This is a genomic window from Paenibacillus lutrae, assembly GCF_009757775.1.
GTDB lineage: Bacteria > Bacillota > Bacilli > Paenibacillales > NBRC-103111 > Paenibacillus_F > Paenibacillus_F lutrae.
This window is the reverse complement of sequence record NZ_RHLK01000017.1, coordinates 1-57,671: the sequence shown is the minus strand read 5'-3', so window position 1 is coordinate 57,671 and position 57,671 is coordinate 1. Positions and strand designations below refer to the sequence as shown.

General features: G+C 49.3%; 52 protein-coding genes (1 of these 52 running past the window's edge). 12 read left to right on the top strand and 40 right to left on the bottom strand.

What is annotated here, in order from left to right:
* The 3 genes from EDM21_RS21520 to EDM21_RS21510 all read right to left on the bottom strand — a co-directional run.
* Positions 1–982, bottom strand: the 5' portion of a protein-coding gene (locus tag EDM21_RS21520) for a serine hydrolase domain-containing protein (RefSeq protein WP_338044033.1). Its footprint begins 131 nt before the window's first position; only the first 982 of its 1,113 coding nucleotides appear in the window; it begins with the start codon at positions 980–982; the stop codon falls past the left edge of the window.
* A 167-nt stretch (positions 983–1,149) separates the two neighbouring features.
* Positions 1,150–1,860 carry a PIG-L deacetylase family protein gene (locus EDM21_RS21515; protein WP_157338488.1) on the bottom strand — a complete coding sequence of 237 codons (711 nt, stop codon included), beginning with the start codon at positions 1,858–1,860 and terminating at the stop codon, positions 1,150–1,152.
* A gap of 65 nt (positions 1,861–1,925) precedes the next feature.
* Positions 1,926–2,879, bottom strand: coding sequence for a GNAT family N-acetyltransferase (locus EDM21_RS21510; protein ID WP_157338487.1), 954 nt, complete (start codon positions 2,877–2,879; stop codon positions 1,926–1,928).
* A gap of 322 nt (positions 2,880–3,201) precedes the next feature.
* Here EDM21_RS21510 and EDM21_RS21505 point away from each other — a divergent pair, with 322 nt between their 5' ends.
* The gene (locus tag EDM21_RS21505; protein WP_157338485.1) at positions 3,202–3,729 is read left to right on the top strand and encodes a Crp/Fnr family transcriptional regulator; all 528 of its coding nucleotides are present in this window, start codon (positions 3,202–3,204) and stop codon (positions 3,727–3,729) included.
* On the opposite strand, the gene hmpA is transcribed toward EDM21_RS21505, so the two are convergent.
* Complete coding sequence (gene hmpA, locus EDM21_RS21500; RefSeq protein WP_157338484.1) at positions 3,690–4,910, bottom strand: NO-inducible flavohemoprotein; 1,221 nt, start codon at positions 4,908–4,910, stop codon at positions 3,690–3,692. The two genes, EDM21_RS21505 and hmpA, sit on opposite strands and share 40 nt — an antisense overlap.
* Before the next feature lie 176 nt (positions 4,911–5,086).
* On the opposite strand from hmpA, the gene EDM21_RS21495 reads away from it, so the two are divergent.
* Entirely contained in the window at positions 5,087–5,494 is a 408-nt protein-coding gene (locus tag EDM21_RS21495) for an SMI1/KNR4 family protein (protein ID WP_157338483.1), read from the top strand.
* A gap of 66 nt (positions 5,495–5,560) precedes the next feature.
* Here EDM21_RS21495 and EDM21_RS21490 read toward each other — a convergent pair whose 3' ends face one another.
* Complete coding sequence (locus EDM21_RS21490) at positions 5,561–6,214, bottom strand: M48 family metallopeptidase (protein WP_157338504.1); 654 nt, start codon at positions 6,212–6,214, stop codon at positions 5,561–5,563.
* Positions 6,215–6,334: 120 nt separating this feature from the next.
* Here EDM21_RS21490 and EDM21_RS21485 point away from each other — a divergent pair, with 120 nt between their 5' ends.
* A complete protein-coding gene (locus EDM21_RS21485; protein ID WP_157338482.1) occupies positions 6,335–6,754 on the top strand; it encodes a GNAT family N-acetyltransferase in 420 nt (139 codons plus the stop codon).
* A 95-nt stretch (positions 6,755–6,849) separates the two neighbouring features.
* On the opposite strand, the gene pyk is transcribed toward EDM21_RS21485, so the two are convergent.
* Entirely contained in the window at positions 6,850–8,265 is a 1,416-nt protein-coding gene (gene pyk, locus EDM21_RS21480; RefSeq protein ID WP_157338481.1) for a pyruvate kinase, read from the bottom strand.
* Positions 8,266–8,391: 126 nt separating this feature from the next.
* Here pyk and EDM21_RS21475 point away from each other — a divergent pair, with 126 nt between their 5' ends.
* Together EDM21_RS21475 and EDM21_RS21470 are read left to right on the top strand one after the other, a co-directional pair.
* Positions 8,392–9,174, top strand: coding sequence for a helix-turn-helix domain-containing protein (locus EDM21_RS21475; RefSeq protein WP_157338480.1), 783 nt, complete (start codon positions 8,392–8,394; stop codon positions 9,172–9,174).
* Positions 9,175–9,262: 88 nt separating this feature from the next.
* Positions 9,263–10,027, top strand: a complete 765-nt coding sequence (locus tag EDM21_RS21470) for a GNAT family N-acetyltransferase (RefSeq protein ID WP_157338479.1) — start codon at positions 9,263–9,265, stop codon at positions 10,025–10,027.
* 56 nt (positions 10,028–10,083) lie between these two features.
* Here EDM21_RS21470 and EDM21_RS21465 read toward each other — a convergent pair whose 3' ends face one another.
* The 9 genes from EDM21_RS21465 to EDM21_RS21425 form a co-directional block, all read right to left on the bottom strand.
* On the bottom strand, positions 10,084–10,623 hold the full coding sequence (locus tag EDM21_RS21465) for a DUF4362 domain-containing protein (RefSeq protein ID WP_166542125.1): 540 nt from the start codon (positions 10,621–10,623) through the stop codon (positions 10,084–10,086).
* A 331-nt stretch (positions 10,624–10,954) separates the two neighbouring features.
* On the bottom strand, positions 10,955–11,398 hold the full coding sequence (locus tag EDM21_RS21460) for a DUF6376 family protein (protein ID WP_157338477.1): 444 nt from the start codon (positions 11,396–11,398) through the stop codon (positions 10,955–10,957).
* Positions 11,399–11,507: 109 nt separating this feature from the next.
* Positions 11,508–13,421 carry an ATP-dependent DNA helicase gene (locus tag EDM21_RS21455; protein ID WP_157338476.1) on the bottom strand — a complete coding sequence of 638 codons (1,914 nt, stop codon included), beginning with the start codon at positions 13,419–13,421 and terminating at the stop codon, positions 11,508–11,510.
* A gap of 187 nt (positions 13,422–13,608) precedes the next feature.
* A complete protein-coding gene (locus EDM21_RS21450) occupies positions 13,609–13,965 on the bottom strand; it encodes a Rieske (2Fe-2S) protein (protein WP_157338475.1) in 357 nt (118 codons plus the stop codon).
* A 15-nt stretch (positions 13,966–13,980) separates the two neighbouring features.
* Positions 13,981–15,036, bottom strand: coding sequence for an amidohydrolase family protein (locus EDM21_RS21445; protein ID WP_157338474.1), 1,056 nt, complete (start codon positions 15,034–15,036; stop codon positions 13,981–13,983).
* Between the two features lie 27 nt (positions 15,037–15,063).
* A complete protein-coding gene (locus EDM21_RS21440) occupies positions 15,064–16,617 on the bottom strand; it encodes an extracellular solute-binding protein (protein WP_157338473.1) in 1,554 nt (517 codons plus the stop codon).
* A 70-nt stretch (positions 16,618–16,687) separates the two neighbouring features.
* Positions 16,688–17,548, bottom strand: a complete 861-nt coding sequence (locus tag EDM21_RS21435; RefSeq protein WP_157338471.1) for a carbohydrate ABC transporter permease — start codon at positions 17,546–17,548, stop codon at positions 16,688–16,690.
* Between the two features lie 14 nt (positions 17,549–17,562).
* Positions 17,563–18,456, bottom strand: a complete 894-nt coding sequence (locus EDM21_RS21430) for an ABC transporter permease (protein WP_157338503.1) — start codon at positions 18,454–18,456, stop codon at positions 17,563–17,565.
* A gap of 215 nt (positions 18,457–18,671) precedes the next feature.
* A complete protein-coding gene (locus EDM21_RS21425) occupies positions 18,672–20,945 on the bottom strand; it encodes a helix-turn-helix domain-containing protein (RefSeq protein WP_157338470.1) in 2,274 nt (757 codons plus the stop codon).
* 431 nt (positions 20,946–21,376) lie between these two features.
* On the opposite strand from EDM21_RS21425, the gene EDM21_RS21420 reads away from it, so the two are divergent.
* On the top strand, positions 21,377–21,802 hold the full coding sequence (locus tag EDM21_RS21420; RefSeq protein ID WP_157338468.1) for a hypothetical protein: 426 nt from the start codon (positions 21,377–21,379) through the stop codon (positions 21,800–21,802).
* A gap of 101 nt (positions 21,803–21,903) precedes the next feature.
* Here EDM21_RS21420 and EDM21_RS21415 read toward each other — a convergent pair whose 3' ends face one another.
* From EDM21_RS21415 to EDM21_RS25125, 10 genes are all read right to left on the bottom strand, one after another.
* Positions 21,904–22,827 (bottom strand): TauD/TfdA dioxygenase family protein, encoded by a 924-nt coding sequence (locus EDM21_RS21415; protein ID WP_157338466.1) that lies wholly within the window; start codon positions 22,825–22,827, stop codon positions 21,904–21,906.
* Positions 22,828–22,911: 84 nt separating this feature from the next.
* The gene (locus EDM21_RS21410; RefSeq protein WP_420850685.1) at positions 22,912–23,718 is read right to left on the bottom strand and encodes an ABC transporter permease; all 807 of its coding nucleotides are present in this window, start codon (positions 23,716–23,718) and stop codon (positions 22,912–22,914) included.
* A 79-nt stretch (positions 23,719–23,797) separates the two neighbouring features.
* Positions 23,798–24,814, bottom strand: a complete 1,017-nt coding sequence (locus EDM21_RS21405) for an aliphatic sulfonate ABC transporter substrate-binding protein (RefSeq protein WP_166542123.1) — start codon at positions 24,812–24,814, stop codon at positions 23,798–23,800.
* A gap of 400 nt (positions 24,815–25,214) precedes the next feature.
* Positions 25,215–26,114, bottom strand: a complete 900-nt coding sequence (locus tag EDM21_RS21400) for a DUF2268 domain-containing putative Zn-dependent protease (protein ID WP_157338462.1) — start codon at positions 26,112–26,114, stop codon at positions 25,215–25,217.
* A 71-nt stretch (positions 26,115–26,185) separates the two neighbouring features.
* Positions 26,186–27,448: a chromate efflux transporter gene (gene chrA / locus EDM21_RS21395; RefSeq protein WP_157338461.1), complete on the bottom strand. Its 1,263-nt coding sequence runs from the start codon at positions 27,446–27,448 to the stop codon at positions 26,186–26,188.
* Positions 27,449–27,519: 71 nt separating this feature from the next.
* Entirely contained in the window at positions 27,520–28,068 is a 549-nt protein-coding gene (locus EDM21_RS21390; protein ID WP_166542121.1) for a DUF1697 domain-containing protein, read from the bottom strand.
* Positions 28,069–28,140: 72 nt separating this feature from the next.
* Complete coding sequence (locus EDM21_RS21385) at positions 28,141–28,710, bottom strand: TetR/AcrR family transcriptional regulator (RefSeq protein WP_157338457.1); 570 nt, start codon at positions 28,708–28,710, stop codon at positions 28,141–28,143.
* On the bottom strand, positions 28,700–29,443 hold the full coding sequence (locus EDM21_RS21380) for an MBL fold metallo-hydrolase (protein WP_157338456.1): 744 nt from the start codon (positions 29,441–29,443) through the stop codon (positions 28,700–28,702). Before EDM21_RS21380 ends, EDM21_RS21385 begins: the two co-directional genes overlap by 11 nt.
* Before the next feature lie 218 nt (positions 29,444–29,661).
* The gene (locus EDM21_RS21375) at positions 29,662–31,797 is read right to left on the bottom strand and encodes a catalase (RefSeq protein WP_157338454.1); all 2,136 of its coding nucleotides are present in this window, start codon (positions 31,795–31,797) and stop codon (positions 29,662–29,664) included.
* A gap of 282 nt (positions 31,798–32,079) precedes the next feature.
* A complete protein-coding gene (locus EDM21_RS25125) occupies positions 32,080–32,169 on the bottom strand; it encodes a YjcZ family sporulation protein (RefSeq protein ID WP_235918315.1) in 90 nt (29 codons plus the stop codon).
* A gap of 254 nt (positions 32,170–32,423) precedes the next feature.
* On the opposite strand from EDM21_RS25125, the gene EDM21_RS21370 reads away from it, so the two are divergent.
* The 4 genes from EDM21_RS21370 (at position 32,424) to EDM21_RS21355 (ending at position 36,409) form a co-directional block, all read left to right on the top strand.
* The gene (locus EDM21_RS21370; protein WP_157338453.1) at positions 32,424–33,251 is read left to right on the top strand and encodes a sugar phosphate isomerase/epimerase family protein; all 828 of its coding nucleotides are present in this window, start codon (positions 32,424–32,426) and stop codon (positions 33,249–33,251) included.
* A gap of 33 nt (positions 33,252–33,284) precedes the next feature.
* A complete protein-coding gene (locus EDM21_RS21365) occupies positions 33,285–34,859 on the top strand; it encodes an FAD-dependent oxidoreductase (RefSeq protein ID WP_157338452.1) in 1,575 nt (524 codons plus the stop codon).
* A gap of 48 nt (positions 34,860–34,907) precedes the next feature.
* The gene (locus tag EDM21_RS21360) at positions 34,908–35,969 is read left to right on the top strand and encodes a Gfo/Idh/MocA family protein (protein WP_157338451.1); all 1,062 of its coding nucleotides are present in this window, start codon (positions 34,908–34,910) and stop codon (positions 35,967–35,969) included.
* Between the two features lie 173 nt (positions 35,970–36,142).
* Complete coding sequence (locus EDM21_RS21355; RefSeq protein WP_157338450.1) at positions 36,143–36,409, top strand: hypothetical protein; 267 nt, start codon at positions 36,143–36,145, stop codon at positions 36,407–36,409.
* Positions 36,410–36,730: 321 nt separating this feature from the next.
* Here EDM21_RS21355 and EDM21_RS21350 read toward each other — a convergent pair whose 3' ends face one another.
* The 15 genes from EDM21_RS21350 to ku form a co-directional block, all read right to left on the bottom strand.
* Entirely contained in the window at positions 36,731–39,340 is a 2,610-nt protein-coding gene (locus EDM21_RS21350) for a family 10 glycosylhydrolase (RefSeq protein WP_338044032.1), read from the bottom strand.
* Between the two features lie 208 nt (positions 39,341–39,548).
* Complete coding sequence (locus tag EDM21_RS21345; protein WP_157338449.1) at positions 39,549–41,045, bottom strand: extracellular solute-binding protein; 1,497 nt, start codon at positions 41,043–41,045, stop codon at positions 39,549–39,551.
* 125 nt (positions 41,046–41,170) lie between these two features.
* The gene (locus EDM21_RS21340) at positions 41,171–42,091 is read right to left on the bottom strand and encodes a carbohydrate ABC transporter permease (RefSeq protein WP_157338448.1); all 921 of its coding nucleotides are present in this window, start codon (positions 42,089–42,091) and stop codon (positions 41,171–41,173) included.
* A 15-nt stretch (positions 42,092–42,106) separates the two neighbouring features.
* Positions 42,107–43,063 carry an ABC transporter permease gene (locus EDM21_RS21335; RefSeq protein WP_157338447.1) on the bottom strand — a complete coding sequence of 319 codons (957 nt, stop codon included), beginning with the start codon at positions 43,061–43,063 and terminating at the stop codon, positions 42,107–42,109.
* A gap of 201 nt (positions 43,064–43,264) precedes the next feature.
* On the bottom strand, positions 43,265–43,708 hold the full coding sequence (locus EDM21_RS21330; protein ID WP_157338446.1) for a hypothetical protein: 444 nt from the start codon (positions 43,706–43,708) through the stop codon (positions 43,265–43,267).
* A gap of 599 nt (positions 43,709–44,307) precedes the next feature.
* Positions 44,308–45,486: an aminotransferase class I/II-fold pyridoxal phosphate-dependent enzyme gene (locus tag EDM21_RS21325; protein WP_157338445.1), complete on the bottom strand. Its 1,179-nt coding sequence runs from the start codon at positions 45,484–45,486 to the stop codon at positions 44,308–44,310.
* 30 nt (positions 45,487–45,516) lie between these two features.
* Positions 45,517–46,980, bottom strand: a complete 1,464-nt coding sequence (locus EDM21_RS21320) for an aminotransferase class I/II-fold pyridoxal phosphate-dependent enzyme (protein WP_166542120.1) — start codon at positions 46,978–46,980, stop codon at positions 45,517–45,519.
* 154 nt (positions 46,981–47,134) lie between these two features.
* Entirely contained in the window at positions 47,135–48,733 is a 1,599-nt protein-coding gene (locus EDM21_RS21315; protein ID WP_157338444.1) for a response regulator transcription factor, read from the bottom strand.
* Positions 48,730–50,568 (bottom strand): cache domain-containing sensor histidine kinase, encoded by a 1,839-nt coding sequence (locus tag EDM21_RS21310; RefSeq protein ID WP_157338443.1) that lies wholly within the window; start codon positions 50,566–50,568, stop codon positions 48,730–48,732. Before EDM21_RS21310 ends, EDM21_RS21315 begins: the two co-directional genes overlap by 4 nt.
* 1 nt (position 50,569) lies before the next feature.
* Positions 50,570–52,114, bottom strand: a complete 1,545-nt coding sequence (locus EDM21_RS21305) for an extracellular solute-binding protein (RefSeq protein WP_157338442.1) — start codon at positions 52,112–52,114, stop codon at positions 50,570–50,572.
* A gap of 16 nt (positions 52,115–52,130) precedes the next feature.
* Entirely contained in the window at positions 52,131–53,231 is a 1,101-nt protein-coding gene (locus EDM21_RS21300; RefSeq protein WP_157338441.1) for an SGNH/GDSL hydrolase family protein, read from the bottom strand.
* A gap of 218 nt (positions 53,232–53,449) precedes the next feature.
* The gene (locus EDM21_RS21295; RefSeq protein ID WP_157338440.1) at positions 53,450–53,680 is read right to left on the bottom strand and encodes a DUF2188 domain-containing protein; all 231 of its coding nucleotides are present in this window, start codon (positions 53,678–53,680) and stop codon (positions 53,450–53,452) included.
* Between the two features lie 110 nt (positions 53,681–53,790).
* A complete protein-coding gene (gene ligD, locus EDM21_RS21290) occupies positions 53,791–54,675 on the bottom strand; it encodes a non-homologous end-joining DNA ligase (protein WP_157338439.1) in 885 nt (294 codons plus the stop codon).
* Positions 54,672–55,577, bottom strand: coding sequence for an ATP-dependent DNA ligase (locus tag EDM21_RS21285; protein WP_157338438.1), 906 nt, complete (start codon positions 55,575–55,577; stop codon positions 54,672–54,674). Before EDM21_RS21285 ends, ligD begins: the two co-directional genes overlap by 4 nt.
* A gap of 3 nt (positions 55,578–55,580) precedes the next feature.
* Positions 55,581–56,564, bottom strand: coding sequence for a non-homologous end joining protein Ku (gene ku / locus EDM21_RS21280; RefSeq protein WP_157338437.1), 984 nt, complete (start codon positions 56,562–56,564; stop codon positions 55,581–55,583).
* 156 nt (positions 56,565–56,720) lie between these two features.
* On the opposite strand from ku, the gene EDM21_RS21275 reads away from it, so the two are divergent.
* Together EDM21_RS21275 and EDM21_RS21270 are read left to right on the top strand one after the other, a co-directional pair.
* Entirely contained in the window at positions 56,721–57,305 is a 585-nt protein-coding gene (locus EDM21_RS21275; protein ID WP_157338436.1) for a D-glycero-alpha-D-manno-heptose-1,7-bisphosphate 7-phosphatase, read from the top strand.
* A gap of 152 nt (positions 57,306–57,457) precedes the next feature.
* A partial coding sequence (locus EDM21_RS21270; RefSeq protein ID WP_157338435.1) for a helix-turn-helix domain-containing protein occupies positions 57,458–57,671 on the top strand: 214 nt, incomplete at its 3' end.

The following is a 57,671-nucleotide window of genomic DNA, read 5'->3' as shown; positions in this document are numbered from 1 at the left end:
GGCTGGTACCCGTATAACCGGTATGGCCATAAGTTGCCGCAGAAAGAAGATCCCCGGAAGCATCCAACTTATCTCCTTTTAGTGCCCAGCCGAGTCCTCTGCTGCCACCTGGGGTGCCTGGAGTTAAATTATAGACGGAGGCCCTTAACGAAGCTTGGGAAAGCAGCCTGTGCCCGTTAAGAACTCCGTCCTCCAGCCATAACTGTGCGTAGCGGTGAAGATCTCGGGCTGTTGAGAATAACCCGGCATGCCCTCCGATTCCGCCCATCGCATAAGCATTCTCATCATGCACAACGCCCCAGCGCGGCTCATCCTCGTTAGCATAATGTTCGGTGGCCGCAGCACGATCCCGAATCTCCGCCGGAGGACAGAACATCGAATCCGTCATACCCAGAGGCGCGAATATCCGGGAGTAAGCGAGCTGTTCAAGCGGCTCCCCGAATAACAGCTCGATGAGTTGACCGAGGATAATATATCCGAGATCACTGTATTCGACCTTCGAACCCGGAGCTGTGACCGGCTGCTGCCGGAGCACAAATTGAATGATCTCCTCCCGCGTCCATCCGTGCGAGTACAAATCCGGAGCCGAAACGAAACCCGCCGTATGGGTCAACAGGTGCCGCACGTTTATATCCGCTTTGACCCCTTCTTTGAATTCGTCAAAGAACAGGCTCAGCTTGTCATCCAACCGCAACTTTCCTTCTTCCAGGAGAAAAAGGATCAGTGGAAGCGTAACCACAACTTTCGTGAGGGAAGCCGTATCGTATAAGGTATGTGCAGCAGCCGGCAAATCACCGTGTTTGCTGACCTTATTATCCATGGCCTTCCCGGTCACGTATTCCAGCAATTGTCCCTGCCTGCCTATCGCTACAACGGCCCCCGGTATATTGCCTTCTTCCACTTCTTTGTCTAACAATTGAAGCGCGCAGCGAATACGTACCGGGTCAAGATTCATCCTGGTGCAAAGCATATCCAATTCCACGGTCGTCAACTCCTTCTGTTGTCTATTACACACCACTATCACACACCAGCAGCTCAGATCGTATGAGAAAGAAGACCAGTTGTCAAGCTGGTCTTGGTTAGCGCAGGACACTCTATGTCTTCTGTGCCACAGGGCTCTAGTCAGCGGTTAGCAGATGAGATGGCCTGTTAGTTAAAATATTGCAGGCGCTGATGCACGCCCGCCGGGCCTACCGCAAACGCCTGAGCGCGTTTGAACCCGTTGACCACTCCGCGAACAACCGTAAGCGCTTTGTAGTAATCGATATACGGGAATCCGGTCTCGCCTCTGGCGAATGCGTAGCAGTTCAGACCGGCGATCCATTTCTCAAAAGCATCCTCCGGTATATCAATGAAGACCTCCGGATTAAATCCGTACATGTCTTCCCAGTTCTCGGAATAGTACAGCTGCTTAATCCGGTGGTTCGGCAGATCGCGTTTGATAGCCTCTAACGCTGCGTACAGGCGGGCATCCTGTACAATGTGATGCGTATTCTCGTGGTCTTTATGCATGCTTCTCGACCAGTGGGTAATGACGATACTCGGTTTCAGCTCCCGGATAATATCCGCAACCTGATATTTGACGGTTTCGTCGAGCGGCAGTTCTGCATCTTTGTAATCCAGGAAGCGGACATCGGCTCCGATCGTATCTCCGAATTTGTGCGCTTCTTCGATTTTTTGCTTTGCATAATCTTCTGCGGACAGCATTTTGTGACCTTTTTCCCCGGGTGTCAGATGAAGAAGTGTCGCCTTATGTCCATTCATCACGTACTTGGCCAGAACGGCCCCGGCTGTCAGCTCCTGATCTCCTGCGTGTGCCCCGATTGCCAGAATATGCTGTTTCTGATTGGTATCATTCATAGTTGTTCTCTCCTGTCTCAGCTTCATTTAGGATGGTTAGGATTCGTGCATTCGAATGTATGCCCTTACAGTGTCTTGCAGACGACATCAAAACGGCGCGTCACGCTGAATCCGACTTTCTTGTACAATTGTCCCGCCGGACTTTGCTCTCCGGTCCACAGAAACCAGGCTCCGTGCAGCCCCTGAGCCCTCATGTTATGAAGACAATCGTACAAGAGAATCTTGCCGATGCCTTTACCGCGCTGGCTCTCATCGACCCCAAACGGACCAAAGCGTTCACGGACACCCTCATAAGCACCGTGCAGGCAGAAACCTACCATTTTATCATTCTGTCTGGCTATCAGAATCTGAGACATGCTTAAGCTCTGAAGGAGTCCCTCACGGATTGCGCGTCCCCAATCGGGATTAAATTCTTTCGTTGTAAATTCGATCAGCTCAACGAGATCGCGATCTGTCAGCACCGAGAAGGAATACCCTTCGCTGATGCGCTGCTGCTTGAGGCTGCGTATTTCCTCGGGATATTCGAAGCCCACAAGCGAATAGTCCATCGCAACAGCGGTATATAAGCGTCCGAATGCGGACTTTTGGAGAAAAGCTGCACCTGACGCATAGGCGTCCGGATCGATTCCCGGCACAATATAGTTGGGTGCATAAGCTGAGAAGTATATCTTCTCCCGGTTATGCTGCCGGAGGAAATCTTCCGCATCCGCCAATAACCGCGCAGCTATTCCTTGCCTGTGAAACTCAGGATGGACGAAGAAGAAAGGAATCCAGCCTTTGTCCGGCTCCAGTTCTGTGCCTATCATTGGAAGCAATCTCCGGATCGCGTAGAAGCAGCCCACTATGGTCTCGCCTATAGCCGCAATCCGCATTCCCTGCGGATCAAAGTTAGGGTCAAGCAGCACCAGCTTGCGAAAACGCACCTCGGTAATCGGGTCTTGACTCAGGCATACATTCCAAAGAGATACAAGTTCCTGCTCGTCGCCCGGCAAGTAATGCCGGTATTCAATCGTGTTCATTTCAGGTCACCCCGCTTGTCATTAGTTGGTTTTGAAAACGATTACAATCTAGCTTTTATAAAAACGACCTCTTCTTATTATACGCCATAATTAAAAAAATGAAATAATATTTCATATTTTTTTAAAAGTATAATATTTTATTTCACGTCTTTTAAACAAAAACATACACCTCTCCCTAACCCATATAAAATTCAAAAGAACGGGGAAGCAATAGGCAGGTTGTCTTCCTGCAAATTGCTTCCCCGTCCTTCATTTGATACGATTACACTGCCAGTGTTGCGATTAATTTTTCAGAAAAAACCATTCAACCGGGGTGTTAACCATGTTGTTGCATAAGGGCGAAACTTTGTTCCGCCAAGGAGAAAGCGGACCGCTCTATCAGGTCAGGAAAGGTTTACTTAAAATTGTCCGGGTTCACGAAGATGGAAGTCCCTTTCTTATGAATATAATTGTCGCTGACGAAATCATTCCCCATCACTCTCTCGTAAGTCCAAATGCTTATCATGGAACCGCCATCGCCCTGGTAACCTGCGAGATCGATGTTATCTCTCCTAATGAGTGGTACCAGGCGGTAGCTCAGGACCCGGCGAAGTCCCGGGAAATTGCTCTTCTGCTGCAGGACAAGCTGCGTATGATGCAGCAGCGGATCGACCAGTTAACGCAAATTACTCCCTTGGACAAAATAATGAAGCTGCAGCAATGGCTTGAGAAACTGATCTTCCCCGCTGTATTGACCGATGTGCTCACCCAAGATGAGATCGGCCAGTTAATCGGCCTCCGGCGTGAAACCGTAAACCGGATTCTTCGTTCTCAATCCTCCAGACTTCCGGCTGGACCGAAAAATTCATAATGGGCATCCGACGCCGCTACATTCATGGAACGAAGGGCATGATGCACGGTTTTCATAAAAGGCTGCGGTCCGCAGAAGTAAAAGTTTGCATCGGTCGTGGGTATAACTGTTTTCAGCCAAGCGGAATCTATATAGCCTTCTTTGGCAAATGTGCTTGATTCGATGTCTTCACTAGTCGGCTTCTCATAACAATAGTGTACAGACAACATCGGATATGCTTTACAAAGACTGTCTACATGTTCCTTCATGGCGTGGACAGTACCGTTCTGTGCCGCATGAATGAACGTGATGTGCCTTGGGCACTCTGATTCGACGAGTGTATTCAGCATACTTATCATCGGCGTCAGTCCTACACCCCCGCTAATTAATACGACGGGTCTTTCATCATTTTGTTTAAGAGTAAAGTCACCGGCCGGAGCAGACAACCAGACTATGTCTCCTTCCTGCATCTTTTCATGTAAGTAAACCGATAGTTTGCCGGCGGGAACCGTTCCCTGCCCATCCTCTCTTTTGACAGAAATCCGATAGTAAGGTTTACCGGGGGCATCAGAGAGACTGTACTGCCGAATGTGTGTGTAAGGTTCTCCGGGAATGTTCATCCGTACACTGACGTATTGTCCGGGTTCAAAGCTTGCAATCGCCTTCCCGTCTTGTGGAGCGAGATAGAAGGACGTAATTACATCGCTTTCCTGCACTTTCCGGTCAATCAGAAAAGCACGATAGTCACTCCATCCACCGGTTTGCTGTGCGGATTCCTGATAAAGATCCGACTCAACGCCGATAAAAGCCGCCGCAATGACTCCGTAAGCCTCTCCCCACGCTTGCAAAATTTCTTCCGTAGCGGAATCACCCAGAACATCCTGAATAGCCGCAAGCAAGTTCTCTCCGACAATCGGATAACTTTCCGGTTTAATTCCCAGACTGCGGTGTTTATGGGCAATTTGCTTAACGGCAGGAAGAATGGCCTCTAAATGATCAATATGAACAGCGGCGGCATATACCGCATTGGCAAGGGCTGCCTGCTGTCTGCCCTGCAGTTGGTTGGCATGATTGAACACATTCAGCAGTTCGGGATGATTAGTAAACAGAAGCTTATAAAAACGTCTAGTAATGGCTTCCCCGTGAATTTCTAATACGGGCACAGTCGATTTTATAATGGCAATTGTTTTTTCACTTAGCATGGTTGGTTTTCCCCTTTCGACAAGCAGAATAGACTCTACAAATTAAGTATAGAGGCCCCCAAATTTGCTCTGAGTGATTACAATCACACGAAAAGGCAATAGTTTGTGACTAGATCATTCCGTTCTTGAAAAAGGCATCGTCCCCGCTCGGAAGAATATGGTAAGATGCTCATACAATGAAATTCTTCAATGGGGTGTTCGACATAAAAAAATCACTCGCTAAACTCACACAACTCTTTACAACAAGACCAGCCCCTGCAACAAACGAATTTATTCCGAAAGTTACATCCATGCTGGAGAAGTACAGGGAACTTTTCCAAGGCGATTGTCCTTATGTGCTGAATCCGACACTATCCAAGAAACAAGTGGATCAGTTCGAATCGCAAGCCGGCATTGTTCTGCCTCCCGGTTACAGAGACTTCCTGCTTCACATAGGCAACGGCGCCGCAGGCACAAGGCCTTTCCCCCTATCCTTATCTCACGTTAATAATTGTCTGGATGCTCCTGTTGATGCAGTCTCCATGGGGGATGTTTACCGGATAACAGGCAGACTGTGTGGAACGGTCTATTCGATCACCAGATAGAGGAGCATGTACAGCCTAATCCAAAATGAAAAAGAGGTCTCGCAGACCTCTTTTTGCCATTCTAGTTTAAAGTGTCATAAATTGTCCGTGCCTTGCTAAATAGGCTTCTTTCTCTTTATAATCAGGCATAATACTTCCCACGCGTCTCCAAAATGAGCGATCATGATTCATATGAATCAGATGGCACAGCTCATGAATGACCACGTAATTGATGACTTCAATAGGAGCCATGGCCAGCCGGTAATTAAAACATACCTTTTTACCCGAACTGCAGCTTCCCCACTTGGTCTTAGACTCGATCACCTCAATCGATTTAGGCTTCACTTTCAGAAGCCCTTGGTACTGTTTGATTTGTTTCTCTACGATGTTCTTGCAGCTTGTAAAATAAAACTTCTTGAGATTTTTTTTAAGTTCATCCTCACTTAACCCGTCCGTCCCGATCAGCTCATGCAGGAAATATTCTTTCCCTAAGTAAAGAAACTTTCCTTTATCCTGATATTCTCTCGGTTTAGGTGTTTCCCTGGCCGCCGACATACTCTGTAATTTCTTCAAAATCTGTTTCCCGTGACGCTGCACTGTGCTTACAATGATGTCTTGGCTTGTATCATTGGGAACTTTAACTGTCAGCAGACCTACCGAATCTATATGAATGGCTATCTTCGTTCTATTACCGTATTCAATATTCATCTCTATACTCATATCTTCGATTTCAATTCTCATATCTGTCCTCGATTCCAGCTCTGTTTTAGATGATTCACTCCGCCTGATTCTAATGATCATCCAATCTCTCTATGTATAAGATTAAAATAAAACTTCTATAAAAGAAAGTAAGGTGAAATTTTGAAAATTCGATTGGCAAATGAATTCGATTATCCCGCATTAAGAGGCATTTACCTGGTATCACGCCGTAACAGTTTTGAATGGGCGAATAAGGAAGACATGTCATTAGGAGACTTCGATACACATACTGGGGGAGAGTCTATTCTTGTAGCAGAAGAAGATCATCACATCCTGGGCTTCACTTCCTTGTACTTGCCAGATAACTTTATTCATCTTCTGTTCGTTCATCCGGATTGTTCAGGTAAGGGAGTCGGCACCCGGCTGCTTCGTGCTGCCGCAGAAACAATGAATACACCGTTGACACTAAAATGTGTATCTGAAAATCACCAAGCAATGAAATTCTATGAGAATCAAGGGTGGAAAAAAGTTGTTGAAGAAGGTACACCGCAAGAAAAATACTGGGTTATGGTGTATGAATAACCATTCAAGCACAAGAAAGAGCCGCCCGGAAAATAAGGCGGCTTCATGCAGCAACTCGTGCTGAAGCGACTGTGTATCTCTTCTTGCTTGCTCTCTTACACCTGCTTGATTTTGATCAAGTTAGTCGAACCGGACTCGCCGATCGGTACTCCTGCTGTGATAACGGTGTAGTCTCCCTTTACAAGTAAGCCGCTTTGCAGGCCGCTGTTAACCGCCTGCTCGAACATATCATCGGTAGACTGCACGGTCTCGCCCTTGAGCGGAGTGACTCCCCACAGCAGGCACATCCGGCGCAGTACCTGCTCGCTCCGCGTTACCGCCAGGATCGGCGATTTGGGCCGGTGCTTGGATACCATCCGCGGTGTAAAACCGCTCTCCGTCGGAATCAGGATCGCTTTCGCCTGAAGCGCGGCCGCTGCACCGACTGCTGCGCTGCTGATGATTTCGGTGATCGTCTGCTCGGAAGGAGGCATGACGGAGATCCTCTGCTCATTCTGGAGATACAGCGATTCCGCTTTCACCGCAACCGTTGCCATCATGAGCACCGATTCAACCGGATATCTGCCGGCTGCTGTTTCGCCGGACAGCATCACGGCGTCCGCTCCCTCCAGCACCGCATTCGCCACGTCGCTTACTTCTGCGCGGGTAGGCCGGGGATTCTGCTGCATCGAATCCAGCATCTGCGTAGCCACAATAACAGGCTTGCCCGCTTTGCTGCACGTCTCGATCATCCACTTCTGGATAACCGGCACGTCCTCCACCGGAATCTCCACGCCAAGATCTCCACGGGCAACCATAATGCCGTCCGAGGCTTCCACGATGGCTTCCAGTTCATCGACGCCTTCCTGGTTCTCGATTTTGGATATAATCTGGATATGTCCGCAGCCGCGCTCTTCCAACAGCTGCCGCACGGTAAGCACATCCTCCGCTTTTCTAACGAAAGACATCGCAATGATATCAATATTCTCTTCGATCCCGAATTCGATATGCCGGATATCCCGGTCCGTTACTCCCGGCAGGGTGGTCCGTATCCCCGGGAGATTGACGCCTTTTCTCGGTTTAAGCGTACCGCCATTCCTAATCAGACAGTGAATTTCCGTGCCGTTTACGCTAGTTACACGTAATTCAATCAATCCATCGTCGATCAGAATTTTGTCGCCCGGCTTAATTACTTCGGGCAGATCTTTGTAGTTCACTGAAATTCTTGCCGCATCGCCTTGTATCTCGTCACTCGTTAAGGTTAATGTATCCCCGGCCACTAATTCGCAGGATGCTTCTTTCAATAGGCCAATACGAATCTCCGGTCCTTTAATATCCATCAGAACGGGAACGATACTCCCTGTCTCTTTCTCCGCCTGCCGGATCCGTTTGATTTGCTCGCTGTGCTGCTCCAGTTCTCCGTGGGCCATGTTAAGCCTTGCCACATTCATGCCTGCTGCAATCATACTTTTCAAAACATCAACAGAACTGCTGGAAGGTCCCATGGTGCAAACAATTTTTGTTCTGCGCATTGTACATATCCATCCTTTGGCAATTAAAATGGTTGTGATGCTCCTATTGTAATTCGGAATGAATCGAGAGAAAATAAACTATAATACACTCTATGTACTCTAGTACTCTTTTAGGAAGTGGATACTATGCTGACAATTCGGGACATCCGGCACGATCGCGGCACAGACTGGTATTTGGACAACACCTCGGTTGCCGAGCAGGAAGTAGCGCTCATTCTGGTTACTTACGGTAAATGTATATATTGGATCGAAGGTGACAAGGTTATTCTGGAAAAAGGGGATCTGCTCCTCCTGCCCTCATCCCTTGCCTTTTATGCCAAAAGTATTCCAACCATTCTTCACGATAAATACGTGCTAACTCTACGGCTGGATCAGCCGCTTGCTCTTCCGCTCTTAAACCTGACATCGTGGATTACTATGAAAACAGGCATGCTTGAATTTGTGCTGGAACGAGTCCGCCGGGCTTACACCGAATGGCTGGAACAGGATGCTTACGCCGACATCCGCAGCAGCGCTATTGTGACAGAAGTGATAGCCCTGTTAAATAGAGAGCACGACAACGGCCCGGTAACGCCGCAAATTGAAAAGCATGCTCAGCGGATGAAGCTTTATATTCAGACGAATTACCGGGAGAAAGTGACTAAGGAAGAGCTGGGAGCTTGTATTTCCACAAGTCCGAATTATGCGGCTATGCTCTTCCGGCGTGTGACCGGGCAAACGATCAGCGACTATGTCCACTCGGTCCGGGTGAAGAAAGCTGTCTATATGCTCGTAGACTCTTTGCTCACGGTTAGTGAAATTGCCGATTTTCTAGGTTACCAGGATGTCTCTTATTTTCAGCGTGTGTTCAAAAAAATAACGGGCAAAACGCCGTCTGCGTATACCAAGGAACGAATTCACAGGAAATAAAACTAGTTTCGTATAGATCCTCTAACATTAGATTGTATTTTTATACATTATAACGTATTATTATACAAAAATGATGTGGAGGATACTTATGAATAACAAATTAATTGAAGAACTCTCTTTAAACCACTGGCAGCCCTTATCTACCCTGCTATACGATGGATGGGTGCTGCGCTTCGCGGACGGATATACCAAGCGGGCCAACTCCATTAACCCGATACATTATTCCACTTCTGATTTGGATCGTAAAATCGAAGAATGTGAGCATATGTATTCGGCCAATCATTTGCCAACCACCTATAAAATCACCCCTTTTGTTCACCCAGCAGAGTTAGATGACACATTGGAAGCAAGGGGCTATTCATTGGTTGACGCCACAAGTGTCCAGACTCTGAAGTTAGATAGCCTGAATGAGCCCGGATTAACTTCGGTCACTGTCAATGAAACCATGACTGCCGAATGGTTAGACAATTTTTGCAGGCTCAATACAGTGAATGAAGAGAACAAGAACGTTATGAAACGTATGCTTTCGAGTATCAGGACCAAGAAGGGTTTTGTATCGTTTTACTACGAAGAACAAGTGGTTGCGTGTGGTCTTGGGGTTATTGAAAGAGAATACATAGGGTTATATGATATCGTGACTGATATCCGTTACAGAAACCGTGGATTCGCGGAACAGATGATATTAAATCTGTTACACTGGGGCAAAGATAATGGAGCAGCATACAGTTATTTAGCGGTCGTTTCGAATAATGAACCGGCGTTAAAACTTTATTCAAAAATCGGTTACTCGGAAATTTATAAGTATTGGTATCGAGTTAAGAACACCGTCCATGATAAGACAGCGTCCTCGTAACCGGGAAGAGGGGCTCTCCGCCTCTCTTCCCTATTTCCGGTGTCTGCAATCGCGAGTCATTTCTTATCGTCTGAGGCAGCATAAAAACTAAAAGATGAACCGATTTCCTCCGATTCGCAGTTGTTCAGCACGTAAACCAACCCATCATCCATTGATTCTTCTGCCTTTATATTCAAGTCTCTGCAAAAAGTAGTTTCTTTAATCCCGCTGCCAAACATATCTCTTGTCGAATCATGTGTATACTTAATCCGTGTCCCGTTAAAATTCAGCTCATCCAGAATCGCATCTCCCTCTTTGGTATAACCAACGAGCCGGATATGGTCCTCTTTCTTATTCTTCAAATTATTTAGAAAACGATCCCATTTGTCCAGGTTGGCTAACCGGGACCGGTTGTATACAACTTCTCCATTCTGGGCAGCAGTTTCGGATGGATATTTCTTAGGCGGGTCCGGGAAATGGTCCGGGAAATTCTGATCGGCAGCAGGGTTGGCGGAAGGAACACCCGCAGGCTCGGCGTTAGACTCCGGTTCAGTCGAACAAGCGGCGGCGTTTAACATGACCGCAGTTATCCATGCGGCCAAGAGTACTTTCTTCATCATATCACCTCTAACTACAGACGGGTTATATCGTCAAGATGTTACAGATCATGGTGCGAAAAGGATTACTTGAATCTCAGCAGCGTATTCCTTCTCCCCCTCCATTTCATTAAAGACTTATCATACCATTTTACACCAATTCTGTTGTGAACCTCATACAATGATTGCGGACGAATCTGTCCTGCGCGTTTATCTTTCCATTAATTTTCTGCAAGCTAATATAAAAAACCTGAGAAAGATCCATTAGAACTTGGATTTTCTCAGGCTTTCGGCGTATATGGATACCCTGCGGTACCAGAGGCTTATAACCGGCAAGCTGTCCGGATGCTTTTTATTGGCCCAGTTGTTTAAGCGGCTCAAGTAGTTTGGACATCTCATTAATCTGCTGGATCATAGGAGAATCCGTAAGTGATTTCAGATCAAACGAGGGATTGTTCAAGTTCTCAAGTGTCCCGTTAATGTTCGTCATCAAGGTCTCATTATAACTGACCAGCTGCTGATGAATATCTTTGGCAAATCCGGGTGCTTCCATTCCGTTAAAATTCGCGATATTGTCTTTCATTTCTTGAAGATCTTTCTTGATCGCTTCTTCCGTCTGCGGGTTCGTTACCGCTTGTTCCGCTGCGGCCGGAAGGGTCTGGGCAAATTGGACCGCATCTTGGATGTAAGCTGACGTTTCTTGCGTGTAGTTTAAAGATTGATCAACGCTGTCCAGCAGGGAACATCCCGGAAGTAGAAAAATGGCGGCGGCAGTCAGAAAAAACCTGATTTTCATTTTAGAACCCCCTTAATGATTTACCTTCTTTTCATGAATACCTTCTACTATACTGATTTCATGAAATTTGGTTTCATCTGGAGGAAAAATACAAGTCTTTCAAGCCGTCCTACGGCAGGAATGCCTGCACCTGTTCCTTGACGGCATCCTGATTCAGCTTAGTGCCGAAAATAGAGATGAAACCCTTGTCATCCCGCGAGCGGATCAAGCGTCCGATTCCTTGCTTGAGACGCAGCAGCATGTAGGGCATATCTACCTCTTCAAATGGATGCTCGGCATCCTTCCGTTTGGCAGCGAACAAGGGATCATTCGGCGGAAACGGCAGTTCCCAGATGATCACATGCGACAGGGACGGGCCGGGAATATCAAGTCCCTCCCACAGGGTCACGGCGCAGAGCACGCTGTGCTCATCATTCTGGAAAGCGGATATGAGGTGGCTGATTTCGGCGGAACCTTCGTACAGGAAGCGGTACGCGGCGGATTGCCCGCTGCTCTCAATCTGCTTCCTGAAACGGGACAGTTCCTCACGAGATGGGAACAGAATCAAGGCTCTGCCCTCGGTTTGCTTAAGCAGCTCCATCGCCCGCTTTAACTTGTCCTCCGCAGCAAGTGGATCCGGGATCAAGCTCGCCTTCATCTGTTCCTTGTAATCATACGGAGACGGTACCGAGAAGGACAAATAATGGTCCACGCCGAGATTTTGCGCTATAAAATCAAAAGAACCTCCGACAGATAATGTCGCGGAAGAGAAGACCACCGGCATTTTTTGCGAGAATACCCGCTCTTTCAGAACTTCCTTCACTCGCTTAGGCATAATAACCAAGGTAAGTCCGTCCACGCCCTCGGTAACCCAGGAGATCAAATGATCCGGACGCTTAAACAGCTCCAGGGCGATCTGGATCATTTCCAGATGCTCTTCCACGATTTTCAGCTGATAATCGTCCAAGGTCGATAAGCCGCTCTCGAAGACAAGTTCTTCCTCTATCGTATCAATCACATCACGGAACCGGTTCACTTCGCGCATCAGTTCCTCACTCAGCACGAAATCTTTACGGTCCGATGCCTCTACTGGATGGCTGCACTTGTCGAGTAGCGCAAACAGATTGTCGCTTTGGTCAATGGCTTCTTCAATCGCAACAGCCAGTGATTCACGGATTTCACCCTGCAAAAGACGCGTGACAATATTCTCAAAAAGCGTATGCTTCAGCTTATACGTCAATGCATTCTGGGCGGCTGTCTCCAGCAAGTGCCCTTCATCGAAGACGACGGAACTATGATCCGGCAGCAGAGGAAGCTGGCCTTCCCGTTTGCGGGCCTCATAGGTCCAGACATGCTCCATATAGAAATCATGCGAGCAGATAATGAGGTCGGCTGATTTCCGGTAATGCTCCCGTGACAGCGTCTGTCCGCAGCGGTGTCTCTGGCTGCATACGAGGCAATCCTGGAAAACATCCCAGCCCATCCGGTTCCACTGCTCGTCCGTGAGATCCGGATACTCTTTGCGGTTTCCGTACGGATGGAATGACTGCAGGGTGTTCGAGAAATGGACGAATTCCGGCAGACTCTCGTAAATATCCCGGTAGCCTGCGGCCTCATCCTCACCGGTACGCGCTTCATCCAGTTTGTTCAGGCAAATATATTGATCGGGAGACTTCCCCAGTCTCGCATCGATTGTGAAGTTCAGGTGCCGGGCTAATTTGGCGATATCGCCTTCCGGCTTGACAAGCTGTTCAATCAAAGACTCATCCGCACAGGCGATGATAGCCGGCTTTCGTGTATATCTGGCATAGGTGAGCGCGTACAGCAAATACACGAGCGTTTTGCCCGTACCGACACCAGCCTCGGCAAATATCGTTTTCTTCTCTTTGTAGGCACGTTCCAGCTGAAAGGCCATAAAAATTTGTTCATCTCTTACTTCAAATCCCGCTTCGGGTAAATGTTCATAAAAGACATCGGCAATCCAGTCGCTGGCTTGCTCGACAAAAGGGCGGGAAGGGTCGAAATTAAATGGATAAGTTGTCAATTGTGCGCGGCCTCCAAATCGTTCATAAACACATTCCTCCATTATACCGCAAAAGTTTGCGAAAGATCTCACCTTTCTTTATGGAAGTTTGAAGATTCCAGCCCAAGATATAAAAAAGATGGTTCCGCCGAATTCAGGAACCATCTTGTCGCTTATTCGAATAGGCCGGCATGAGCTTGACTCTCGTTTATTTGCCCAATACAATCCCGATCTTCCCGTCCGTCACCCGGACCTCATACGATTTTACTCTTACCTTGTCACTGAATAAAGATTTGCCCGTCTTAATGTCGAATTCCCAGCCATGCCAAGGGCAGCGGATGATTTCACCCTTCTTCGCATATTCGTATTCGTATACATCCGAGGGCATCGTGGTCCCGGACACATACCCGGCGCACATGGGCGCACCCTGATGCGGACAATAGTTGTTCAGCGCATAATAGTGTCCGCCGATCCGGTATATGCCGATTTCCCGCCCTTGCAGCTCAACGACTGCGTGTCCGCCTTCCGGAACATCAGCCGCATCCAGCACAATGTGAACCGCCATGTGGATCCTCCGTTGTTATAAGTTGTATAGTTTTTTGGCATTTTCATAAAAAATCTTGCGCCTTGCTTCCGGTTTGAGTCTGCGCAGGATCATGTCGGGCGCATCGAAATCCCAGTGCGGATAATCGCTGGAATACAGAATGATGTTCTCCGCGTCGAACATGTTGAACAGGTCGATGAGATGCTGCGGATTATCCGGCTCCTCAATAGGCTGCGTCGTCAGGAAGCAGTGATCGCGGATATATTCGCTCGGCATCTTGGTCAGCCAGGGAACGGTCGAGCGCAGCGCCTTGTAGTTCTTATCCAGCCGCCACATCAGAGGCGGCAGCCAGGCAATCCCTCCCTCGACCAATACGAGCCTCAGTCCGGGGTACTTCACGAACACGCCTTCGGTTACGATGCTCACCAGATGAGCCATGAACGTCTGCGACAGGTTCGTATGCCATTCGATATACCTCGCCGGGTATCCGACCGAAGTCGGGGCAGTCGAACTGCCCGCACCCTCGGCGCCCGGGTGGATAGCTACGGGCAGACCATTACGCTCCGCCGCCTCGTAGATCGGATGATAGTAGCGGTGCCCGAGCGGCGATCTGGCTGCACTGGAGATAATCACCTCCACGATGTCGGGATGCCCGCCGATGCGGTCAATCTCCCGCGCCGCCAGCACAGGGTCGAGTGTAGAGACGGCCATCGCGCCTTTGAAGGCGCGGTGTTTGCCCAGCCACTCGGCGATCAGAAAATCATTGTAAGCCGAGCAGATCGCGGCTGCAAAATCCGGGTCGTGTGTCGCTGAGATATTGTAGATGACACCTGTGAGGATGGCATACTCCAGATCGTACCGCTCTACGAGCTGCTTCACCATCAGATCGGGGTCCGAGCCTGCTTTCCCGCCTCCGGGCGGTATCGCATCCTTCTTCATGACCCCGACGGGTGAATAATAGCCCGAGCCTGCCATTCCGATACCGGATTTGGCTACCCGGGAGCGCCAGGGTTCAGGCAGGTAAGGCACCAGGGCAGCATCGTCCTGTTCATTGTGAACGTCCGCATCAATGACCTTGAAGCTTTCAGTCAACGGGATTCCCTCCGCTTCGTAGATGGATTATTTTTTGCCGTAGGTGCGGGTATAAGCGGTGTTATACATATTCAGCAGGTCATCCGAACCGAGCTTCTTGGCCTGATCGATAAACTGCTGATAAGTCGTATCATTGATCGGCGTCTTGCCGGTTACGAACTCCGTCAGTTTCTGCTCCAGGAATTTGTTAAGGTTGTTCAGCTTTGACTTCTCCAGTTCAAGCTCTTCCTGGGTCTTGACGATTTGCTTGGGAGCCGGAATAATGAACGGCTCGTATCTTTTGTTAATATCCTTGCTCTTATCGCTTAGCCCGCGTTCCCATACTTCACGTGATTTGGCGTTATCGAGCGTAATGAGGTCATACCAGACGCCCCAGTCTTTACGCAGTGTATTGAAAGGAGAAGCGCCGAATTCCTTCATAAACATCGGTTGGCCGTTTTCCTTCGTATACGTCTTGCCCTCAATTCCAAGGGAGAGGTAATTCGAGCCTTCTTCGCTCACCAGATAATCCATGAACTGGACCGCTCTGTCTTTGTCTTTCACTTTGGCCGAAATAGCGCGTCCGACCGCGCCGATTACCGGACGGGAGAATTGATAATTCTTCACGCCGTCTGCGGCAACTTGGGGAATCGCATCGAGTTCGTAGTCGGCCTTTCCCGCTTTACGGGCTTTTTCAGTCAAAGATTCCAGATCCGCTTTCCAGAAATAAGTCACAAGCGATTTGCCTGTCAAGATGCGCTCTTCCCACTGCGCTTGAGTGAGCAGCGAATATTCGGGATCGAGCAGTTTCTCGGTATATAGTTTATTCAAGAACGTCAAGGAATCTTTGTAGCCTTTGTGATAAGGGGCGAAAGCGTATTTATCGGTAGCCGGATCGATATTATAGAAGCCGTGAATGCCCGTAAAGGCTCTTCCGAACACGGTATACAGTCCCGTATCTCCCACGATTGCATTAGGAATCAGCGGATAGGAGGTTGGCTCCTTCTCTTTAAACGCTTTCAGGAACTGGTAGAACTCATCCATCGTAGTCGGCGCCTTGAGGCTGTATTTGTCCAGAAGGTCTTTGCGTGTATACCAGATGAAGTTAAAACCTTTGCCTTCCGCATCGCCTTCGATGACCGGGACCGTATAGATTCCGCCGTCCGCACCGGTAGCTACCGCTTTGGCTTCGGGATACTTCTCGAAGAAACTTTTCAGATTAGGCGCTTTATCCAGATAATCGTTCAGATTGAGAAAAATCTTGTCCGGACCATGTTCCCGGCCTTCTTGGGTGCTGACCTGAATGAAATCCGTCGTAGAGTTGGTTGCGATCATTATCTGCTTTTTCTCCGTCAGGCCCTCCTGACTTACGATCTGAAAATTCACCTTCACACCCGTCTTGGCTTCGATTTCTTTGAAAATTTCCCAATCCGTCCGTATTTTGCCCTCTACTCTGTCATAAGCCAGCCAGGAGAACGTAACCGGCTTCTTGGAATCCGTCCCTCCACCTTCACCGGCGCCGGCTTCCTTATCGGAACAGCCCGCCAATACCCCCGTCAACATACACGCAGTCAGGATCACACCTAATTGTCTCTTTTTCATGTTCCTACCTCCCTTTTTGATTGAGAACCACACGCGTCTGTCTATAGCAACAGATTCTAAGAATCTATAACTACCCTTTGATTCCGCCAATCATCGTACCCTGGATAAAATACTTCTGGATAAACGGATACACACACAGGATAGGCAGCGTCGCAATGATAATCATCGCGTATTTCAGCGTCTCCAGATGGCTCAGATCGCCTTCTCCCTGCACGTTGGTACCGGCAATGAGAATGTTGCGAAGCATAATTTGCAGCGGATACAAGTCGCGGTCATTCAGATAGATCAGCGCATCGAAGAACGCATTCCACTGGTTCACCGCTGTGAAGAGGCCGATCGTCGCCATAACAGGCATTGACAAGGGCAGCACGATCCGCAGCAGGACCTGGAACGATCCGCACCCGTCAATCGTAGCCGCATCTTCCAATTCTTCGGGCAGCGCTTCAAAGAACGTCCTCATGATGAACAAATACCAGGTACTGATCAGCGTTGGCAGAACAATGGCCCAAATCGTATCCAGCATCCCCAGCTTCTGTACCACGAGGAAGGTCGGGATCATCCCCCCGCTGAATAACAGAGTAAATGCAGCCATGAGCAGGATAAAACGGCGTCCGGGAAGCCACTTTTTGGACAAAGGATAGGCCATGGCGGCTGTTACAATAAGGGTAAGAACCACATGCACGAACGTGTAGCGGACCGTATTCCAGTAGCTCATCCACAAATCGGGATTGTAAATCAGGTTATTGTAGGCGATCAGTGTAATTTCTTTGGGCCAGAGCAGTACTTCTCCGCTCGCTACGAGCGCATTGTTAGAGATGGAAGCAGAGAATACGTACACCATCGGATAGACCATAACCAGGATAAGCAGCACCATAAAGATATTGTTGCAGATATCAAACACTCTCGAGCCCAGGCTTTCTTTGATTTTCATCTCGCTTCCTCCCCCTACCACAGACTAGTCTCGGAATACTTGCGTACGATGCGGTTAGCGGTAACGACCAGAACCAGTCCGATTACGGATTGGAACAACCCTACCGCAGTGGCGAAGCTGAAATCGGCATCCAGGATTCCGCGCCGGTACACGAACGTATTGATGACATCCGAGGTTTCATAGTTCATGGAATTGTAGAGGAGCAGAATTTTCTGGAACCCTGTTTCCATAAAATGGCCCAGATTCAGAACGAACAAGATGATCATGACCGGCAGCATACCGATGAGTGTAATATGGCGCATCTGCTGAAACCTGTTAGCCCCGTCCATTTTGGCTGCTTCATACAAGGTCGGGTCGATCCCGGCAATCGCAGCCAGGTACAGAATCGTGCCCCAGCCGACTTTCTGCCAAATTTCCGAACCGACGTAAATCGTCCGGAACCATTCCGGAATGCCAAGGAACATAATCGGGTCCATCCCGAAAATTTTCACCAGAAAATGGTTCGCAACCCCGGTTGTCGGGGATAAGAAGGTAACGAGAATACCGGCAATTACGACCGTGGATAAGAAATGCGGCATGTAACTGATACTCTGCACGAATCCTTTGAAAAACTTGTTGCGGAGCTCGTGAAAGAGAATCGCCAGAACAATCGGTGCCGGAAAGTGGAAAATAAGATCATACACGTTGAGCATAACGGTGTTGCGGATCAGCTTCCATGAATCCGGTGTTACATAGAAGAACTCGATGAAGTGTTTCAAGCCGACAAACTTGCTGTCCATAATGCCTCTGCCTACCGAAAAATCCTGAAAGGCAATGATGATCCCGTACATCGGCACGTATTTAAAAATGATGTAGTATAAAATTCCGGGAAGCATCAGCAGATACAAGGCTTTATGTTTCTTGAGCATGAACCATAGATGAGAACTTTTGGACACAGCCTCCACCCCTGTCTTTTTTTGGTAGCGTTTTCATAAACGTTTGACCACCGTAGGTCTAACTATATGCACCCGCTACCGGGGCGTAAAGCCGTCATATTTGGGGGCTGCTGCTTTTTTTACAACCCGCGCCGTTACGGGAAAATCCGGCTCTAAGAGGAAAATAAAGAGACACCGGAAAATAAGGGTTACTCATGCATCGTGCGGTACTTGGCAGGCGTTATGCCTTCGTATTTGCGGAACATGCGGATAAATGAATTCCGTCCCCAATACCCGACTTTCCCGGCAATATCCTCGATTTTCATATCGGTTTCCAGAAGCAGTTCTTTGGCCTTCTTGAGCCGGTACCGGGCAATATACTCCACATACTTCTCACCGACCTCCTCTTTAAATGTCCGGCTGAAATGACCAATCGACATATTCAGAGTACTTGCGAAATGTTCAATCGATAATTCTTCGTCATAATGCTCGTGAATATAGGTCAGAATGTCCGCGAATTTATTCTTCTTATCTTCGTTCTCACTCACCGGGAATAAGAGTCCGTGAATTTCCTGAAAACAGCCTCTCATTTCCTCTGCGGTCATGCATCGGTTCAGCTTCTGGAACAGACTTGCATAGAACGGAACATTAAAATCTTTGCGTTCGGTTTCTACCGCACGAATCCATGTGTTCAGAATATCCGAGCACAAAGATTTCACCTGCACAGCGGTAGCGTTCATCCGGATGCCTTCTTCCAAAGTATGAACCGCCGATTGCAGAATTTTGCCGTACTCCCTCGTCTTATACTGATTTAGAATATGGTTCACCTCTTGAACCGACAAGAAGCTGTCGCAATGAGCGGAGTCCGGCAGGCTCTCCCCGCTGCAAATTTCCACATCGGAATGAAGCCTTCTGAGCTGCAGGACAGTTGCCGCATGTTCATAGGACACGTGCAAATCTTCGATGGTATGAACAGTTTTCCCGATCCCGATCGTTGCTTTAAAATATTTGCCGTACAGCTGCAGCGCAAGCTTGATGATATTCGCATCTTCGTCCGGGCTCATATGAAGAAAAGGATCCTGGTGGACAATACAAGCAAGCTGATCCGGTTTGGTCTGGCACAGCCACAAGGTAGACGGCACAAGCTGATGAATACGTTCTTTGAGCTCCGCCATAAGGAATGATTTCGACGATTCGGAGAGCAGTTCGAATTCCTTTTCATGATGAAAGCTAATGCACAGTACCGTGCGGGCCGTTTTGGGACTGTATGTAAATTCAATCTCCTGCGCATAGGTTGCGATCGACAGAGCATCCCGGTACTGCCCTTTCAGAATCTTCGTAATAAAATGCTCGTGTACAATCGGCATCATCCCGTTTACAAGCTGCGATAATTGCTCGTTCTCTGACATAATCAGTCGGGAGTAGCGTTTGATGACGTCAAAATCATTGCCGCCGCTGTGTAAGTGTCCTCCTGCAATCCGGTGCGATCCGAGTCCTTCCTTGATCTCCATGATCGGTTTATAAATACGCCGGCTTAGATAATAGGAAACGACGCTTCCAAGAATCAGGAAGAAGATTAAGAAACCCCAGCTGATCATACGCGTAATTTCCGCCGGCTTCATTAGAGTCTGCAGGTCAATAATATTGAGGTACGACCAGGAATCATCAAACTTCGAAGGAACGAGAGAAAGCGCCTTCCCCCCTCTGACCCAGAATTCCGAATCCTTGGAGCCGGATATAATCTGCTGCGGAAGCACGTTCATTTCATTCATGGTTAGTCCCGCCTGGCTAAGAACCTGCCCCTGGCTGCCGACAATCGCCGTACCCGCCACCCAGTTCTGCTGAACATCGATGAGATTATGCAGTTTATCCTGCTGTACATTGACTACCAGGTACACGTCAGGTGTATTTGTATTGAACGGATAACTCATCAGAGAGGGAATAATGGCCCCCTGCGGCTCTGTGAAATTCATCATTTTTTTATGAGTCAGACGGGAAATAAAAGCAGTCTTCTCCTCCTCATTCAATGGATAGCGGGAATTAAAATAGTAGGCTTTGTCTGTATGCGTATCCGCATCGATCACCAGATCATAATGGACAAAATATAAATAGGCTTTCGACACGAGTTCATCCGACTGAAGTTTGATCAACTGCTCCCGCAGAGCATGAATCAGCTCGGTACGCTGATAATTGTCCGGCGAGGAATCTCCGGCTTCTTTCAATAGACTGCGGATATTTGAGGTGCTGAGCATGTTGATCATATTGGTTTTGAGAGCGCCCAATTCCGTATCCGTCTGCTCGGTAAAACGGTCCATAATGACGTTATTTAACTTACGGGCATCGTCTTCAATCAGCCGGACAACAAGAAAATGAGCAAGGGTGCAGGCAACAATGACCGGAATCAGGATGAGGACAAAATAGCTGGCATAATGCCGCCAGAATAAATTAGCGCGAATTGAAGTCATTTTGGGGAAAGGAAACATATGGACCACCACCTTTGATTAGACTGTCACACACAGGACAATTATGGGTTAGAAGACCAGATCAAGAAGCAAGATAATAAATGAAAACACATATGATCCCGTCCTGTTTACCCCCGGGTTCGGAATAGGAATTTTGAAAGGGAACACCGTTCGAGAAAGCGTTTTCACTGTAACTGTTATTTGTATTATATTTCCGATGAAATAATACTTCAATATCTTTATTTTTAATAAAATATTATTTCGGGCGGTGGTCGGCCTGTTTAAGAAAGAGACCTGTTAAAGTTAAAGATGTTGATTACAAATCCCACCTGCGAGAAATTACCTTTATTTGACAAAAATTTCGCAACTGATGTAAATTTACTTTTAACGAAACCATATAAATCTTCTATTAAAAAGTATAGTTTTATCAACGGTTACATTGGAGGACAATAATGAAGCGCTCATTTGTAGGAATTTGTGTTTTCCTATTCATTCTGTATAGTGTATTTTTCAATGTTTATCCTTTAATTAGAGGAAAATCTATTGCTGACAACTATTTGAATGATATCATGCAGGAAAATTACCATGAAGCTTCGCAGTATGTTAATCAGAGTAAAAATAACTCGACATTGGATCACGATCTTCAATTCTTGAAAAAAGCCGGAATACATCTTAGCGGATTTAAGGACGTACATATAGAAGCAGACGATGGATGGATGGCGGGAAAAGCAACCCTAACCTTAAATGATCACGGCTCTGAAATCGACTATCCCGTTTATATTATATTTGGCGGTAATCGATTAAATCCGTCTATCAGTCACTTCGAGAGTCTGGATAAGAACGAAAATCTCTCTCTCTGGTTATCAGCGAATAAATAAAGGTCTGCCGGATTGGTTACAATCCGGCAGACCTTTATTTATTCGGCTCGTGTACCAGACAGACGGACAACCTAATACACGAGCTGCGCTCACTACTGGAACTATTTCGCACTCACAGCCGCAGCCGGCACCGCACCGGGAATGACGCTCGTTTCACTCTTGCGGCCATCGATACTCACCGGAACCTCGCCTGCAATCGTCACGCGGCGGACAACCCGGTGCTGATCGCCGTAGTCGTTCACGGCGTAATGCTGCGTGGCGCGATTGTCCCAGACCGCCACATCGCCTTCGGCCCAGCGCCAGCGGACGGTGTTTTCCAGGCTCGTAATATGTTCCTGCAGCAGAGAAATGAGCCGGGCGGAGTCCGCCGCCGAGAAGCCGTTGATCCGTTTGGCGAATCCCCCCAGCACGAGCGTTCTCTCCCCCGTCTCCGGATGTACGCGTACAAGCGGATGCTCCGTTTCGTAGATCGTGGAAGTAAAGCTGTCCTGATACTTCTTCGCTCCTTCCTTGCCGAGTGTGCTTACTGCTCTGCTGCTGGCCGCATAATCGAATTCGTTGCTGTGCAGAACCCACAGCTTGTCGGCCAGCTCCCGCAGCTCTTGCGGAAGAAGTTCATACGCGGCCGCAGTGTTCGCCCATACCGTATCCCCGCCTGCTTCCGGAATCACGATCCCTCTGAGAATCGAAGCCGCCGGGTAAGCATCTACAAAAGTAACATCGGTATGCCAGACGTTTGCCCGGCCCCCATGAGTCGAATCCAGCTCCAGCACATAAGACGTGCCTTCCTTCGATTTAACGGTCGGATGGGCAACGGGAGTGCCCAGCAGCTTGGTGAACTCTTCCTGACCCGCATTGTCCAGATGATTCTGTCCCCGGAAAAAAATAACTTTGTGCTTCAGCAATTGCTCCCGGATAAAACCCACTGTACCTGCATCCAAATCACCGGATAATGTAATACCTTCAATGATAGCACCGATTCTTCCCGCAGCCGGGGTGACCTTCACTTGTTCTTGTTCACTCATTTTTTCTCCTCCTTTGAATTGGATAACATTGGGTAACAGTATCGTTAACAGTAAGCTTGAAAGCGGCAGCGGCGCTCTAGAGAGTTAACCTTTGTAATTATCGCGCCATCGGAGCAGCCGCTCTTCCAATTGACGGACTACTGAATCCGCCAGCTTACCGACAACTGCAAAAATAATGATGCCCACGAATACGGCAGTGGTTCTGGAGAATTGCCTCGCATCCTGAATCATGTAGCCTATTCCTTCGCTGGAGCCCATCAGCTCGGCAACAACCAGACCCAGCCAGGAGACGCCCAGTGATAACCGCAGGCCGAGCAGGACATTGGGCAGTGCGGATGGAAGCACCAGCTTCGTAATCTGCTGCAGGCGGCTGAATTCCAGCACTTTGGATACATCGAACAGCTTAGAGTCCACGTTGCGGACACCCAGAAACGTATTTACATATAACGGGAAGAAAGCTCCCAGGGATATCAGCAGGATCTTGGACATCTCCCCGAATCCGAACCACAAGATGAACAGCGGCGTAATGGCCAGATGCGGAACGGTTCGGAGCATCTGCAGAGTAGGATCAAGCATATACTCGGCTTTATTCCTGAGCCCTACCAGAAGTCCGGCCAGAAGCCCCAGTGAACCCCCGAGCAGAAATCCGTATGCGGCCCGTTTCACGCTTACTTGCAGGTGGCCAAGGAGCTCACCCGACTGCACCATTGCCGCGAACTCCTTGGCAATGCTCAGCGGTGAAGGAAATAACGTCGGAGACACGAGCTCAAGTCCGCTTAACGTCTGCCAGATTAACAAGGCGAGAAGCGGCAGCGTGAGTCCCCATAAGGCGATTTTCCATTTTTCTCCCCGTCTGGAGGAGGCTTTACGAAGCGCAGCTTCTCGATGGATCTCCTCTTCCAGTTCTTTCGCTTTCGCAGCCGGTGAAGACGGGTTCAACTGACCTAGTGCAGACATAAATGCCACCTCCTCATTTCGTCGGTTTCAATGTTTCGATTGCTGTGCTGTCCGTATTCTGTGTCACGTCGATTTTCTTCTTGATAAAGCCGGACTCCAGAAGAATATCAGCCGAAGCCTGCTGGATCGCCAAAATTTCTTTTGAAATAGGCAGATTCACATATTCGGAATTTTGAACGACCAGCTCAATCGTTGACTTGTCCGCCTTCTTAGTGTTGGCAATAAAAGAAACCACTTCTTCCCGGTGTTCCTTCTGGTAGTCGATCGCTTTCTGGAACCCTCTCAGAAAGGCGGCCGCCGCCTCGGGATGCTCTTGGATAAATTCAGTACGTCCTATAGTCAAAACAGGGGCTTGAATCTTCAGCGTTTCTCCGCTGGTGAGTACCCGTGCCCCGTTCTTCGCGGTTTGAATGCTTGTATACGGGTCCAGGCCTACCCAGGCATCCACCGCCCCCGATTCAAACGCTGCAATCGCCTCATCCGATTGAAGCTGAATAAGCTGAAAATCCGATTCCTTGAGACCCGCTTGCTTGATCGCCTTGATGAAGAAGACATGAAGAGTGGTCCCTTTCGCGATTGCGATTCTCTTCCCCTTCAGGTCAGCAAGGCTCTCGGCGGTGCTTTCGGCAGGAACGATGATAATGTTCAGTCCCTTCAATCCTTCGGACAGCAGAGAGAGCGTAGTCACCGGCAGGTTATTCGCTTGTGCGGAAATGGCTGCGCCGTCTCCCAGCCAGGAGAAATCGACGCGGCCGGCAGCCAGTGATTCCACCAGAGCAGGGCCGCTCGGGAACTCGGACCATTTCACTTCGCCGCCGATTTTGCTGAATTCTTCCTCGAACCAGCCTTTCTCCTTGGCGAGCAGAATCAGGCCGGTACTGCCGTTATTAGCCAGATTTACCGTATATTTCGCTTGCCCGCCGCTTGGACTGGAATCGGAATTAGCGGCAGTCTGAGCGCCGCAGCCCGTCAGATTGGCTATCCCTGCAACCAGAGCGAGTGCTATTAATGACTTTCGGAAGGTCTTCACAGCCCGTTCCCCTTTCTTACTAATATAGGTATCAAAAAAGACACCCGACAGCGCGCTAAGCGAGCCTTGCAGGGTGCCTCCAGTTAACTGGTCGGTTAGAAACTTCATATATCCTTATAAACACATCTAATTAGTCGGATTAAAATTTAAATAAATAACTGACCATCCAGTCAGCACTTATTGGAATGATTCTATCAGCCCAAAATAAGGAAGTCAACACTTTTTTTGCTAAGTATGTGACAGGGCATGTAATCCGCTCACGGATATTAGTCCTCCTGAAGGGTACGGGCAGAAGATGCCCGTGTGTTGTATCCGTATGATGCCTAAGATGCAGCTGAGTCTGGCTGCCGGATCTCCGCACCTCTCCTGAAGTCTTCTCCCCAGCCGGAAGAAGCGTTCCTCAAAACAATCGAGAGCCGTTCAGAATTTCTACTGCAGAGCACCGGGTGGCCTCATAAATGGTGCATCCTTGTTCCTTCATGAAGGATTGAACCGTCCGGTAACCGACCGTGTAACCCGCAAAGGGAGCCAAACCTGCCGGCTGATATCCCTGCGATATGGCAATCTCGTCACCGAACATATAACTGCTGACCTCGCCGAATCCTTTTACATCCAACGCCTTTCCAATCACTTCCATAGACCGCCGCACATCCGCTTCACTCATCGAGCTTACCCACGGCCCTAACAAATCATCTCCGTACAATTCTCTCGCAAAAGATTCGGCCAGTCCTTCAATAATCAGGTAATCGCCGACCGTCACATTTCCATAATCCCAGTCCATGTAAGAAAATCGGATGTTATGATGAAATTCATGGGCGATTACAGCCGGTATTCTAGGAATATTATAGGCATTCGGATGAATGGTAACTTGAATAAAACCCGGTATGCCTCCGAATCCGCAGTAGCCCTTCTGAAGCTCCAGCTTCTGCTCATCCGCCAAATAGAGTCCAAATCTGAGCTCCTGTGCTGCGACATGAAGATCATACTTGCGCATGACTTCCACACATGTATGGAGCGTATTTACAACTACCCCCGTAATGTGCCGGCTCTTCAGCTCTTGCAGAGATTGAAGTCCGGCCGCTGTCTTCACCACGTCCAGGAATCCTAACATTTGGGACGCCATTAACACATCGTAGCCCCCCGTCTGCTTAGCCTTCAAAGGAATATTCATCAAATTCCACATGCGCTCAAAAGGCTTCATCATGGTATAACGGAAATAATCGGCTCTTTGCCCCTCAGGCATAGTAAACAGCTTTTCATACTGTTCCAGTGTGTTCTCCACGATAAGCTTCACGTTCATTCCCCCTTCATCCCCAGAATAAGGGATCACGCTGCGTGAGGGTCAATCTTTTATTTGAAAAACTGCGAGTTTTAAAAAAAAGCAGCCCCGCTTAGAATTCCTGCTGCCACAACAAGCCAGGGCGGAAGCTTCCAATGGGCAAGCATGACAAACAAGCAGACAGCCACTATAAATTCACCTGTTCCTACGATAGCCGAAGTCCACAGCGGATCATATAAAGCCGCAAGCAGTATGCCTACAACGGCTGCATGAACAACTTTGAGTGCCCCGTGCATGTTCGGATTCGTCCTCAGAGAACTCCAGAACGGGAGCACACCTGCAACAAGCAGAAAAGCCGGCAGGAAGATAGCGATCGTAGCAAGCAGCGCGCCGCCTGCACCATTCCACATCGCTCCCAGGTAAGAAGCGAAGGTGAACAGCGGGCCCGGCACGGCTTGCGCGGCTCCGTAACCCGCCAGGAAATTCTCGGGGCTGATCCAGCCGCTGGCCACAAACTCGCTTTCGAGGAGGGGGAGCACAACGTGACCGCCGCCGAATACCAGGGCTCCGGTACGGAAGAACGTATCGGCAGCGGCGATCCAATCCGCTCCGGTCGCAAAGCGGAGCAGAGGCAGACCCGCCAGCAGGACACCGAATACGATAAGGCTGCCGACGGCAGTCCGCCTGCCGACCAGCACCGGGCTCGTTGTCCGCTGCTCCGCCTGATCCTTGCGGTACAGGAAATACCCGGCTCCGCCGGACACCGCAATGATCGTAACCTGCGTCAGCGCTGCCGGCCACAGCAGCGCGGCTGCCATCGCGGCAGCGGCGGCTGACGCCAGTATCCGGTCTGAGGCCAGCTTCTGCCCCATGCCAAGTACCGCGTGCGCCACAATGGCGACTGCGGTGACTTTAAGGCCATGGACCCACCCGGCCCCAGCCAGGCCGCTTCCCTCCAGGAAGTAAGCGAACAACACAAGCGCGAGCGCAGACGGCAGCGTAAAGCAGAGCCAGGCGGCCAGGCCGCCGAGCAGTCCGGCGCGGTAGATGCCAATACCAATGCCGACCTGGCTGGAGGCGGGACCGGGAAGAAACTGGCACAACGCCACCAGATCGGTATAAGTATCCGAATCAAGCCATTTCCTGCGGCGCACATATTCCTCATGAAAATAACCGAGATGCGCAACCGGGCCTCCAAAGGATGTCAGCCCGAGCCGGGTTGATACTGCGGCAACCTCTCCTATTCGCTGCCAGCGCTTACGCGCGCCACCAGCTTCCGCTCCCGGCACTGCGGACGGTTCGGACTGCTTTTCTGGCTCAGGAGCATTTGAATGAATTCCAGTGTTATCCTTCATTTATAGAACAACCCCTCTAATAAACTGCAAGACAGTTCTATTTCCAGATCCGTTCGGCAATTCTCTTTTTATCAAGAAGTTAATGCCTTAGCCATCCCGTCCAGCTTGGTTACCGTATTCCAGTTCCGCAGCGTCCCGGCGACACCCAGCTTTTGAAGATTAGCAGCAAGCTTGGAGTCCCTAAGTCCCTTGCGGATCAGCAGGTAGACCTCATGCCCGGAGACATGGAACTCATCTTCCCCGTTCTTACAATCCCGGACAGCCTGGATTTTCTCCTGTGTGGGGGTTTCTACCAGATAGGAAATATGTACGCCTTCCTCTTCCGGCAACCGATCTACCGGATACGGGCAGCTGCGGATAATCCGGTCAAACTCTTCCGCCGTTCTTAGCACAACCGGAATTGAGAAGCCGAATGCCGCTTGAATCGATTGTTCCATACGAAGCTGCAGTGCTGCCTTATCCTCCGTTTCGTCAGCTTCGAAGACTACGTTGCCGCTTTGAATGTACGTTTGTACGCTGCGCAGGCCCGAATCCTCCAATACGCCCTTGAGAGCGGTCATGCTCATTCTGTTATGACGTCCTACATTGATACCTCTTAGTAAAGCAATGTAAATGACCACAGGAATCCCCACCACCTAATCTGAATTTGTAGAATCGCATTCCGCTCTCATTATAGCGGATTTTGTTAAATTTTAGCGATGATACCGATGAATTCCGGCAATAAAGGCTCCGAGCAGCAGCTGCAAGCTTTCATTAATGTCCAGCGGCAGCCCGAATCCCCCGTGCTGTTCCAGCGATGCAAATCCGTGCATGAGGCTGTGCAGCCCGCGGGTCGCGTGCAGCGCTTCGTCTCCGCTGAGGCCGTAAGCCTCAAGCACGCCCACGACCAGACCCACAATCTCCCCGGCTTTGCGGGCCGCTAGCGTATCCTCTTGACGGGGCGCCCGAAGTGTCGCTTCATACAGTCCGGGGTGTCGGCGGGCAAATTCCACATAAGCCCGGCCGAGAGAATACAGCGCGGCATCTCCAGTCAGACCTGCAACACCTTTGGACATACAATCATGCAGCAGGCTAAGACCGTGCAGCGCCAATTTGTACCGGAGCCCGCTTAATCCTTCCACATGATTATAAAGAGATGGCGGGCGGATGCCCAGCTTTTGCGCCAGCATAGCGAGGGTCACGGCCTCGAAACCGTGCTCGTCCGCAAGTTCCGCCGCTGTCTGTAGCAGCAGTTCTTCGTGAAGTCCTATCCTAGGAGACATCGGCGCGGCCCTCTTTCCCAGCAGCAGCTTCCAGATTACGCTCTGCGGCCGTAATCGCTTGTTCGATGGCTGCAGCAGGATTATGCAGCATTCGGCCGTGTCCTACTGCAAGCAGGGAGGGGGAATATTCCCGCAGCTTCTTTACACTCGCCAAGGCCGCATGTTTGTTCCATGTCGCCATTGCCGGAAAAGGAAACCAGATCCGCATCTGCCCGGCGACGGCCACTCCTCCGCGGGTTTGCATCGCATCCGATGCTACCATTGCCCGGGTACGGGTATCGAGGAAGGTCATCAACCCCGGTGAGTGTCCGGGAGTCGAGACCGCAAGAAGCGACCCGATCCGGTCGCCTTCCTTCAGCAGGACGTCAGGCCGGGTGACGATCCCCCTCGGAATACCGCCGCGAAGCGGCCAGTCCGGCTCCCCGGTCTGCAGCGACCGGTCACCCTTAAGAATGCGGGCCTCCCGCTCCGGTATATACACTGGAACACCGGGGAGCTTCTTCTTGAGCGCGTCCAGTGCTCCTACATGATCATCATGTGCGTGAGAAATGACGATGGAGGTTATTTCCTTCCCTATACGGCTAGCAGCCTTGAGAATGCCTGCTGCACTGTAAGGCATCCCCGCATCGATCAGCGTCAGGCCGTTCTCCTCCTCCACCAGGTAACAATTAACTGGAAATAATCGCGGCATAAATGTGAGTTGAAACAGCTTATCTTCCCGAATCATTCTCATAAAATCAATCTCCTTCTCGAAAACTAATGCTATTAGTTTCAATATAACTAATATCATTAGTTTTTGTCAATCTCTTGTTCCCATTGGTGTTCAGGGTCTCTAGTCAGTCTGCCGATAAGAATTACACGGTTAACAACTTTCATCCTTTCGAATTCCGCAAAAAAAAGCACCATTCACCCGATGAATCCGGATAAATGGTGCCTGCGATCTAACCTTATTTAAACATGCATTGGTCTTGCCCAGTGACGGTGTTCGGCAATAGCCGCAACAAATGCTTCATTGAAAGCACTCATATCGCCTGCGTCCGAAGCCGTAATAACCCCGGGCACTCCGGCAGTCGGTGTCCCGCTTGCAACGGCAGCTGCACTTTCAGGTGCCGCTACTCCAGCGGCGATCAGCAGCTCAGAACCTTCGCCGACGACTGCGATCGTTTTATAATGCTGGTACGCTTCACGGATAAAGTTGGCCGCTTTCGGATCGGTTTTGAGCTCATCTACACTTTGCGCTCCTCCAGCCACGTATACGGCATCGAACAGCAGAGAATCGCTTGTCAGAAGCGTATGAACCGCCTCAAATGTAGCGCCTCCTTCTGTGGAGATGGGACCGAGCTGCGTGCTGACAATTTCCGGGATAGCGCCCGCTTCTTTCAAAGCCGTTAACACCGAAGTCAGCTCAGCTCCGTTTACGCCTGTACCTGCCAGTACAGCGACTTTACGGGTTTTGGCAGACTTAATGGTATTCATCATACTGAGTGCAGGAGACGTTGCTATGTTCTCGCTCTCAGCCGCCGGTTGACTGGTAACCTGGGGAGGCTTCACACCAATGCCGGCCGCAATTTGCGCGGCCAAATCCGGGTCTACATGGCTGAACATTTCAACCGCATTTTCACGGATCTCTTTGGTCTTCACTTTGCCCAGCTCAAAACGGAACGCATTGACAATATGCTGCTGCTCCACCGGAGACATGCTGTTCCAGAACAAGGTCGCCTGGCTGAAGTGATCCTTGAAGCTGTCGCTGCGCGCCTGAATTTTGCGGCCCTCTACCTTCTCCGCATAATGTACATAGCCGCCTTCTTGCTCGGAAGCCGGTTCGGGAGCATTCCCCGCAAGAGAGTTCTTGTGGTAGCTGACAGGTCCGCGGTTAATCGCCATGCGGTGCATACCGTCACGCTGATTGTTATGAACCGGAGCCACCGAACGATTGATCGGGATCTCATGGAAATTCGGCCCGCCCAGACGGGACAGCTGCGTATCGGTATAAGAGAACAATCTTCCCTGCAGCAGCGGATCGTTAGAGAAATCAATGCCCGGCACGACATGTCCCGGATGAAAAGCGATCTGCTCCGTTTCGGCGAAGAAGTTGTCCGTATTCTGAGTCAAGGTCATTTTTCCGATAATTTTAACCGGCACAAGTTCTTCAGGCCACAGCTTCGTAGGATCGAGAATATCGAAATCGAACTTGAACTCGTCCTCTTCCTTAATCAGCTGGACGCCGAACTCATATTCCGGATAGTTGCCTGATTCAATCGCATCCCACAAATCGCGGCGGTTAAAATCCGGGTCTTTCCCTGCGATTTTCTGGGTCTCGTCCCATACCAGAGAATGCATGCCTAGCAGAGGCTTCCAGTGGAATTTGACGAAATGCGCTTCACCTCGGTCATTGACAAAACGGAAGGTATTAACACCGAAACCTTCCATCATGCGGAAGCTTCTCGGAAGCGAACGGTCCGACATCGCCCACATGACCATGTGTGCCGTCTCTGTGTTGCTTATGACGAAATCCCAGAATGTATCATGCGCCGAAGCGGCCTGCGGAATTTCATTATGCGGTTCCGGCTTCACGGCATGGATGAAATCCGGGAACTTCATCGCATCCTGAATAAAGAACACCGGCATGTTATTGCCGACAAGGTCGTAGTTTCCCTCTTCCGTATAGAACTTCGTGGCAAATCCGCGTACATCACGTACGGTATCGGCACTGCCCCTTGATCCTGCTACTGTCGAGAAACGGACAAAAACAGGCGTTTTAACCGAAGGGTCTTGAAGGAATTTCGCTTTTGTAAACTCCGACATCGGTTCATAGACCTGGAAATAACCATGTGCACCAAAACCGCGTGCATGGACAATCCGCTCTGGAATCCGCTCATGGTCAAAATGAGTCATTTTCTCACGGAACTGAAAATCTTCCATCAAGGTAGGCCCGCGAACTCCCGCTTTCAAAGAATGCTCGTCTTCGCTTACTCGTAAACCCTGATTCGTCGTCATTTTCTGCCCGGTGTCATCCACCCGGAACTGCTCTAGCTGCTTATCCTTGCTTTGCTCATTTACAGGCTCGCGTTGATCGTCTTTCCTCATTCTTATGGCCTCCTTCATTGTGTTCGCTAATTATGTAGAGCTTTCTGTTTAATAAAAATCAGCTTGGCCAAACCTTTCCGCCAGCGCAAAATTTCAACAGTTCGTTACGCTCCTGTTTAGTAAGTAACCTTTTCAACAGACAACCAAACGATTGTCACAGGATTTACAACTTTGTAAATTTTCACAGTCTGTTGGGTGAGAACCTTTCCCCCTTCCCCACGCTTCAAAATTAAAAACCCCTGCCATGCGGCAGGAGTTCCTTCCTTATTTGCAATTGCTTACTTAAGCCCAGAAAGAACGCGTAATAATCACTAACAGAATAAACAGAACCAGAATCACTCCTGTGCTGGTTCCAACACCTGCATAACCCATTCTCAACACCCTTTCTTTATGTGGGATGTCCTATCTTATGCAGCGGCTTGCTCAAAATTATAGACGACCACCTTCTCTCCTAATCTTTGACAAGCCCGAAATGGCTCGGGGAGTCTTCCTTCGGAGGTCCGCATCAAAGTACCAGAAATGGTCATGACTATGACCTACTTTTGCTCCGCGCCTCCTTTTAAAATGGAACTATCTTATCTTATTAAGTTAAAAATATGGAGAAAACACCGCTGGAGGTCTCACAAATGAATCTTTCCTTGAGTATGTGGAGTTTGCACCGGGTAAGCAGGGCTGAAAAATGGACGGTACTCGATTTTCTGGCTTTCTGCTCCAAAGAAGGAATCGGCAGTGTTGAACTGCTCGATGTTTTCTGGAAGGACCCTGAGAACGAAATTCCTCAAGTACTGGAATACGTCCGGCAGAGCGGAATAACCATCACCAGCTATGCCGTCGGCAACGACCTTGTCAAAAGCACAGCGGAAGAACGCGCCGAAGCGCTCCGGGTCATCACAGACGGAATTCATGTAGCCCAGCAGTTAGGCACATCCGTCGTGCGTGTATTCTCCGGCAATTTATCCGATGCGTATACATTTGATAGAGCGCTGGACTGGATTGTAGAAGGACTTCGCGAAGCCGCCAGAGCCGCAGAACAAAACGGAATTACACTCTGCCTGGAAAACCACGGCAAGCTGGCTGGAAAAGGCGATCAGGTTCTTGCCATTCTGGAGCGTGTCAACTCTCCGGCTCTGAAGGCTACCTTTGATACGGGGAATTTCCTTCTCGTTGATGAGAATCCGCTGCATGCTCTGGATGTTCTGCTTCCTTCTATCGGACATGTACACATTAAAGATTTCGAAGAAACAGCGGATGGCAGATACAAAGCGCTTAGCGGAAAAGCTTATGAAGGTGTCTTTGCCGGAGAAGGTCAGGTTCATCTGCCTGTCATTCTTGCCAAGCTTCAAGAAGCCGGCTATCCGGGAGCTTTTGTACTCGAATATGAAGGACTGGGCGATGAAGCGGAAGGCATCCGCAGAAGCATCCACAATTTCAACGCGCTTGTCCAAACGCTTTAACATTGACTCTATTCCAAAGGAGAACGAACAACTATGATACGTGTTCAGCAGGCTGATTTAATCATTATCGGAGGCGGCACCGGAGGCTGCGCAGCAGCTATGGCTGCATGTAAGTCCGGTAAAACCGTAATCATGACGGAGGAAACGACTTGGATCGGAGGCCAGCTGACAAGCCAGGCTGTACCGCCCGACGAGCATCCGTGGATCGAATCGTTCGGCTGTACGCGTACTTACCGACAATTCCGCGAAGGCGTGCGGGATTATTACCGGGACCATTTCCCGATGACCTCCGGAGCGAGAGCTAACCCTGAGCTTAATCCCGGCAGCGGATCCGTAAGCCGTCTGTGTCATGAACCGAGAACAGCTCTGGCTGTCCTGCAGCAAATGCTGGCTCCTTATATCCACAGCGGTCTGCTATCCTTATGGACCCGCCACGTGCCTGTGCAAGCCGAAACTTCAGGAGATTCCATCACCTCGGTTACAGTCAAGAACCTGGAGTCCGGTGAACAATACCGCCTGAGCGCGCCTTTCTTCCTGGATGCTACAGAATGCGGCGATGTTCTGCCTCTGGCAGGCGTCGAGTATGTGACAGGGGCCGAGTCAATAGCCCAGACCGGCGAGCCGCATGCCGTCTCCGGCGAAGCGCTGCCTAACGACTGGCAAGGCTTCACCTACTGCTTTGCCATCGATTACATCGAAGGTGAAGACCATACGATCGAGAAGCCTGCACTGTATGATTTCTGGAAATCTTACCGGGCGGACTTCTGGCCGGACCATTTGCTCAGCCTGCTCGGCGTCAGACCCGCTACCATGGAGCCTGTCCACTATGAAATTTTCCCGGGGACGGAACGCTTCTCCCTCTTCAAATACCGGCAGATTGCGGACAGCGGCCTGTTCGAAGAAGGGACCTATCGCAGCAATATTTCCCTGGTGAATTGGCCCCAGAACGACTACTGGCTCGGCTCGATCATAGAGGTGACGGAGGAAGAGAAAGAACGCCACCTCTATGAAGCCAAGCAGCTCAGCCTCTCTCTGCTCTACTGGATGCAGACCGAATGTCCCCGCCCGGGCGGCGGCCAAGGCTATCCCGGCATGAGGCTGCGCAAGGATGTCGTCGGTACGGAAGACGGTCTGGCCATGTATCCCTATATACGTGAATCCCGGCGCATCAAGGCGGAATTCACCGTACTGGAGCAGCATGTCGCGACCGAGTGCCGCCCGGACGGCAAAGCAGAGCATTTCCCGGACAGCGTTGGAATCGGCTGTTACCGGATCGATCTTCACCCGAGTACGGAGAACCGTCCCTATATCGACGTCTCGACCGTGCCGTTCCAGATCCCGCTCGGCAGTCTCATTCCGGTACGGGTGAACAACCTGCTGGCCGCCTGCAAGAATCTTGGCGTCACACACATTACCAACGGCTGCTACCGTCTCCATCCGGTGGAATGGAACATCGGCGAGGCGGCGGCTTACTGCGCAAGCTACTGCATCGATAAGGGGATCACCCCCCGCGAGCTGCGTAACAACACGGCTGAATTGAAACAATTTCAGCAAATGCTGGTTCAGGCGGGCGTTGAGCTGGAGTGGCCTGCCACCCGCCCTGTGTAGACCATTAAACACATACTCTGATTACTTACAGGAAGAAGGACTGCTCGTATGAGTCAAATCCGTATCGGTGTTATTGGAGCGGGTACCATCTCCCGCATGCATTTCAATTCGTATCAGAAAAACCCTGACGCCATCATTGTCGCCGTATGCGACCTTAACGAAGAACGCGCACGCGAAAAAGCAGATACTTACCAGGCAGCCAAAGTCTATACCGACTACAAGGAGCTACTCGCCGATCCCGAAATCGATGCCGTTTCGATTTGCACCTGGAACAACACGCACGCTGAGATCAGCATAGCCGCTCTGCGGGCCGGGAAGAACGTACTTGTGGAGAAGCCGCTTTGCAAAACCGTGGAGGAAGCCCTCGCAGTCGAGCAAGCCGTAGAGGAAAGCGGCAAAACACTGCAAGTAGGTTTCGTCCGCAGGTACGCTTCCAATACGCGTATCGTCCGTTCTTTTATGGAGAACGGCAGTATCGGCGAGATTTATTATGCCAAGGCTTCTTGCATCCGCAAATTGGGTAATCCCGGCGGCTGGTTCTCCGACATCGAACGCTCCGGCGGCGGGCCGCTGATAGATGTGGGCGTTCATGTCATTGATCTCTGCTGGTACCTCATGGGCCGTCCCAAGGTAAAATCCATCAGCGGCAACACCTACACCAAGCTGGGCAACCGGTCCAACGTGGAGAACCTCGCCTACTACAAAGCGGCTGATTATGATGCGGAGCATAACACGGTCGAAGATATGGCTAACGCGATGATCCGCTTCGAGAACGGTGCGTCTTTGCTTGTTGATGTTTCCTTCACCCTGCATGCCAAAGAAGACGAATTGACCGTGAAACTATATGGTGATAAAGGGGGCGCTGAGCTGGAGCCCAAGCTCACGCTTATCACGGAGCAGCACAATACGATCCTGAACACCACGCCGCAAATCAACAACTTGTCGTTCGACTTTGCAGCAGGATTCCAGGATGAGATCGATTATTTTATCGAGGTGTGCCAAGGCACGAAAGAGACGCTCAGTCCCGTCTCAGACGGCGTAGAAATGATGAAAATCCTTTGCGGCGTCTATGAATCCAGCAGACTGGGCAAAGAAATTTATTTCGACTAGATATAAGAGATTCACCGCAATAGGTATAGATCTATAACAAGGCTTCCGGTTCTCCGGAAGCTTTTTGTTTTGCCCGATATTTTTTGATTTAAATTCAATTCCATTATGAATATTCTCCTTTTCAGGTAACTTTTGGGTACTATCCTGTATAATAAATTTAAAAGGGGGGGCATATGATGCAAAACCTATCCGATATTCTGTTTTTGATTTCTCTCGTTTCTCTAATCATTTGGGCTGCGTCTCTTAAAGGTGCTAATTTCTTTCGAATCAATCATACAAACATCAACTACAGGGATGAAGGCAGGGAAATGCAGGAAGCGCTCAGGCATGAACATAAGAAAAAGCTCCATTTCAATTTCAAAGTGTTTTATGGCTCCTTTTTCTTCGTATTCGGTTTTCTAGGCATGCTAATTTCTATTGTAATCTCCTACTTGAAGTAAACCATTGAACAGCTATTTTTATATGAATGGTAATGTCCAGAACCGCTCCAGTGTCTACAAATAAAAACAGATACCTATAGGGGTATCTGTTTTTATTAAGATAATTATAATCTTCCATTCACACAAAGCTCCTGCGAACCGATACAGCTTTCCACCCTGGATTGTGCTTTAGTCCCTATCTTTGTCTTTGTCCTTTACTTCCACTTCTGCCTATGCCTTACGGCCTTCGCCTACTTCGCCATACCCACTTTCTTGCCTTTTTTATACTCGGCTAGAACAGTGGTCTGTGTGGATTCAACGCTTAAGCTCATCTTGCTTGAACTAGACGGATTCGGCTACATTCTCGTCACGGATAATGTCAAACTTCTTCTCATTAGTCTTAAAGCCATCTACTTTTACGGTCACCGTAACCGCATTAACGCCAACTTTCAAATCCACTTCGCCGGTAAAGCTTCCGTCTTTTTTAATTTTCGCTGTGCGGCCATTCACATAGACTTCCGCATTACCGGGACCAAGCACTTTCACCTGTCCTTCGATATCGAGATTGTCATCCCCGGTTCTGACACCTTCGTAGGCCAAGAAACCGCTAAGGACTGCCGACCTCACAGCATCTCCTGTCTCAAAAGAATTCGCGATAAGCTGACGTTTCGTTCCGACACCCGAGAGATCCTTAGCCGAAACTACGAATCCGCCCTTAGGGATCACGCTGTTCGTTTCATCCGGATTCGACCAGTCCTCGTTCATGGCTTTGGTTTTATTGGGTACGCTGATTACTTTACCGCTGCTGTCAATAACGGCCTCTACGCCAAACCGGTTGTTGCCGGTAGAATACCCGAACGAATCCGTCAGTACATCAATATTGTTCTCAATGACATTGACATCATAGTAAGAGCCTTCCAGGAATGATTCCGTCTGGTTCGGCAGTGATACGCCGAGCTGATAATCTTTCACGTAGGGAAGATCACGCAGAGCCGCATTCGTTATAGGCCAATTCACCTGAGACGCGTCAAAAAGCATCAGGCCGTGCGTGTTATCCAGGCCTGCCTGGAGTATTTCGCGCTGCAGGGCCGGGTCCGGTACATTCGTCAGGGCAATCCCGGTGTAGAGCGGTTTCTCGCCATTAATTACGATGTTACCCAGTGTAATATGACGCTCCACCTCAGGTCCTGTCGTCTGGTACGCACCAATCATGATAAAATCCAGGTTCTCGATATAACCGCTCTCATAATAACCCGGCCTGTACACATCCTCATCCTTCATGCCGAGGCGGGAATCGTAACGGAATTCCGTGCTCCCCCAATGAACACCGTTCAAGTAATACGATTCAAACCAGGAACCCACATACGCGGACACTTGAACGGGTTTGCCTTTGCTTCCTTCATAGCTGTCAGCCAGTGCTTTTACCTCCGTCGTGAAACTCTTGATCGTCTTGGAACGGAATTCCCACCACTCATGAATAAGCGGACCGTTTACACGGACTTTGTTCTCATAACGCAGCACATCCCCCGGCCAGTTCTGAAGGGTCTTCCCTTTTTCCTGTACAAAAGATTCGAATTTGCCCTTCGTCAGATCACTAAAATCCGAGGTTTCGTTATCATATCTGGCCCGGTCAAGAACAACACCATCGATATCATAGTTTTGAATAACTTCTTCTATCGTTCGGAGCTGGAATTGTCTTGCCTCCTCATTGGAAGGATTGATAAACGCCACAGCACCCTGCTTTGCCGATTCGCGCTGACGCATGATTTGCCCGTTATCGGCGGAATTGTATACGCGTTCCTCCCAGTCCAGATGATCATTCAGGATCGCAAATTCATTGAACGCAATCGAGCCTTCCGCAAAAATATTAACAGCCGCATGGATGTCCAGACAGAATTCACGGGAATAGCGGACGAATTCTTCCAACAAATCCAAATCCGGATTAGAGCCGGCTTTCACCGGCGCCTTAATCTCACTTACATAGGGCCGGCCTGTCAGCGTATTCTTCTTGTACGAAGCAAATCCTTCCACACCTTTAACATCAAAAACAATGGAAGTCGTGCCGTTATCTGCAGCTTTTTTGACAAAATCCCGTACATTCTCACTGCTCTGCAGCTTGCGGGCATTAGCCGCCTGATCTACCCACAGAATGACCTTCTTGTCCGAGGCGAACCCGGGTCTGCCGAAAATTACGAGATCTTTGGAGTCTTGCTCCTCGCCGCTTTTCTTAACGATCAGGTTCAAGTAATTGATCCCTTGGTTCAAGACATAAGAATAGCGGAATGCACCGCCCGCTTCGACAGGAACCACGGTCCCGTTCACGGTAAATTCGATTTCTGCCGGGTCTTCCATATTGCTGATGGTACCGGATAGAACCGCTTCCGGCTTGGTTTCCGTATACATGGCATAATTGTTCAGCGACAGACGCGAGATCGGCCCAGACAGGTCCACCAAGTCTTTGACGAGGACCACAAGATTATTTTTGCGTAATTTGACCGTATCTCCGGGTTCGAAATTCGCAGCCAAATATTTTTGGGAGGTTGGATTGGCATAGCTGCTGTCCCGGGCAACGAGTACATATCCTCCGGCCGGAATAGACAGCGGTGTCGGATCGGCCCATACGGGAGGCTTGCCGTTAACCGACGGGTTGATCACAGCCGTTACACGGCTGGCCGCATCTACCTGGACGGCAACACTGCTTGCCGGTATGACCAGATCCGCTCCCCAATTATACGTATACAGCGCCAGCACATCATCCTGGTCCGTCATATCCTGATCGATAGTATAAATCCGGTGGCGCGGTCCTTCAAGAGAGATGGTGATATCGGCCGGAGCCGCTTCGATTTCAATCACATCGGCAGGCTGCCCGGAATTGTTGTAAGTCACCGTGGAGCCGGAAGCCGTACGAATCGTCAAAGCCGGATCAGAATTCTGAAAATCGCCTGCGTTCACAATCTTATCCCCTTTATGTAAAGTAATGATCTCATCTGTATGATGATGCTTGATTTGCGGTTACGGTTTACGGTGAACAGGAGTTCTCCATATAGAGTTCAATTGGGGCTTGCCGGTCAAAAAAAACAGCAGCTGCAACTATGCAGCTGCTGAGCGAGCGAAGTTCTTTTTTAGCTGAAATAACTAATCAAGCACCTGCTGAGCACTATTATTTTTTGGCTGTTTTATACCACTCATTTGCCGCCTTCGTCATAGCTTCCCCGCCGTCGGCTTTCCATTTGGCAACGAAAGCATCATAGTTCGTAAGCGGATCGGATCCGCTGATGAACTTCAGCATACTGTCTGTCTGGTATTTGTCGAGCTTTTGCTTGTTCTTGGAGACATCGGCAATTGGAGGAGCTTTTGCAAGCGGATCCGTCACCATAATATCTTTGGCATTGATTTGAATATCTTCAAAGAACTTCTGGAGAACAGGTTCTTTACGTACACGTGCTTTCCAGTAATCCGGATATTTCTTGTAATCGACACCTGTCAAGAAAGAGCTTCCGTTGTTGAGCTCATCGTTGAAGATAGGCAGAATCGGATAGTACTTGCCGTCTTTCACTTCATGGTGCGTGCCTTCTTTACCGATGGACAGCTCTTTATGAGCAGCCGGGTCCAGCTTGGCATTCAGGAATTTAATCGCTTCTTCCTTGTTCTTGGATGCTTTTGGCACCGAGATATACCACGAGATGTTTGCTTTTGCAAACACAGCCGTTTTACCGTTCTTATCCTTCATGAAAGGAACGATGGTAGTTTTGGCGTCTGGAAGATTCTTCTTCAGAGCTTTATCGGTTGTACCGGCGTTCCAGTAAGCCAATCTGTATACGGCGGCTTTGCCGCTGGTAAATTTCTCAATGGCTTTGGCGCTTGTGTTAATCGGCATTTCCTGATCGATCAGACCTTCTTTGTACAGCTTATTCATGTAAGTAAGAAATTCTTTCATTGCCGGGGTCTCGATCTGATGAATCAGCTTGCCATCCTGCACAACCCAATCGGTTGTGATGCCGAATGCAGGGCCGATATCGCCGAAAATCGATTCTTTAGTATCTTTGGAACCCGTGTACGGCGCAATGTTTTTCTTTTCTTTAATGGTCTTGAGGACGGTATAAAATTCATCGGTATTCGTCGGAATTTTCAGCCCCAGCTCATCCATGATATCCTGGCGGACTACCGTTTCTTCACCAATGGCAAGACCGGAACCCGTCTCTGGAATGGCATAGATTTTGCCGTTCACTTTGGCGCTGTCCCATGCAGCAGGATCAATGGCGCTTTTGATATTCGGACCGAATTTCTCGATTAAATCATCGAGCGGTTCCAGCGCACCTTGAGACGCTAATTTCTCAAACTGCGGCGCACCCAGCTTCATGACATCGTATTCTTCTTTGTTTGCCATAAGCAGGTTCAGCTTCTCGTCCGGATTCTCAGCCGGAAGCATTTCGTATTTCACTTCATAGCCAGTTTTTTCTGTAATGGCTTTAGCTGTATATTCTTTGCTCGGATCAAAGTTACTGTACTGCAGCAACTGCCGGATAACCGGTTTGGTTGCGCTTGCATTTCCTGGCGCAGAAGTTGCCGTCCCCGCTTGCGGGTCGTTTCCTCCGCATGCCGCAGTTGTAACACCAAGTGCAGCGACCGTAAGTAATAAAGCTGCTTTTTTAATCATGGTCGTACCTCCCTTTAATGGTTAAGCCAATCACGCAATCAATCGAAAGACTTACAAAAGGGGCCTCACCGCCTTTCAAGCTGAAGTGTTATAGGAGAAGGCTGCATCCGGCAGCCCTCATCCGGTTACCCTTTGACGGAGCCTACCAGGACACCTTTGACAAAATACTTTTGCAGGAACGGGTACACGACCAGAATCGGAAGCGTTGCCAGTAAAATGGATGCGGCCTGAATGGATTGAGGCGTCGTATTCATAGCTGCGTCCACATTGCCCTCTTTAAGGAACTCACCGCTCGAAGATACCAGAAGCTCTTTCAGGAAAAGCTGCATCGGCTTCAGACTCGGATTAGTGATATAGATCATCGCCGCAAAATAATCGTTCCAGAAATAAACCGCGAAGAATAAGGCAATCGTAGCCAGCACGGGCAAAGACAAAGGAAGAATGACATAGAACAGAATGCGCAAGTTGCTCGCACCGTCGATCTTCGCGGATTCTTCAAGACTTTCCGGAAGCCCCTCGAAATAGTTCTTAATAATCAGCATGTTGTACACATTAACCAGAGCCGGCAGAAAGAGGACCGGTAACGTGTTGATCAAGTTCAGATTCTGCATCAGCAGGTACATCGGGATTAACCCGCCGCTGAAGAGCATCGTGAAGATAAAGATAAGCAGCAGCCATTTCCGGCCGCGCAGCCTTGGCTTGGACAGCGGATAGGCCGTAATCGTCGTTAGAAACAAGCTAAGCAGCGTTCCTACGATTGTTAGAATAATCGAGATTTTGAACGAGTTCAGGAACATCTCGTTCTTCAGTACATACGCATACGTTTCTAATTGAAAGCCGACCGGGAACAGGTTGACTTGTCCCGATATAACGGCTGACTCACTGCTGAGTGACTTGGAAATCAAATTCACGAACGGCAAAAGTGTAGTCAGGCCGATCAGAATAAACACCGTATAATTGACGAATTGAAATAACTTTTCCGGCCAAGGCGTCTGTTTTTTTCTTTTGACCGGTTTGGTGCCGGCATATGCTGCTCCGCTACTCATATCCTCTACCCCCTCTTACCAAATTCCGCGCTGCAGATATCTGCGGCTCAAGCTGTTTCCTGTGACGACTAACGTGAAGGCAATCACAGATTCGAACATACCGACAGCTGTGGTGAAGCTGTAATCCTGGTTGCCAAGACCCATCCGGTACACGAAAGTTCCAATGACGTCGGACACGTTGTATACCGTCGGGTTATACATCACCATAATTTGTTCGGTACCCGCTTCGAGCACAGATCCGAGTCGCAGAATAAACATAAGCAGGATTGTCGGCAGAATACCCGGCAGGGTAATGTGCCAAATTTGCTTCATGCGCCCTGCGCCGTCCATTTTAGCCGCTTCATACAGCTGCGGATCGATGGTGGAGAAAGCGGCGAGATACACGATGATGCCCCATCCCGTTTCTTTCCAGCCGGCCGAGCTGACCAGAACGCTTCGGAATACGCTGCTTTCCATGAAGAAAGCGATCGGCTCCATGCCGATCCATACCAGCGCTTTATTCACCATCCCGCCATTTACGGACAGGATATCGATGAAAATACCTGCAACGATGACCCACGACAGAAAATGCGGCAAATAAATGACCGTTTGTATCGTGCGCTTGAACATCATGTTTTTCATTTCGTTCATGAGAATAGCGACCACGATCGGCAGCGGGAACAGGATCAAGATTTTGAGCAAAGAGATGATGAGCGTATTGACGAACACCACCCCAAATTCATCGGAAGTAAACAATTTCTTGAAATTGTCCATTCCTACCCAAGGACTGGCCGCCATCCCATCAAAAATATTGAAATCTTTAAATGCGATAATCAGGCCGTACATCGGGGTGTATTTGAACAGGAGAACGAACAGGATACCCGGAATGAGCAGCAGATACAGATCCCAGTCTTTCAGGATGTCCGATCTTAGCTGCTGGCCGTAACTGCGTTTTGAATTGGAGACTTTCACCTCGGAAGCCGACTGTCTCATCGAATTCCCCCTCATCTAGCTTTGTATAGATCTAGTTTAGAACTTGCCGGGCTTTCTTAGTAGAGGACTCTCATTACTATTTGTGGTACTTTGATGTTGCCTTAAGGAAGCGCAGCACAAAGACAGCCCGTCATTTGCTGACGAGCTGCCTCTTGGAGATATATGTGCAGGGAATGTCACCAGGTAACCCCCGCGTAATGATTAAAGTTTCTTCAAAGCTTTACCGATCAGATCTGGGATCGTACCGCTGCTGTCTAGGGGCGACCAATAGATGACGAAGACATTCTTATGTTCAAAAAGGATCGGTTTATAGGCGAACTTCGCTGTTTGCCCGTAACTTTCAAAAGCCTTGCGTCCAATGCTTCTATTCTCCGCTGAATCAAACACATAAACAGAGATTTTGCCGGTACTTGCGGCATCTGCTTCACCAGCCAAGGCTGTAAATTTAAGGGGATCGACACCCAGCAGTTTAATTTCATTGCCCGGCTCTTGGATAGGATCGATCTTCAGACCTTCTGCCTCAAGTCCTGCTTCAACATCCCCGATCGTCAGTAAAGGTTCGATCACTTTCTTCTCTTGGTCGGTACACCCGGACAGAACTAGAAGCAGCATCACGAACAGCATTGGGACTCGCAACAGCATCATCCTAATCCCCCCTTATTCTTGCGGAAGCGCATTTTTCAACCCCCGGTCGATTTGCCCTCCGAATCTATTGTTTTCCTTATGCTTCCAATATACAATCAGAATATTTTTGTATTCATACACCGAGGGCCTTACTTCCATTTTGGCAAAATCCAATAGTTATTAAATTCCTTGCGTCCCTGTGTACGAGAATCCTCAGAGTTAAATAGATAAATATACAATTCCTCTAATCGATCAACTTGTTCTGTAGGACTTCCCACCGTATAGATAACCGGTTTTACCTTATTGAGAACTAAAGCATCTTTAACGGCCTTAACAGCAAACAATTCAAGGCCTTCTGCCTAAAGCCCTTTTGTTACAGAATCCAGTGTCAGTTTCGTTTCCACTACTCTCTGATCCCGACTTGCGCAGCCTGATCCTGATAATATCGATAGGAAAAGAATCAATAGCAGGGTTGATTTCACTCTCATATCGGACTCCCCTTATGTTCTGTTCATTCTACTAACGGGGTATCCGTAAATAAGGTTGCTGGGGCCAAAGTAAAATGGCATAAAAAAAGATGACCCTTCCATCGTGGTCATCTTTGAATTAACAGACATTAATTAACTTGAGGCTGCGGTAACAACCTGTAATTTCCGCATAAAATGTTCCATCCGCTCCAGCGCCTGATTCAACTGCTCTGGAGCACCTGAGTAGGAACAGCGGACAAATCCTTCCCCGCCTTCTCCAAACACGGATCCTGGTACAACTCCGACTCCGGTTTCTTTTAGCAACTGAAGTGCAAACTGTTCGGAGCTTAATCCCGTATCTGCAATGGAAGGAAAGGCGTAAAACGTCCCCTCCGGCATATGACAAGACAACCCCCTCTCTCTCAATCCTTTGACAAAATAATCTCTCCTCTTACGATAAGCTGTGATCATCCGGTCCTTCTCCGTGAGCCCGCTCCTCAGTGATTCCAGAGCCGCAATCTGTCCGAGGGCCGGGGCGCACATTGTGGTATACTGGTGAATCTTCAACATGGCTTCGATCAACTCACCTTGCCCGCAGGCGTAACCAATCCGCCAGCCTGTCATAGCAAAAGCTTTGGAGAATCCATTAATTACAAGGGTCCGGTCCAACATACCTGGAACTGATGCGATACTGACATGTGTACGATCATATGTCAATTCACTATATACTTCGTCGGAGATAACAATTAGATTATGTTCCTTGACCAGCTCTACAATCGGCAGCCAGTCCTCATAGGTCATAATTGCACCTGTGGGATTATTCGGGTAGTTTAACATCAACACCCTTGAGCGGGAGGTCAGTTTCTCCTTCACTGCTTCAGCCGTAAGCTTAAACTCTTTCTGTGCAGAGGTGTTTACCGTGACAATCTTTCCTCCGTTAATATGAACGATAGGTGAGTAAGCAATATAGCTTGGAGCAGGAATAAGCACCTCATCCCCTTGACGAATAACAGTTCGCAACGCCAAATCCACCGCTTCGCTGGTCCCCACCGTTACCAGCACCTCACTGTCAGGTTTATATGGAAGCCCATAGCTCTGTTGCAAATAATGTGCAATTTCCTCCCGAAGCTCTATGATTCCGGCATTGGATGTATATTTAGTAAATCCCTGATTCAAAGCACGAATACACGCTTCTCTAACAGATTCGGGTGTAGTGAAATCCGGCTCTCCTACTCCTAGCGATATCATACCCTGAGTATTCCTATCAAAAAATGCCCGAATACCCGATGGCGGGATATCCCGCACCAACGGAGAAATCCACTCCTTACCCATAACTCAGCACTCCCTTATTTTAATTCTTAGTTACAATCCGGTCCCCATCTCGATTAACTGTCTGGCAGTATCACCAATAATTTTAATTCCCCTGCCAATATCCTCATCAGTGACACGAGAGAAACCCAGCCGCATCGTATTACTCCCACGATTATCCGTGAAGAAGATATCTCCCGGGGTAAAAATTACCCCCTGATCTGAACAAAGCTCCAACAACTTCCGTGTATCAAATCCAATCTCAAAAGTGACAAACAGATGCAGTCCCCCATGACCGGAAAGCTGAGCATAAGGGATATGCTCCCTGCAGCACTGCAGGGTCCATTCATATTTGCGCTTGTATTCGGTGCGTGCTTTCTTTAAGTACTTCTCCAGATTTCCATTGTGCAAATATTGATAAAGAACCGATTGGTCCAATGTTGATGTATGAATCGTACGCGCTCGCTTAATGCTCTCCAAATAGTCAATCAGTTCAGCATCCGCCAGTACCCAGCCCACTCGTATACCGGGAAACAGCACCTTGGAGAAACTTCCCAAATAAATTACACTATTGCCGCTGCCCGCCCCTGCCATTAATGGAGATACATGCGATCCGCTGTAGCGCAGCTCCTCATTAAAGCCATCCTCGATGACAGGAATCCCGTACTGATTCATCAGAGTCATCAGTTCATGACGTTTCTTCGGAGACATTACAATCCCGGTAGGATTATGATAGGAAGGGACCAAATAAGCGCAATCGTAAGTTTGTTCAGACACAGCCCGCTCAAGCTCTGTTAAGTTAATCCCGTCATCCTCCATCGGGATGCCTGTGATTTGAAATCCATGTAATTTAAAATTCTTAATGGCCGTGTGGTGGGTCGGATTTTCACACAGCACCTTGCCACTCCTTTTTCCAAGTGCCGACAATACAATATCCAACCCCTCTGTGAACCCGTTAGTGATCAGAATATCCTTGCCTTTCAGATCGACACCCTTATGCTGCATATAGCGTAATAAAAAGTCCATCAGCGGCTTATAGCCTTTGGCATATCCGTAGTTGAGCAACACATCCCCCTCCACAGACATCCGATCCATGAACGCCCGTTTTACATTCCCTATATCAAACAACGTCTCGTCCGGCGCAATACTGGTAAAAGAGATCGTTCCCTTCCGTGCACGGATGCCGTGCTTCATCAAATCAAGCTGCTCAGCCAGCCGAGCATGATCATTAATCCGCTCCTGCCAATCAATCTGACAAGCTTGATTAGCTGTTCCGCCTGATACAGCAGCCACATAATTTCCTTTTCCCCGAACTGTATAGGTAAATCCGTCTTCTTCCAGTCCGGCATATGCCGAAATCACGGTATTGCGGCTAAGCTTCATCTGCACACCCAGTTCACGGGTAGACGGCAACTTCTGGTGAGGTTGTAAGGCACCTTTTATAATGATAAGTTTCATGTAATCTTTTAATTGAATATAGACCGGACGGTCTCCTGCAGGTTCAAAATCACGAAACACAACATCGCCCCCAGTGCTATCATGTCACAGAGTGAGGTATAAAAAAAGAACCACCGGCCTGGATGTTTCATCCGGTTGTGGTTCTTTGCTAGACATAGATCTCTGCGATTTTAATTTTATTTTTATTCTAATTTCATTTTTCCTGCGCAACGACTCAGTGCTTCATCTCTCCCGGTGTCACGCCCCAATATTTGCGGAACACCTTCGTGAAATAACTGACATCCCGGTAACCGACAATACGTGCTGCATCGTATACTTTTGCCCCATCAAGCAGGGCTGATTTCGCCCGGTCCATTTTACGATCCAGTACATAGGCCGAGAAAGCGACGCCTGTTTCCTGTTTGAACAAGCGGCTCAAATAGGAGGAATTCACGTACAGCCGGTCCGCTACGCTGTGCAGAGTAATGTCGCTGTCGATTTCCGCTTCTACAATCGACAGAATCGTTTTGACAACTTGATGGCTGGTCGTTTTGCGCTGCTCCTGCATATACGCGATGAATTTACGGACGGTACGTTCCAGCCACGAATGGATTTGCTGCTTGGTCGTCAGCTTGGTCACATCTTGATAATAGATGTAATCCTCACGCACGACATCCTGAACCCGCCAGCCTTGTTTGTGTATGATACGGATGATGAGACTGGACCAATACATAAGTCCCTCGTGCATTTCAGCCACCGTCCCCGATTGCTCCATTCCCTGCGACCACAGCTCGGCCAGCGCCTCCAGCGCCTTGCTCTCATCACTTGTCTCCAGCGCAATCTCCAGCGTCTTCTCCGAATTGTTAGACAGAGGTACGCCCGTGCTCCCGGCAGGCTTGTCCTGATAAGGTATCGCGATATCCGATCCGTATACGATGCGGTCCTGCAAGGCCTGATAGGCCTGGCTATACAACTTGCTGACCTCATCCAGGCTGCCCGTTCCCCCGCTGATACCGGCGCTGCACGTAATCTTCAGGCATTCCTTTACCTGCGACAGCAGCTTGACGATGGCCGCATTCACACGCAGCATCACATCGTTGGCCCTCTCGCCGCTCGGCATGGCGAACAGGATCAGCGTGAACCCGTTGCTGTCCGTGAAGACCCAGCAGCCGTGGTTCTGCAGGAATTCGCGCGCCACACACTGCAGGGAAAACCGCAGCAGCGGCATATCCCCGCTCTTGTAGCGCGGTTCATCCAGCGACAGCGGATCTACATCAGCAAGCGCCACCGTGTATTGCATGGTTTCATCCAGATTCAGCAGATAGTCCCGGCTAATCTTGCGGATTTCCCACAGGTCGTATTTGCCGCTGATGAGATTCTGGAAGAACGTGGTCTGCAGCTGCGGCAGATGCTCCGACCATTTCTCCTGCAGCTCCGCCTGGCTGTGCCAGCGGTCCAGCTCCTGCCGCAGGGACTCGGCCGCGCTTAGAACCGTGGCCAGTATTTCCTCGTCACCTGCCGGTTTCAGCAGGTAATTGGATACACCCGCTTCCATCGCAAGCTGCGCAAACCCGAAATTGTCATGTCCGCTCAGAATGATCATTTTAATAAAAGCATCTTTCTCGCGCAGCTTTTGGGCGAGGGTAAGCCCGTCCATTTCCGGCATCTGCACGTCCAAAAGTACAATATCCGGTTTCTTCCGTTCGAAGAGATACAGAGCCTCCGCTCCGCTTGCCGCTTGCGCGATGACCTCAATACCGTTTTCTTCCCACGGGATGTTGTTGACGAGTGAATTACGAAGCCTTACTTCATCTTCCACGATCATTAAATTCATGCTCCCGCCTCCATTTCATCCTCAGTTTGTTCACTTTGCAAGAAAACGTCCTTGCATTTATTCAGCGGAAGCTTCAGTGTCGTCCGGGTCCCTTCCCCTTCCGTACTCTCGATGAACAGGGAGCCCTCCTTGCCGTAATACAATTTCACCCTCGTTATGACATTCCGGAGCCCGAACAGATCTTCTATCTGGTCTTCTTCCAGCGAATACAGTTTATAGTTGCGGGCATTCAGTCGCTCCAGCTCACCTTGAATATAATGCAGCCTTTCCTCCTTAATGCCGCTCCCGTTGTCCCGTACGATCAGCAGCAGCAGTTCCCCTTCTATCCGGGTTTCGATAATGAGCCGGCCGCCGTCTTCCTTCCCGTCCATCCCGTGCAGGATGGCATTCTCAACAAGAGGCTGCAGCAGCAGCTTCAGAATCGGAACGTCCCGGGTCCGTTCGTCAATCTGATATTCAACCTCGAAATTTTCCAGAAAACGAATTTGCTGAATCCGGATATAGAAGTGCAAATGCGATATACTCTCCCCGATCGGGAACACGTCTCTTCCTTTATTCAAGCTCAGCCTGAAAAATTTCGACAAATTCAGCACCATCTCGCTGATTTCGTCCGCCTCGTAATTTTTCGCCGTCCAATAAATGGAATCCAGCGTGTTGTATAAGAAATGCGGATTAATCTGAGATTGAAGGAACTTAAGTTCCGTCCGGGCCAGCCTTAAATTCTGTTCATAATGATCTTCAATCAAGTGCTTTTGCTGCTGCGCCATTTTATTAAAAGAATCCGTCAAGTACCCGAACTCATCCTTGCGTTTATTCTCCAGCTGGATATTCAATTTACCGCTGCCGAATCTTTTGATTCCATGGGATAATTTCTGCAGGGGTGAAGCGATTCCGGAATAGATCACCCACGAGATCCATAGCGCCAGCAGGATGCTGATCCCGATAATCCCATAGGTATACCGGGCTACCTGCTCGGTATCGCGGTACAATTCGCTTTCCGGCTGCATCATCGTCAGCTTCCATTTGGATGATTGGGAATGTGTCGTGACAGACAGCATATCCGGCTCGAAAGGTACGACAATATCCTTCGTCTCGCCGTTCTTGCCCACCCCCACAATCATGTCCCCGTCGCTATTGGTCAGAAAAATCCGGGTGTTATCCGAGGGCAGCAAAGGCTTAATCAAATTCAGCAGTTTGGTCTTATTTAAAGAAATAAGCAGAACGTTCGGCTGCCTGTCCGGATTGTACAGATCCATGGACCGGATCAGTGTCACACTGTCCGAAACCACTAACTTGCCTAGTGTAACCTGCCCGTCCACAATTTCACTCGGCAGCATATACAGAATGCCTGTCCCGTTAGACTGCGCCGTTCTGGTCATGAAATCTTGTTCAGGAAGGCCGGCGAGTTTCCTGCCTCCATAATAATTGGATAGAAGCATATTGGAAGAATGGTGATAGACCGAGATTTGCGTAGCAATATTATTAATGGAATTGAGATTCGAGAGCTGTTTCATAAGCTGCGCAAAATCAACAATAGCTTCCGGCGTCAATTCTTTGCCGTTACGCTCCAGTAAGGTAACCATATCGGCATCCGTTGAAATAAGGGTGGAAAGTTCCTCCGCACTCTGGAGCGTTAAATCAATGTAATCCATTGCAGAGTCCAGTGCCAGTCTGGAGCGCTCGGTTGCCTGCTCTACCAAGATTTCCTGGGAGCGTTCATTCGCAAACAAACTGACCAGAACAAGCGGAAGCAGAATCAGCAGGAAGTAGCAGGTCAAACGCACCTGTATATTATGACGGAACCGGTTGACTATCCATGTCAGCACTCTGCTCATGCTAATCCCCCTGCGCTCTTCCCGGCGCGCGGTACCACTCATTGACTTCTTGTGTCATTTCATCGCCGCCTTCTTTCATCCACTGTTCCACGACCCCGCCAAACTGATCAAGCGGCTTGACACCCATAATCATAAGAACGAATTTCTCCCTCAGTTCTTTCTGCTTCTGCACGTATTTGCTCATAGCGGGAGTCGGTGACCCGTAGAAAGCATTCGGGATTAGATTGTCTTCAATCCGCATCAAGTTCTCATAGAGTTGAAAGTCTCCGAGCGAATCCAGCCTCTGTTTGGATATGTCCGGTTTCTCCAGGTCTATGAGCGACTGATACATCCCCCTGTACAAATGTTTGTCGTGCTCGACAAAATCCGTGATCATCTTGCCGTTTTCCATCCGCCATACTTCATTCTCAAAGCCGAGTTTAAGGTCTCTATACCCGTCTCCCGCCATGAAGTTGAGGAATCGGATCACATCCTCCGCCTGTTTGCTTTGAACCGGAATTACGTTATAAGATCGGATCAGCTCGGTCGCATACACGCCCTTATCCCCGTAAGGACCGACCGGATATGGGAGAGGAATCCACACGGCCCGCGGATCTCTTTTCTTATTCGCTGCAATCGGACCGCGCGTATCGTACCAAGTGGCGGAGAACAGACCGACTTTGCCGGAGATGATTTTGTCGATCATGCTGTTGTACCGGTTTAATGGAAACTCCGTATCCAGCAGTTTTTCTTTATAGAGCTTATTCAGAAAAGCAAGCGCTTCCTTTGTTTCAGGCAGGGTACTGCTGTAAACAAGCTCTCCATACCGGTCCATCCACTGGTCAAGCTGGATTCCGAATGCTCCGAAGAAGGGGGCGCTGCGCCCTAAGGAATCGGAGAAGGTCAGACCGATCGTATCATCGATTCCGTTCCCGTCGGGATCATCCTGTGTAAAGGCGCGGATAACCTCATAATATTCATCCAGCGTGACTGGCGGTTTCAGACCCAGCCGATCCAGCCAATCTTGGCGCACATACATAAGCTCCAGCCCTTTGACTGTGTTCAGGCTCGGAATGGCATAAATTTTACCCTCCACGGTAACCCGGTCCCAAGCTTCCTTGGGAATATTCTTCTTCAAATCAGGTCCGAACCGGTCGATCAGATCGTCAAGAGGCATGAGCTTGTCCTGCTTGGCGTAATTATTCATCCATACCTGCTCCGAATAATTAATCATATCGGGTGTACTTCCGGATGCCATGATTACGTTTAACTTTTCCTCGTAGACATCCTTCGGAGGAATGGTGATCTGGACGTCGAGCTTCGTATGTTCTTCAATATACGACAGGTAAGGATTGTTGTTCTCGTCCAGTCCTGCCGGGAACGTCAATCCGAGATCATTAATCACAATCGAAATACGTGATTCAGCACCCGTATGCTCCTGCGTCCCGGGCTTCTCGGTTTGGAACAAACCGTCCGAATTTATACACCCGGTGAGCAGGAGAAACAGCGCCGTCACACAAAGACCCTTCAGCGGCTGATGAGAGCTTCTGCTAAAAATGTTGATCATAGCATCGCATCCGCCGTTAAGATTTCAGACACTGCTTGATAACCGGAAGCAGCTGCTGCGCCATCTGCATAAATCCGTAATCGCTCGGATGAATGCCGTCTACAGTACACTCCGCCCAGTTCTCCCCCAGCATTTCGGATCCGTCATAAAACGTAATATAACGGTCACCGGCAGCGATCCGCTTCTCCACTTCTTCTTTTTGAAGCCGCTTACGCTCCAGCTTTCTTTGCTTAACCTCGGGATCGAACGTTTCACCGGCAAACTTAATGCACGATACGAGAAGAATCGGAACCTCCGGATGCTTTTCCCGATACAGATCCAGAAAAACGGACAAAGTCGACTCCATCATGTCCACAGATCCCGAGTTAGCCTCGTAATCCATCACAAAAAGCGCCGGATCGGGAATTTCACGGATTACCTTGGCAACGTTAGGCTCTCCTTTTCCATTACCGGAAAAACCCAAATTAATAAACTCCATATTAAGCTGCCTGCTTAAAATATTCGGATAACTCATTCCGGGTCTGCTCGCACAGCCGCCCTGTGTAATGGACGTGCCGTAAATCACAATCTTGTCTGTCCGCTCATATACAGGCGCTTCCCAGATAGAGGCATCCTGGTCCGTACCGATCCACAGCTCTTCCACGCCCTGATAGAGCGGGAAGTTCAGAGTCAGACATCTGCGCTCACGATCCGTGAATTTAAACAACCGGTACGTATATTCCGTCACGCTGCTTCCGACAGATGCCGTAGCGCAGTACTGCTGGTTACCCGGCTGCCCTACATAGAGGTCAAACCCGCACTGGCCCATTGGCGTCATATTATTCAAATAAGCCGAACCGCTCAGTTTTACGCGAACATGGAGTTCTTTCGTATCCGAGTAAAAACGCACTTGCCCGCCTGATGTACAATTCGCCAGAATATCTACGGCAACCGGAATTTCATAATCCGGCTCCACCGGGAGACGGCGATATTTTCCATCCTTCTCCAACCAAGCGAAACCTGCCACATGCATAGGGGCTTGCCGGGGATCCCACCATTTAACCGTCTGGTCCGCTTGGCACTCAACATTCATATTGCTGTCCAGACGGGCTGCATTCACTTTAGTTGTCTCTGTCATCCGGGTCACTCCTCACGATTTGTATCCTTCTTCTCTAACTTACCGTTGATTTTTCGGATATGCAAAGCATTTTTTTAAGCCCTCCTTTTATGCGGGTGCAGGCCTGCTCGTTTTTAATGCCTCCATCGTTACCTTGTATTTACAAAAAAACATTCCTTCTTCTATTTATTAGAAGAAAGAATGTTCCTTATAAATCAACCTATTTATAACACAGGATATTAACCCTTTGGAGGGAAAGGATCGTTCCCGTAGCTGTTGGATTCCGCTATTTTACCATCCCGGTTATGGATTTTATGCTCCGTTTCATCCCGCTTCGCTTCTTCACGGCCGCGTGCCTGCGCCTCTTCTTTCTTGTCGTGATGACTGATTTTCTCACCGTCTTTCTGGTTATCCCAGCCTCCTTGCGGACTCGGGGTTGTATGCACAGATGCGGAGTTAGATTCGGACATGCTGATCACCTTCCCTTTTGAATTAAGTTGTATTACCCCTTGTCCGGTATTTCTACACAATCACAGCCGGTTCCGTTCTATCTGGTTAAGCCCGGGTTTTATAACCGCCTTCAGCGGACGAATTCCAAGATCGTGTCCAAGGACTGCTTCTTCTGCTTGGCCATTAAATCTCCGTATTTATGCAATCGTTCATCGACGGTAAACAAAGTAAACTGCTTCAAATCCACACCCTGCCTGACCTCGTCCCATGTCAGCGGTGTAGACACGGTTGCCTGTGCTCTGCCACGCGGAGTATAAGGCGCCGCCAAGCTTTTACCCGCCGCATGCTGCACATAGTCCACATAAATCCGGTTCCCGCGATCCTTCAGCAGCCGCTCTATCGTGAACAAATCCGGATATTTCTCCGACAAATATTCGCCTAGAAATTTACCGACCCGCCTCAACTCACCGAACGTATAACCGGGTTTGATCGGGACTATAATCTGCACGCCGGTGGCTCCGGATGTTTTGGGTACCGATGCAATACCCATCCCGGTTAAAGTCTCGCCGATCATCGCGACAGCTTCCATAAGCCGGGGCTCATCCTCCGTACTCGGGTCTATGTCCAGGACCCACTCCGCCGGCTCTTCGCCTCCGATATATTCAAAGGAAGGATGAAATTCCAAAGCAGCCAAATTGCCCAGCCACAGCAAAGTGGATACCGAGTCCAGATTGATATAGCGAATTCCTTCTTTCTGAGAGGTCTGTACGTATGGCGGCAGCGGAGAAGGCGCATTTTTCTGATAAAAGGATTTCCCGCCTACTCCGTCCGGATAACGGATGGTCGTCAAATATCTATTCCGGCAGTACCGCAGCAGGTAGGGAGCCAGCAGGACCAATTTTTGCAGATACATCCCTTTGGTGATGCCCGCTTCCGGCCACAGCAGCTTATCCGGATTCGTTACTCTTATTTCGTTGCCGTCCACTTCGACTGTGCCGACTTGTTGCGGACTCATAGGGGAATCCCTCCGATGGAAAGCAGTTTAGGATGCCGCAGTATTCCATTCTCCGTCACTTCGCGGCCAGTCACGAGCAGGGGAAGCGGCTCCTCCAGCCACCGTACGTCCATGCCCCTTAAGCCTTCCGGAGCAGCCGGGAAATAATCTTCCAGACTGCGCCCCGCCTCTAAGCTAAGCAATTTCTGCTTGGAGCGCTGGCTCAGACCCGAAGAAACACGGCCGAAATAACGACCGCTTCTGCGCATGACCAGACTCGCCGCCCGGCCTTCCTTTACCAGCACCCCGACGCCTTGGGCCTCTACCCGGAGCACTGTTTTACGCTTAAACCAATCATGGTGATCTTTCCCGGAACGGTACGGGCTGCTAAGCCGCTTCGATATTATTCCTTCCCATGCGTTCGCTTCCGCCCAGTCCCAGAGAGCTTGCCCGTCCTCATACAGATCCGTTACATAGAGTGGAGGTTCCCAGCTAGCGCCTGCTTCCTGAAGCAGCTTGTATCTTTCTTGAAAAGAAACCCGCCGCAGATCCTCCTGTCCCAGCTGGATCAGGTCAAAAAGCATGTAATGCGCCGGTTCTCGCTGCGCAGATCGATTAATAAGCCCAAGGCCCGTCAGCTTGTCGCGCTGCTGCATTTTCTGGAAGCTGGGTTTACCTGTGGCCGGATCCAGGATAACCGCCTCTCCATCCAGTACATAGCTCCCTTCCAGCTTTTCCAACGCTTTGACCAGATCGGGATAGTTGAGATTTTTAGGCAGCATTTTCTTGGAGAACAGCTCCACCCGGCCCTGATCCACAAGCGCAATGATCCGGAATCCGTCCCATTTCAGCTGGTACACCCAGTCATCTCCTCCGGGTATATCCGTTGAAAGAATCGGGGACATCGGTGTAAATCGCTGCATGCGTCAGCTCCCTGTCTTCTTGGCAGCAGCTTTGCTGCGGCGCTTCGCCGGACCTGTTCCTTCGGGCTTTTTCTTGGAAGGGCTCTTCGCTTTGCTCTTGGATGAACTTCTGGCCTCAGAGCCGGAAGCGGATCCGGAGCGGCTCTTGGTAGAACGTTTCGTTTTCCTGCCGGCGGACTTCTTCTCACTTTCGCCTTCATCTTCCTCTTGTCCCAGATTACTCTTCATCTGCTTCAGACTTTGCTGCAGGGCATCCATCAGATCGATTACATTCGTTTTCTTCTCTTCCGGCGCTACCTTCACTTCTTTGCCCTCCACCTTATCGTCAATGGCATCGAGCAGCCTTTCCCGGTAATCATCCTCGTATTTATCCGGTTCAAAACTCCCCGTCAACTGGTCAATCAGCATCAGAGCCATATCCAGCTCACGCTTGTCGGCTTTTTGCTGTTTTGGAAGATTAGGGACTTGTTCTTTGGGACGGATTTCTTCCGCATACCACATCGTCACCATAGACAGCACACCGTCAATGACCCGGATCGCGGCGAGGCTGCTCTTGGAGCGGATCGTCACATTGGCGATTCCGATCTTCTCCGATTTCTCCAGTGCCGACACTAGCAGATTATAGGCATGCGAACCCGTTTCATCCGGTGCGAGATAGTACGTTTTCTGAAAATAAATCGGATCGATTTCTTCCAGGTGCACAAAATCCACAATCCGGATTTCCCTTGATTTTTCATCGGCAAGAGCTTCCAGTTCTTTTTTATCGAAAGTCACAAAATGACCGGGTTCATACTCGTATCCTTTCACAATATCGCTCCAGCTCACATCTTCTTCGCATTTAGGACAAGTCCGGTGATATTGGATCGGAACGTTATACTCTTTATGCAGCATTCGCATGGAAATATCATTGTCTTCCGTAGCCGTATACATTTTGACGGGGACGTTGACCAGACCGAAACTGATCGCGCCTTTCCAGATCGTTTGCATGCTTGTTTCCTCCGTTTCCTTTCCTGTACATGTTATGTAGCCTATTAACCCTCTGAGAAGACCGTAAATCAGGTTGACTTGTGGTAAAAATCAGGTAGGAAGGGTAAAGAAAAAGATCAGCATCCTACAATGGGAAAACGGGAGGGACAGAATGATATGCGAAAAGCTGTTTTTCTGGATAGAGACGGGGTCATCAACGAAGTCCGGTCCCAGAGAGTGCATTATGTGAATAAAGCGGAAGATGTATTCCTGCTGCCGGGAGTCCCCCAAGCCGTCCAGGCGCTTAAGGAAGCGGGGTATCTGGTGTTTATCGTCACCAATCAAGGAGGGATCGGACTCGGTTATATGTCGTCAGCTCAGCTCCATGCGGTTCACCGGCAGCTTCTCCAGCTGCTTGAAAAAGACGGTGCGGTCATTGACGATATTGCCTATTGTCCGCACCGCCCGGGAGCGGGGTGCCTGTGCCGCAAACCCGAGCCCGGCATGATCCTCGACTTAGCGCAGAAGCACCGGGTGCACTTGCCGCAATGCTATACGATCGGCGACAGAGCCCCGGACACTGCCGCAGGCCGCTTAGCCGGGACCCGTACGATCCGCATTCTTTCCGGTCAACAGACCGACCCCGATACGAATGCGGATCTGACCGCCGGATCGCTTCTTGAAGCTGCGCTTCTAATCGTACAAGAACAGCTGCAGGAGCAAGCAAAGCAGGCACAGCGTTCTTCTTCATCAAATTCATAATTTCAAGCGCGGCTTCACGTTCGTCCGCATCGGAAGAGGATGTGTAGAAGCAAATTAAAAAGCCGCTTCCCGGTTATTGAAGTGCACCCCTTAGAATAGACATTGGAAAAACCCTTGGTGATTCCGATGAATTCTAAGGGGTGCATTTTTTCATGGCGCATAAGGGACAAACCTTTAAACACTATCCAGAATCATTGAAGGTAGAAGCAATTAGACTGCATGCGGAAGAAGGTTGGAGTTACAGAAAAATAACAGAGCATTTGGAGATTCATGACAAGGATCGTGTGAGGAAATGGATGAGGAAATATCGTCTAGAAGGACAAGCATCTTTTGTGGATAGGCGAGGAAATCCTTGTCGGACAGAGA

What these genes read in the sequence shown, in the direction of transcription:
- pyk (WP_157338481.1), bottom strand. Translation starts at nt 8,265, where the DNA reads ATGCGCAGAACAAAAATTGTTTGCACCATGGGACCTTCCAGCAGTTCT.
- EDM21_RS21465 (WP_166542125.1), bottom strand. Translation starts at nt 10,623, where the DNA reads ATGAAGAAAGTACTCTTGGCCGCATGGATAACTGCGGTCATGTTAAAC.
- EDM21_RS21495 (WP_157338483.1), top strand. Translation starts at nt 5,087, where the DNA reads ATGAAATTCTTCAATGGGGTGTTCGACATAAAAAAATCACTCGCTAAA.
- EDM21_RS21430 (WP_157338503.1), bottom strand. Translation starts at nt 18,456, where the DNA reads ATGCTCAAGAAACATAAAGCCTTGTATCTGCTGATGCTTCCCGGAATT.
- chrA (WP_157338461.1), bottom strand. Translation starts at nt 27,448, where the DNA reads ATGAAGGATAACACTGGAATTCATTCAAATGCTCCTGAGCCAGAAAAG.
- EDM21_RS21420 (WP_157338468.1), top strand. Translation starts at nt 21,377, where the DNA reads ATGAAGCGCTCATTTGTAGGAATTTGTGTTTTCCTATTCATTCTGTAT.
- EDM21_RS21330 (WP_157338446.1), bottom strand. Translation starts at nt 43,708, where the DNA reads ATGATGCTGTTGCGAGTCCCAATGCTGTTCGTGATGCTGCTTCTAGTT.
- EDM21_RS21340 (WP_157338448.1), bottom strand. Translation starts at nt 42,091, where the DNA reads ATGAGTAGCGGAGCAGCATATGCCGGCACCAAACCGGTCAAAAGAAAA.
- EDM21_RS21380 (WP_157338456.1), bottom strand. Translation starts at nt 29,443, where the DNA reads ATGAGAATGATTCGGGAAGATAAGCTGTTTCAACTCACATTTATGCCG.
- EDM21_RS21425 (WP_157338470.1), bottom strand. Translation starts at nt 20,945, where the DNA reads ATGTTTCCTTTCCCCAAAATGACTTCAATTCGCGCTAATTTATTCTGG.
- EDM21_RS21460 (WP_157338477.1), bottom strand. Translation starts at nt 11,398, where the DNA reads ATGAAAATCAGGTTTTTTCTGACTGCCGCCGCCATTTTTCTACTTCCG.
- EDM21_RS21400 (WP_157338462.1), bottom strand. Translation starts at nt 26,114, where the DNA reads ATGAACGTGAAGCTTATCGTGGAGAACACACTGGAACAGTATGAAAAG.
- EDM21_RS21385 (WP_157338457.1), bottom strand. Translation starts at nt 28,710, where the DNA reads ATGTCTCCTAGGATAGGACTTCACGAAGAACTGCTGCTACAGACAGCG.
- ku (WP_157338437.1), bottom strand. Translation starts at nt 56,564, where the DNA reads ATGCAAACGATCTGGAAAGGCGCGATCAGTTTCGGTCTGGTCAACGTC.
- EDM21_RS21310 (WP_157338443.1), bottom strand. Translation starts at nt 50,568, where the DNA reads ATGAGCAGAGTGCTGACATGGATAGTCAACCGGTTCCGTCATAATATA.
- ligD (WP_157338439.1), bottom strand. Translation starts at nt 54,675, where the DNA reads ATGAGTCCGCAACAAGTCGGCACAGTCGAAGTGGACGGCAACGAAATA.
- EDM21_RS21355 (WP_157338450.1), top strand. Translation starts at nt 36,143, where the DNA reads ATGATGCAAAACCTATCCGATATTCTGTTTTTGATTTCTCTCGTTTCT.
- EDM21_RS21335 (WP_157338447.1), bottom strand. Translation starts at nt 43,063, where the DNA reads ATGAGACAGTCGGCTTCCGAGGTGAAAGTCTCCAATTCAAAACGCAGT.
- EDM21_RS21450 (WP_157338475.1), bottom strand. Translation starts at nt 13,965, where the DNA reads ATGGCGGTTCACATTGTGCTGGATGCGGCTGATGTTCCGGAAGGCGGA.
- EDM21_RS21470 (WP_157338479.1), top strand. Translation starts at nt 9,263, where the DNA reads ATGAATAACAAATTAATTGAAGAACTCTCTTTAAACCACTGGCAGCCC.
- EDM21_RS21285 (WP_157338438.1), bottom strand. Translation starts at nt 55,577, where the DNA reads ATGCAGCGATTTACACCGATGTCCCCGATTCTTTCAACGGATATACCC.
- EDM21_RS21440 (WP_157338473.1), bottom strand. Translation starts at nt 16,617, where the DNA reads ATGAAAAAGAGACAATTAGGTGTGATCCTGACTGCGTGTATGTTGACG.
- EDM21_RS21315 (WP_157338444.1), bottom strand. Translation starts at nt 48,733, where the DNA reads ATGAATTTAATGATCGTGGAAGATGAAGTAAGGCTTCGTAATTCACTC.
- EDM21_RS21510 (WP_157338487.1), bottom strand. Translation starts at nt 2,879, where the DNA reads ATGAACACGATTGAATACCGGCATTACTTGCCGGGCGACGAGCAGGAA.
- EDM21_RS21365 (WP_157338452.1), top strand. Translation starts at nt 33,285, where the DNA reads ATGATACGTGTTCAGCAGGCTGATTTAATCATTATCGGAGGCGGCACC.
- EDM21_RS21515 (WP_157338488.1), bottom strand. Translation starts at nt 1,860, where the DNA reads ATGAATGATACCAATCAGAAACAGCATATTCTGGCAATCGGGGCACAC.
- EDM21_RS25125 (WP_235918315.1), bottom strand. Translation starts at nt 32,169, where the DNA reads ATGGGTTATGCAGGTGTTGGAACCAGCACAGGAGTGATTCTGGTTCTG.
- EDM21_RS21505 (WP_157338485.1), top strand. Translation starts at nt 3,202, where the DNA reads ATGTTGTTGCATAAGGGCGAAACTTTGTTCCGCCAAGGAGAAAGCGGA.
- hmpA (WP_157338484.1), bottom strand. Translation starts at nt 4,910, where the DNA reads ATGCTAAGTGAAAAAACAATTGCCATTATAAAATCGACTGTGCCCGTA.
- EDM21_RS21300 (WP_157338441.1), bottom strand. Translation starts at nt 53,231, where the DNA reads ATGACAGAGACAACTAAAGTGAATGCAGCCCGTCTGGACAGCAATATG.
- EDM21_RS21360 (WP_157338451.1), top strand. Translation starts at nt 34,908, where the DNA reads ATGAGTCAAATCCGTATCGGTGTTATTGGAGCGGGTACCATCTCCCGC.
- EDM21_RS21475 (WP_157338480.1), top strand. Translation starts at nt 8,392, where the DNA reads ATGCTGACAATTCGGGACATCCGGCACGATCGCGGCACAGACTGGTAT.
- EDM21_RS21370 (WP_157338453.1), top strand. Translation starts at nt 32,424, where the DNA reads ATGAATCTTTCCTTGAGTATGTGGAGTTTGCACCGGGTAAGCAGGGCT.
- EDM21_RS21490 (WP_157338504.1), bottom strand. Translation starts at nt 6,214, where the DNA reads ATGAGAATTGAAATCGAAGATATGAGTATAGAGATGAATATTGAATAC.
- EDM21_RS21295 (WP_157338440.1), bottom strand. Translation starts at nt 53,680, where the DNA reads ATGTCCGAATCTAACTCCGCATCTGTGCATACAACCCCGAGTCCGCAA.
- EDM21_RS21375 (WP_157338454.1), bottom strand. Translation starts at nt 31,797, where the DNA reads ATGAGGAAAGACGATCAACGCGAGCCTGTAAATGAGCAAAGCAAGGAT.
- EDM21_RS21345 (WP_157338449.1), bottom strand. Translation starts at nt 41,045, where the DNA reads ATGATTAAAAAAGCAGCTTTATTACTTACGGTCGCTGCACTTGGTGTT.
- EDM21_RS21325 (WP_157338445.1), bottom strand. Translation starts at nt 45,486, where the DNA reads ATGGGTAAGGAGTGGATTTCTCCGTTGGTGCGGGATATCCCGCCATCG.
- EDM21_RS21305 (WP_157338442.1), bottom strand. Translation starts at nt 52,114, where the DNA reads ATGATCAACATTTTTAGCAGAAGCTCTCATCAGCCGCTGAAGGGTCTT.
- EDM21_RS21275 (WP_157338436.1), top strand. Translation starts at nt 56,721, where the DNA reads ATGCGAAAAGCTGTTTTTCTGGATAGAGACGGGGTCATCAACGAAGTC.
- EDM21_RS21435 (WP_157338471.1), bottom strand. Translation starts at nt 17,548, where the DNA reads ATGAAAATCAAAGAAAGCCTGGGCTCGAGAGTGTTTGATATCTGCAAC.
- EDM21_RS21415 (WP_157338466.1), bottom strand. Translation starts at nt 22,827, where the DNA reads ATGAGTGAACAAGAACAAGTGAAGGTCACCCCGGCTGCGGGAAGAATC.